The following is a 57,671-nucleotide window of genomic DNA, read 5'->3' as shown; positions in this document are numbered from 1 at the left end:
GCCCTTGGCCAGCATTTCGGCCGTTCCGATCACGCCGTTGAGGCCCTCGAAGTCGAACATTCTGTCAGCAAATGGCCGATTGCTGCCGTTTTTTCGAAGGCTCTCGTAATAGTCTCCAGCCGTTCGCGCGATCGCACGGACAATGCCGCCCGGGAATATCACGATCGAATAGCCCAGTTCCTCCAGATCATCGGCTCCGGTGATCGGTGTCGCGCCACCCTCGACCATGTTGGCCAGCAATGGCACGCGGTTTTCGAAATGCCGCGCGACTTCCGAGAGTTGCTCGCGTGACCGGGGCGCTTCGATGAAAAGAACATCGGCACCAGCCTCCAGATACATTTCAGCGCGGTCGATCGCCGCCGAAAGACCCTCGACGGCAATGGCATCCGTGCGGGCGATGATCAGGGTTTCGTCCGAGTTTCGCGCATCGGACATGGCCTTGACCTTGCCTGCCATTTCACCGGGTGAAATCAGGGACTTGTCCGCGAGATGACCGCATCTTTTCGGGTAGGTCTGATCCTCGACCTGAAGCGCCGATGCGCCTGCACGCTCATAGAGTCGCATGGTTCTTTGCGCATTGAGGGCGTTTCCGAACCCCGTGTCGGCGTCAATGATGACCGGCAATTCAGTGCGATCCGCAATCAGTGCCATTGCGTCAGTCATCTCTGTGACGGCCGTCAGCCCTATGTCGGGACGTCCAAGGCGGGTGTAGGAGACCGCAGCGCCGCTCAGGTACAGCGCTTCGAAGCCCGCCTCAGTCGCAATGGAAGCAGTCAGGCCGTCATAGACGCCCGGTGCGACCAGAATATTGTCTTGTTGCAGGCGCTTTTTCAGGCTCATGACGCATTCTCCAGCCATGCCAGCACGTCCTCACACGGCATGCGGCCGGTAACGGTTGCAAGCGACAAGAGCGTTGCCTGGTGAACCTCCTCGTTGAAAGCTGCGCTGCCGTCGGTCAGTAGAACCGTATCGATGTTGCGCAAGTGCGCATCGCGCAATGTCGATGCGACACCGCCATTGGTGACAATGCCGCCGACGATCAGGGTATCAATGCCGACGGCGCGCATGATGTACTCCAGCCGTGTCTGATAAAATGCGGAATAGGCTACCTTTTCGATCACGAAGTCGGCCGGATAAAGCTCATCGACCAGCGTGTTGCCGAAACTGCCCGGAGCGAAATCCCCTTTTGTCAGAAAAGGCCGGAGTTTCTTGAGGTGCGGCGCGATCAGAGGCTCGCCGCTGGCGTCCGGCACCAGAGTGAACTGGGCGGAAATATAGTGCCCGCCATGCTTGCGAAGGGCCTTCACCAGCGGTGCGATGCGCGCCGGCAATGCGGCGATGCTGTCCGCCCGTTGACCGGCACGGCCATAGGCGCCGTCGGGGTGGAGAAAATCGTTTTGGAGATCAATCGTCAGCAGTGCCGTTCTGGCAAGATTCCACGTCTGCGGCTCGTTCATGACTGACCTCCAAGGGGTTCGATTATGGTATTGCCGAAGAGATCGACACGGGCCTGCAAGTCAGGGTCGACAAGCACAGTCGTATCCGGCTGTTCGAGGATAGCCGGACCTTCGATTACCGTTCCGACCGGCAGCTCGAGCCGGTCGAATATCTTTGTTTCATGCCACGCACCGCCAAAATGCACTTTGCGCGAGGTCTTCGGTTCAGATCGACCGGCCGTTTCGGGGGCGAGGGTTTTCAGGTCGAATTTCGGGCGCTTTCCGGTGACCGAGCTGCGCAGGTTCAAGATCCGGCGTACGCCATCTTTCAGAAGCCTCCCGAACGTCGCCTCGTAGGTGGCGTCAAACGCCTTTTCGATTTCGGCGCGCGTTGGCGGCACGATCCGGCCGTTTTCGGTCCGGACACCGAGCGGCACAGCCACGGTATGCGTCTGGCCGATGTAAGCCATGTCCAGTTCAAAACTCAGCTCGCGTGCTTCGAAGGTTGTCCTGGCAGCATCGAGAAGGGCCATGCCATGATCCGTGTGATCCTGCATGAACGCCGCAAGCGCGGTTTCATCCATTACCGCAACCAGTGCGTTGATCGTTTGCACAAAGTCCTGGCGCATATCCGCGATCACGCATCCCATCGCGGAGGTGACGCCCGGATAGCGCGGCACGATCGCGCGTGCGATGCCGACATCCTTCAGCATCGCACCCGCATGCAATGCGCCCCCACCGCCAAATGGCATGAAGGCGAAGTTCTTGGGATCAAAGCCACGCTCGATGCTGACGAGCCGGATCGCGCCAGCCATGCGTGAGTTTGCAACCCGCAGAATTGCTTCAGCCGCTGCGAGGGTGTCCAGGGCAAGCGGCTGTCCGACATGCCGGTCGATGGCCTCGCGAGCGGCCTCCACGTCAAGCCGTTCGAGTTTTCCGCCGATCGGATTGTCCGGGTCGATCCGGCCGAGAACGACATTGGCATCCGTAACAGTCGGGCGCGTGTTGCCAAGGCCATAGGCAACAGGTCCGGGATCAGAGCCCGCACTTTCCGGCCCAATGTTCAGCAGACCACCCTTGTCGACCCAGGCAATCGACCCGCCACCGGCACCGATCGTGGTGATCTCGATCATCGGTGTCCGCACCACCATGCCGAAGTCAATGGAGGTCTGCGGGGACAGCATGGACTGTCCCTTCGAGATCAGGGAGACATCGAAGCTGGTGCCGCCCATGTCGCCGGTGATCACATTGTCGAAACCCGCCGAAGACGCGATGTAGCCGGCGGCGATCACCCCCGCGGCCGGTCCAGACAACGCCGTTCGAACCGGCAGGCGGCAAGCCGTTTCCACGGCCATCACGCCGCCGTTGGATTGCACGATCATGAATTCGCCGTCGAACCCGCCCGAGGCGAGTGCCTGTTCGAGGCGGTGCAGATAACCCGATACTTCCGGCTGGAGGTAGGCATTGAGCGCCGTTGTCGAGAAGCGCTCAAACTCGCGGATCTCGGGCAGGATCTCAGAAGAGGCCGAGACATGCTGGTTCTGCCAGATCTCGCGCACCGCAGCCACCGCCGCCGCTTCGTTTGCCGAATTGGCATAGGCATTGGCAAAGAGGATTGCCACGGCTTCACAGCCCTGATCCTGAAGCTGGCGCGCCGCTGCGCGAACCGCATCCAGGTCAACCGGCGTTCTGATCGACCCATCCGCCAGTGTTCGCTCCGGCACTTCAAGGCGATTACGACGGTCGACGACCGGTTCGAAATCGCCGCGCAGACCCCAGGTTCTCGGTCGGTCGCGGCGGCGCATTTCCAGGACATCACGCAGGCCCTGCGTGCAGATAACCCCCGTTGTTGCGCCCTTTCGTTCCAGCAGCGCATTGGTGCCGGCCGTCGTTCCGTGGACGACGACCGATACCTCCGACATATCGGTCACCTGCCGGGAGATCCCTTCCAGAAACCCGCCGGACTGATCCGGCCGCGTCGTCGGAACCTTGGCAACGGAGGCGGATCCGTCGGCCTCGTTGAGCACAAAGACATCGGTGAATGTGCCGCCGACATCGACGCCGATCATGCGTCCTTTCATGAAGACATCTCCCGCCAAGCGGTTCCGTAAAGTTGATCGGCTTTCTCAGGGTCGACCAGACCGCGGACGACGTCACGTGCGACATCCGACGCGGCGCGTTCCTCGGCCTTGCCGTAGCCACCGCCACCTGGCGTTTCCAGTCTGACTGCCTGGCCCTGCCGCAACTTGATGCCACGCATTTTTGAGGCAAGGGGTGGCACGCCCCAACCCTCGTCCTGCTCAAAGGAAAACCTATTCAGGGCCCCATCCTGTCCGTCGGCAATACCCTTGGGGGCAAAGCGGCCGCGTTCGCCAAACAAAAACGCTTCGGCGCCGTTTTCTTCAAGAACCTCGATCTCGTAAACCGCACCCATGCCGCCGCGATGCTGTCCCGCACCGGCACTGTCGGGCCGCAAGGCCCACGTACGGAACATCACCGGATAGGCAGCCTCGAGGATTTCCATCGGCGGGATGGTCGCGGTCGATATCGGTGCGTTGCCGTGATTGAGGCCATCGCTTTCATGCGAGCCGCCATGCCCGCCCCCGTAAAAACTGAACATCACCCAGCGCTGCCCGTTGCTGCGCTTGCCGGCGATCGACAAGGCGTTGATCGTTCCATAGGCGTTTGCAACAACGCGCTCAGGCGCCGCCTTTGCAAAGGCGGAAAAAACCACGTCAATCATGCGGAGGATCGTCTCCGTATAACCGCCTGTCGGGCTCGGAAATTCGGCGGACAGCAGCGATCCTTGCGGAACCTCGACATGGATCGGCCGCATGACGCCCGCGTTCGCAGGCAGGGCCGGGAAGATATGCTTAATCGCGACATAAGCGGTGGCAACCGTTGTCGGCAGCGCAATGTTGACCGGGCCGGCGCATTGCGGTGCAGAGCCTGTAAAGTCGAGGGTCATGCTATCGCCCCTGATCTCTAACGCGACCCGGATCGCCAGCGGTTCATCCGTGATGCCGTCATTGTCGAGATAATCCACCGCTTCCCAACGGCCGTCCGGCAGAGCTTCAAGCTCCGATCGCATCAGGGCTTCGGCCCTGTGACCCAGGGCATCAAGCGCGGAACTGACCGTTAAAGCCCCATATTCGTCGAGCAGTTCGTCCATCCGCCTGATTCCGAGATCAAGCGCACCCAGCTGGCCGTTCAGGTCTCCCATTGCAGATTGCGGCAGGCGCGTGTTGCGCAACAGGATGTCGATGATGTCCTGGTTTATTTCGCCGCCGCGCGCCAGACGTACCGGCGGCAACACAAAAGCCTCCTGAAAGACTTCGGTGGCGGCCGGATTGTAGTTGCCCGGCACCGCCCCGCCCACATCGTGCCAGTGCCCGACGGAGGCGAGATAACAGAAGAGTTCACCATCGCGAAAATAAGGCCGGACAAGACGCATGTCCGAAAGATGCGTCCCGCCGATATGGGCATCGTTGAAGATGAATATGTCGCCGTCCTGGAGATCCCCTTCCGCAGCCGCTTTCTCAATGACGGCCTTCACGGCAAAGGACATGACACCGACAAAAATCGGCAGGCCCGATTTGCCCTGCACCAGCGTGTCGCCGCTTTGGGCGTGGTAGAGACCGTGACTGGCATCGTGCGCTTCGGCAATGATCGGGTTGAATGCCGCGCGAAACAGCGTTGCATCCATTTCGTCCGCAATCTGCTCCATGCGGCCGGACAGAACGGACAGGGTGATGGCATCAATCTCGCTCATGCTTGCGCCTTTACTTCCGCAATGTCGTTCCAGACGTCCTGTCGGGTAATCCTGCCGTTTTCGAGTTCAAACCGGTCGATGAAGCGGATGCCCTCAAACGGGGTTCCATCGGGCCATTCACCCGAAAGCGTTCCCCTGCAGTAAACCAGCGCGGCTGGCCCGGCGCCCTGCATGACGTCAAACCCTGTGTAGGTTTTTTTCACGGACCGATATCGCTCCCTGGCCCACTCGATCAGCTCCTCCAGACGGTGCATCGGATGTGCGCCCGGAAACTGCATGGAGAAGTCCGCTGACAGCATCTCCTGCGCGGTTTCCAGGTCACGCGCCTCCATGGCGCTCAGAAACCGTCTTACCAAATCGCCCTGATCCTCCAGCGCAGGCGCGCCGGATCTTTGAACACGGCCACGGGAGTAATTGGCTGGTTCCATTTCGTGGATCATCACGGTTATGGCTTCAGGTGGAGCGGGCACGACAAGCCGGACAGCGTCTGTCAACGCCTCATGCAGACGCCGCTTTGCCTCTTGTCCGTAGCCCTGCAGGAGATGCAGTTCGACGATAGGCATTTTGCCTTCCTCCCAAAATTTGTATTTTTTATAATACAGATTTGTATGTGTTTCTAATACTAAAAAAGACAATTGCAACGTACAGAAGCTTGAACTTTTTAAAACCGGCGATAACATTAGTGGCCTAACAGGGAGGAATGTCCGGCGTGAACAAGCCTGCAAAATCGCTGCTTCCGGAAGGGGCGAAAGCGCGCCAGGTCTATCTTTCCCTGCGCGACCAGATTGCAGACGGCCGGCTGGACGACGGTGAAAACCTGCCTCCGGAACAAAAGCTCGCCGAACTGTTCGGGGTCTCCAGGGTCACGATCCGAAGGGCGCTGGATGCACTCGCCGCAGCGGGCCTCGTTGCGCGCCGCGCCGGCAGCGGGACAACGGTGCGCTCCGCCGGGCGACCGTCCAAACCGATGGCCATGAACCTGGCAACGCTGATGCCCCAACTCGTTGAGATGGGGCAGAACACGACGGCGCGGCTCCTGTCGTTCTCCTATGGAACGGCCCCTGAATTCGTCACAAGCGCACTCAAGCTTCAGCCTAAAGATCAGGTGCAGATCGCGACACGTGTTCGCAGCGCAGACGGCACACCCTTCTCGCATTTGACGACCTACGTTCCCGCCGAAATTGCAGCGAATTATTCGGAAAACGATCTGGCCACGACGCCTCTCTTCAAGCTTCTGGAACTCAGTGGCGTGCAAATCAAGGATGCGCACCAGTCGGTCTCGGCAACTCTCGCCGGGCCGGAGGTTGCTGAAGCGCTTGGTATCGCCGTCGGGTCGGCGCTGCTTTCGCTGCGGCGGGTCGTGCGCGACGTCAATGACAATGGCGTTGAATATCTTTCAGGCCTCTACCGTCCGGACATGTTCCGGCTCGAGATGCCGCTGACCCGGGTCGGTGACGGCAGTACACGTCATTGGGAACCAGCCATCGGCAAACCGCCCGGTGAGCCTGCATGACCGCGCCAAGAACACTTCTGGACAGGCTTTGGTCCGCGCATGAAATTGTCAGGCGCGACGACGGCTCGTCCCTCTTGTGGGTCGACCGTCATCTGGTCCATGAGGGCTCGCATCACGCGTTCGCCAAGATTGAGGCGCGGGGCCTCGCCGTTGCCGAGCCCGATCAGACATTTGCGGTGGTCGATCACTATGCGCCGACCCGCGGCCGTGAGCTGATTTCGAATCCGAAAATAAAGTACATGGTCGACACGCTGCGCAAGAATGCGCGCAAACACCGGATTCGGTTGTTCGATCTGGATGATCCGGGGCAGGGGATCGTTCACGTGGTCGGGCCCGAACAAGGCCTGACGCTTCCCGGCCTTTTGATCAATTGCGGCGACAGTCATACCTCTACGCACGGTGCGTTTGGTGCACTCGCCTTCGGCATTGGCGCGACGGAAGTCGCCCACATCCTTACCACACAAACGATCTGGCAGAAGAAGCCGGCGGCCATGCGCCTGCAGATAGATGGCAATCTCGGGCCAGGCGTTAGCGCAAAGGACATCGCGCTCAACTGGATCGCGACACTTGGTGCCGACGGGGCGCAAGGACATGCCATTGAATATACCGGCAGTGCCGTACGTGCGCTTTCCATGGAAGGCCGCATGACCCTTTGCAATCTGTCGATCGAAGGCGGTGCGCGCTTCGGATTGATTGCACCCGACGAGACCACCTTTTCCTATCTGGAAGGCCGGGCCCATGCTCCCCACGGCCCTTCATGGAACGCCGCGCTGGAAGACTGGTCCATGTTGCGCTCCGATGACGCGGCACATTTCGACAGGGGAATCCGGCTCGACGCGGACGACATCGCCCCGATCGTCACCTGGGGCACCAGCCCCGAGCAGGCGATCCCGGTTACATCCACGATACCCGACCCGACATTGCTCGCGAACGGCAGGGCGGAAGCCGTGCGGGACGCGCTCGACTACATGAGCCTCGACGCGGGCCGCCCTATCGAAGGAACACCTGTCGATCAGGTGTTCGTCGGGTCCTGCACGAATGGGCGGATTGAAGACCTTCGCACCGCGGCGGCAGTTCTCAGTGGCCGAAAGGCCAAGGTTCCCGGCCTGGTGTCGCCGGGATCGGCCTTGGTGAAGGCACAGGCCGAGCAGGAAGGCCTTGACCGCATCTTTGTGGAGGCGGGACTGGAATGGGCCGGCTCCGGATGTTCCATGTGTGTTGGCATGAACGGTGACCTGGTAGCGCCCGGAAAACGCTGCGCGTCTTCAACCAACCGGAACTTCCGCGGTCGTCAGGGCCCTGGAGCCCGCACTCATCTGATGTCACCGGCAATGGTTGCCGCCGCGGCTGTTACCGGCACGATCACCGACGTTCGGCCTCTTCTCAAGGGGCGGATTGGGTAATGCCGGGCTGGAACAATCATAGCGGACATGCGGTGGCGTTGCCGATCCATAATATCGATACGGATCAGCTTATTCCGTCCCGCTTCATGTCGACGCCGCGCAGTGCGGGGTATGGCCGGTTTCTTCTGCATGATCTGCGCAAAGATGCCGCTGGCGAAGATCATCCGCACTTTCCCCTGAACCGCCACGGGCATGCCAGCGTTGTTGTCGCCGGCCGCAACTTTGGAAGCGGTTCGTCGCGGGAAGCAGCAGTCTACGCACTGGTTGATGCCGGTATTCGGGCGATATTCGCCCCGAGCTTCGGAGACATATTCGCGGGCAATGCCGTCAATAACGGACTGCTCCCCGCGCGCATATCCGAAGAAAATTACGGTCTTCTGATCCGGATACTGGGAGAAGGTGCGGAACAGGCAGCCGTCTCCCTTGAGAACGGAATGCTCAGCCTCGGAGAGACCGAGGTTTCTTTTTCGCTCGATCCGAGTTGGCGCACCAAGCTCATCAACGGCTGGGACGATATCGATCAGACTTTGCAGCATGTGGCGGAGATTGAACGTCACAAGACGTCGTGGAACCAGAATGCGCCATGGGCCCGGCCTGCGGCGGAAGCACAACGCTCTTGAAATCTCGAGAGCAGGCAGCATCAGGGCATAGCCTGAGAACCAGAGGGATAAGGCAAAAAGCCACCCTATAAAGTGGAGTGAGACTATGAAGAGGATACTAATGGCCGGCCTCGTTGCCGGTTCCACGCTGTTCGCCACCTCGGCACAGTCGGAAGATACGATTACCGCAGTTCATGCATTCCCTGAAACCCTCATTTACACCAAGAGCTTTCTCTCCTTTGTCGACAAGGTGAATGAAGCCGGCAAAGGCGTTGTGCAGATCGAAGTACGCGGTGGGCCTGAGGCGATCGGCATGTTCCAGCAGCCCGATGCGGTGCGCGACGGTATCGTCGACATGGTCTACACCCCAGGCTCTTTTTACGGCGGCGCTTTGCCGGAAAAAGACGCCATGGTAGCGTCGAACCTGACGGCAGTCGAGACACGCCAAAATGGCGGCACGGAACTCATTGACCAGATCCACCAGGAAAAGATGGGCCTGAAGTATCTTGGCTGGTTCGACAGCGGCGTCTGCTACAATCTGTGGACCCGCAATGAACCGACGTTCGACACAGCCGGCAATCTCGAAGTCGAGGGGCTGAAGCTGCGCGGAAACAACGTCTACAACGCCTTCTTCACCAACTATCTCGGAGCACAGGTCATCGACCTGCCGACCGGTGAGGTCTACTCCGCCCTCCAGCGCGGCGTCGTGGATGCAACAGGTTGGACGCAGATCGGCCTCATCGATCTGAAGTGGAACGAGTTCCTCAACTACCGCATCGAACCCTGCTTCTTCTCGACGGACCTCGGCGTGATCGTCAACCTTGAGAAGTGGAATTCACTGTCGGATGAATCCAAGAAGATCCTTCAGGACGTTGCGATCCAGCATGAAAAGGACAGCGTCGAAGCACTGCGCGCGAAGCGGGACGAAGACTTTGCCGCGCTCGATGCAGCCGGCATGACGGTGGTCTCTCTGGAGGGCGATGCCAAGGCAAATTACCTTGCCGCCGCACGCGAAAAGACCTGGGAGCGGATGAAAGGCCTGATGGCGGAGCAGCCTGGCGGCACCGACAACTATGACAAGCTGATCGAACTTTTCTACGATCTGAACGCAGCAAAATGAATGCGTGACAGGCCCGCCACCCGGCGGGCCTGTTCCTTACGACCCGGGGCTGATGCATGACCGCCGTCACCAGGATTTACAATTTTCTGATTGATGCGATGGCCTTCATCGCCGGTGCCACGCTTGTCTGGCTGATGGTGTCCGTTGTGGTGTCGGTCCTGATGCGCAATCTGGGTCTGCAGCCCTTTGCGTGGCTGTTCACGTCTTCCGAATACGGGCTTCTCTACATGACCATGCTCGGCGCGCCATGGCTCGTCCGGGAAAAGGGACACGTCCACATCGAACTGGTCACCTCCGCCTTGCCGGAAGGTCCCCGGCGCATTGTCAGCCGTCTGGTTGCCTTTGCCTGTGTTGTCGTCTGCGTGATCCTTGCGTGGAAGGGGCTGGAACTCTTTCTTAAAAACATCGAGCGCGGTGACTATGACACCCGGGCCTACTACTACCCCCGCTGGCTTCTGACGATCACCTTTCCACTGAGTTTCGGTCTCATGGCGGCTGAGTTCATGAGATTTGTCGCCGGTTCCGAGCTGATGCACACCGGTGAAGCGGGGATACACGAATAATGGAGTGGTACGAAGCGCTCGCTCTGCTTCTCGGCGTCATTGTGTTTCTGATGGCGATGGGCATGCCTGTCGCCCTGGCGTTCCTGGCCGCCAATATCATTGGTGCCTGGGTATTTATGGGCGGCGAACGCGGCATCGGCCAATTGCTCAACAACGGCCTCGGGTCCCTTACCAAATTCGCGCTCGTGCCGATCCCGTTGTTTCTGCTGATGGGCGAGATCTTTTTTCATACAGGTCTCGGCGGGCGCATGTTCAACGCGATCGACAAGCTGCTCGGCAGGCTGTCGGGCCGGCTGAGCTACGTCACCGTTCTCGGCGGCACGGCATTTTCGACGCTTTCCGGATCCTCCATGGGCTCAACCGCGTTGCTCGGATCGCTGATGGTCCCGGAGATGAGCCAGCGCGGTTACAAGTCCCACATGAGCATTGGTCCCATTCTCGGAACCGGCGGCCTCGCGATCATCATCCCTCCGTCTGCGCTTGCGGTTCTGCTGGCGACGCTGGCCCAGATCGATGTCGGTGCGCTGCTGATCGCAGGGGTCATTCCGGGGCTCATTCTGGCGGCATTCTATATCGGCACCATCTGGCTTCAGACCAGACTGGACCCCACCGCCGCGCCTGCCTATGACGTTGAACCCCTGTCCTTCGTGAACAAGATATCCCTGCTTCTGCGGGAAGTGGTTCCGATGGTCGGGGTCATGGTCGTGATCATCATCTTGATGATCAACGGTTTCGTGACGCCCTCCGAGGCGGCTGCGTTCGGAGCTTTGGGCGTTCTGATCCTTGCGGCAGTTTTCCGCTGCCTGACCTGGGAGGCGATGCGCAAATCCGTTACCGGTGCGCTGAAAGTGACGTTGATGGCCTACCTGATTGTGTTCGGCTCGGCGACGTTCAGTCAGCTTCTTGCCTTTTCAGGTGCCTCGCGAGGGCTCGTCAACTGGGCGATCTCGTTTGAGCTGGCGCCTCTTTACATGCTGATGGTGATGTTCGCGGTTTTGCTTCTGCTCGGCATGTTCATGGAACAGATCTCCATGATGCTGCTGACCGTGCCGATCTTCTTTCCGCTGGCGATGAACCTCGGTTATGACCCGGTCTGGTTCGGACTGATCATGCTTCTTGCGCTGGAAATCAGTTTCACGACCCCGCCATTCGGGCTTCTGCTATTCGTCATGAAGGGTGTCGCGCCGCCCGGAACGACCATGCGTACGATCTATACGTCCGCCTTTCCGTTTATCGGATGCTCGCTCCTGCTGGTCGCACTGTTGGTCCTGTTTCCGCAGATCGCCCTCTGGCTTCCCGGCCTATAGACCCACAAAAAAGGCCCGCTGCAAGGCGGGCCTTTTGTCGCTCGAGAAGTCTTCAGACGAAGCAGGCAAGCCCGCCTCGTCCGGAGCATTTCATTTATGCGAAGGACCAGCGCTCCATCCAGCGCTCGCCGTCCATGTCCCAGTTGGACGCCATGCTTTCGCTGACAGCGATATCGTTCGACGTTGCAAACACATAGTTCGCGAACATCGGGATGATCACGCCGCCGTCTTCGTTCACGATGGACTGCATTTCGAAATACATCGTGCGACGCTTGTCCGGGTCGAGCTCGGCGCGGGCCGTGACCAGAAGCTCATTGAAGCGGTCATTGTCCCAGAAGCTGTCGTTCCAGGCGACGCCCTTGGCGTACGCGGTGGAGAACATTGCGTCTTCGACAGGACGGCCACCCCAATAAACGGCGGTGAACGGATCTTTCATCCAAACATCCGACCAGTAGCCGTCATTCGGCACCCGGTTGATTTCCAGGTTGATGCCCGCGTCCTTGGCAGACTGCTGGAACAGAACCGCAGCGTCGACCGCGCCCGGGAACGCCGCATCGGCGGCGGAGAGCGTGACGGACAGGCTGTCGAGGCCTGCTTCCTTCAGGTAGAACTTCGCCTTGTCCGGATCGTAGGTTCTCTGCTCGAGTTCACTGTTGAAGAACTGCTGTCCCCGGCCGATCGGATGGTCGTTACCGACAGCACCATAGCCGAACAGGATCTTGTCAACCATTTCCTGACGATTGACCGCATGCTTCAGCGCAAGACGGATGTTCTTGTCGGTATACGGATCCTTGTTGGTCGACATTGCGAACGTGTAGTGCTGGTTACCGGCGACCTCATGGATCGTCAGACCAGGACGGCGGCCCATAAGACCGATTGTCTTGAGGTCCAGTTTGTCAATCACGTGAACATCGCCGGAAATCAGAGCCGTGGTCCGCGCGTTCAGATCGACAATCGCAAGAAGCTCGATGCCGTCGAAATATCCGCGCTCGCTGTTCCAGTCGTTCTCGAAGCGGGCGAGTGTCGCGGACACGCCCGGTGTGAAGTCCGTCAGCTTGTACGGGCCGGCACCGTCGCCGGAGCGCCAGTCGATGGAACCGTCCTTCGCCGGAAGAATCGGCAAGTGGTAGTCCGTGAAGGTGAACGGGAAGTCGGCGCTTCCAGACGAAAGCGAGAACACGACCGTGTTGCCTTCGCTGGTAATATCATCGATGGCAGCCAGCAGTGGCTTTGCAGCAGATGTCGAGTCGTCGCCGCGGTGGAAGTTGATTGATGCAATCACGTCTTCCGGTGTGACGTCCTTGCCGGAATGGAACGTGATGCCCGGACGCAGGTTGAAGCGCCAGACCTTGGCTTCGGAATCGGCTTCCCAGCTCTCGGCAAGCTGCGGCTCAACCGAACCGTCAGGCGCAACACCGGTCAGGTAACCACAATAGCCGTAGCCAAGTGCAATCACGAAGCCATGTTCCCATGTGCCCGGATCAAGCGTGTCCGTGGTCTGGCCGTGTCCTTTGGCCACGCGAAGCACGCCGCCGCGCTTCGGAGCGGCCTGCGCGGTCCCGGAAAGCACACCGCTTGCCAAAACTGTTGCCGCACCGGTCGTCTGCAAAAACCTGCGACGGTTCATTGCCCCTACTGAAAATTGTCCTTCACTCATCTATATACTCCCCTATCGGAATTTGATTTCTTGTGACGGTTTTGAGCCCCAGGGTTCCAAAAAACGATAATAGTCGGATTGACCGGAGAACAAACCTTTTGATGACCTATTTTACGCCTTCGCCGAATTTTTGTTAAGCCGCTGCCCTTTTGGGCCAACGTGCCGCGAGTCGACAAAGCAAATGATTTCAACACCTCCACGCATTCGACCAAGCAAACAGGGTCCTCGGATTTTCGAAAAGACTGCAGTATTATTTTGAAAAAATCAGCATAAATTTTTGTAATGGACCGATTTAAGGACGAAAATGTCTCAGCACGCCGACATCAAAGACCTGAGCCTGAAAGGACTGGAGTTGTTCCAATTATGCGCCCGCCGAGGGTCACTTCAGGCGGTCGCGGCCGAAACAGGCCTTTCGGCGAGCACGGTTTCGCACCACTTGAGAAGTCTTGAGGAGACATTGCGCGTCGATCTTTTCGATCATTCCCGCAGGCCGCTTATCCTGACACAGAAGGGAAAGATCTTTCTGCGCGATATCGAAGACGCGCTCCACACTCTTCGGCGGGCAAAGGCGGAAGCTGCTGCCGGGAATATGTCGGAGGCCAGTTATCTGCGGCTCGGAACCATTGAAGATTTTGACAGCGACATCATTCCGGCCCTTGCCGTTTCCCTTTTTGAATCAATGCCGAATTGCGACTTCGTCTATCACACGGACTCCAGCCTCACCATTGTGCAAATGCTCCGCAACCGCCAACTGGATATCGGTATTGCCGCGACACCTACCGAACGGCTCGGCGACCTGATTGATCGGCCACTGTTGCGGGATCCGTTTGTCATGGTCGTCCCGAAAACCGTAGAGCTTCTGCCGCGCGATATCATCCATGACAGCGCGGAGCTGCCGTTTCTCAGGTTTTCGAGCAATCTCATCATCGCAAGGCAAATCGAAGCCCAGCTGCGGCGCATGGAAATCTCACCTCCACACAGGTTCGAGTGCGGCAACAATCAGACGCTCATGGCCATGGTGGCTGCAGGAACCGGGTGGACGATTACGACGCCTTTGCTCTTTTCAAGGGCAAGGCGGTTTCACGAGCACGTCGAGATGCATCGGTTCCCCGGCAAGGGATTTGCGCGGACCCTGGCGGTGCTGGCAAATGCCGACTGCTCCAGGTCGGTGCTGGATCTCGTGGATTCAACGCTCCGGTCCCTGATCTCGGAGACCGTTGTCAAACCCTTCCACCAAAAAGCACCTTGGCTGAAAGAGAGCTTTGAACTGGTCGAGTAGTGAACGCTGCGCCGGTGACCATTTCAGAGAATGTTGAATTGATCGCGGATGGCCTTGTCCTGGGTTTCGGACAGGTAGGCCGGATGATGGCTCTCAAGGATCTCGGAGGCGCGTTCCCGCGCCCGGTCCCAGGCATGTCGTGCGCCATTTTGAGCCCAGGTCCTTGGCTCGTCCCGATCCGCAAGAGACGGGTAGAAATAGTCCCGTTCCATGGCCTGGTAAGTGTTCTGACCCCCCAGAAAATGACCTTCCCCGAGAACGGCTTCGCAGATTGCGTCAAAGGCAAGCGTGTCGGGCGTGACTTCAATGCCGCGCAAGGCCCGATATGTCAGAGAATGCATCTCGTCATCCAGAACGAAGGCTTCGAAACTGGCGCCCAGAAGGGAAGCAGTCATTCCGGAGCTTTCATAAATGAGATTACCGCCCGCAAGGGCCGCCGCGAGCGACGTAATACCCTTCTCAACCCCTGCCTGCGCATCGATCGCCTTGGCGTCGGTCATGGAAGACGCGACGCCTGACGGCAGACCCAGCCAGTTGGTCAGTTGGGCAGAAGCCGCGTTGAGAACGGCCGTTTCTCCGCCGCCGCCGGAGAACGCGCCGGTTCTGAGATCGATTACCAGCGGCCAGTTGGAGAAAATCATCGGGAAGCCGGGGCTGATCGCATGAACCATGACCAGGCTTGCCAGGGTTTCGGCCAGCGACTGCACCAGAAAACCCGCCAGCGTCGCAGGCGCCGTAGCGCCGGCCTGCGCCGCTGTAATACAGGACATCGGGATATTGTGCCGGATGCATTCGTAAACCACGCCAACGGCATCTTCCCCGTATCTGAGCGGTGAAATGACCGGACTGATGTGCGCCTTCAGGAAAGGCCGTTTGGCAAATTCGCCCGGTCCACCAGCCGCTATATCCAGCATGCCGACGATCGGGTTGACGTGTTCGGGCAGCGTGAAGGACGTTGCGACCGGTTTGGTCGTGTTTTTCAAAAGCGCGTAGACGGTGTTGACGTCCAGATCGAACGTTTCCGGTACATCCGTAGCCACACAACAACGTGTGAACCAGCTGACATTTTGAAGAACATCCTGCATACGCGTGAAGTTGTGCAGATCCTCAAGCGTTGAGGGCCGGTACAGCCCACTTTCCAGATCAAGTGTCTGGACCGCAGCGCCGCCAGTGCCGAAATAGACCCGGTCGCCGCCGACAACGATCGACCTTTTGTCTTCCCGGCCGTGGAAGGTGAATGTCTTGGCCGCCTGATCGATTGCGCTCTTAACCAGTTCCTCCGGGAACACCACACGATCGCCATCGGCCGGCTGCGCGCCGGCGGCGAGCAGGTCATTTTTCAATCGTTCCGGAACCTCGCCCATACCCAATTTCGCGAGCAAGTCGAGTGCGGTCTGGTAGATCCGGTGAAGCTCTGTCTCGTCCAGAGGCCTGTAGCGGCCGCCCGCCTGTCCTGGCGGGCAAGGGTCGACCAGAGGTTTGGCTGCCCTCAATGCCAACCGTTCCTTTCGGCCTCCCCGTTTCGTCCGGACACCACCCATTTCCGTTCCTCCAGCGCGCGTTGATGCGACTATCAAAGAGAAGCGTGAATCCGGCGCAAGTGAATTGAAGGTTATTCGATTTCATCAGCGCTAAAATTCGAATACATCGAAAACACCGAAAGCGTTGTTGCCGTCCACCGCGACGACAGGCTCTATGCGCTGATCTTTTGGAACCTGGAGCCTGACTTCATGAAATCGCGCACAAAGGCCGTTGTCATCGGCGGCGGCATCGCCGGCTGCTCGACGCTTTATCATCTGACGCAGGAAGGCTGGAGCGATGTTGTCCTGGTCGAGCGCAACGAGCTGACCAGCGGAACCACATGGCATTCAGCGGCTCAGGTCACCAATTTTGGCATGAACCAGACCATGGTCGGACTGAAATCCCATTCCATCCGGCTTTACAAGAACCTCGCGGACAATCCCGAATATCCCATCAACTACCATCATGGCGACGGCGGCATCCGGATGGCCAACACCGAAGCGCAGATGCAGGGCTACCGACACTTTGCGTCGATGGCACGCGGCATGGATGTGCATTTCGAGGTGATCGACGCCGCTGAATGCGCACGCCGCCATCCGCTTGTGTCGACCGACAATCTGCTGGGCGGTTTGTGGGATCCGCTGGACGGCGATATCGATCCGGCGCAGCTTTGCCAGGCGCTTGCCTTTCACGCCCGTAAGGCCGGCGCGGAAATCTATCGGAATACACCGGTCACAGCACTGACCCAGCACCGCGACGACACCTGGACCGTGCACACCGAACAGGGCGACATTGACTGCGATATCGTCGTCAATGCCTGCGGGTACAGGGTCAACGAAGTCGGGGCCATGATGGGTGTCCACCACCCGGTTGCCTCGATGGAGCACCAGTATTTTCTGACCGAGGACATTCCCGAGATCGTGCAGGCGGGCCACCGCATGCCTTTGATCAGGTGTCCGATCAGCGACTATTACTGCCGCCAGGAAAAGAACGGATTGCTCATCGGTTTTTACGAACAAGGCTGCAAGACCTGGGGCATGGACGGTATCGACCCGAATTTCGTCAATGCCCTTTGCCCGGATGACCTCGATCGCATTACGGATGTCCTGGAAGGTGCCTTTGCACGCATGCCGGCGCTGATGGAAGCCGGGATCCGGTCGGTGATCAACGGTCCGATCACCTATACGATAGACGGCGCGCCGCTGGTCGGGCCCATTCCCGGCAAGCGAAACGCCTTCTGTATCATCGGACTGCGCGCAGGACTCGGTGAAGGCGGTGGTCATGGCTGGCTGTTGGCGCAGCAGATCGTTCACGGCGAAGCCTGTTACGACACCTGGTGCCTGGACCCGCGCCGGTTCACCGGGCACGCCAATGTGGAGCTGACATCTCTCAAGGCGATTGAAGACTACCAGAACGAGTTCCGCTTTCACTTCCCCCATGAGCACCGTCCTGCAGGCCGGCCGGCCAAAACGACGCCACTTACCCCTGTGATGGCAGCCGAAGGTGCTGAGTTCACGGTGGTCAACGGCTGGGAACGCGTCGAGTACATCAAGCCAAAGGCCGATTTTCATCCCTCGTTGAGCTTTCAGTTCGATGAGGCATTTTCACTTGTGAAACAGGAAGTCCAAAACGTCCGGGACAATGTCGGCCTGTGCGAGGTCAACGGGTTCAACAGGTTTGAAATCACCGGCGCCGACCGGCACAGCTTTCTCGACAGGGTGGTCTGCGGCGCTGTTCCGAAACGCGATGGCCGCGTCGGTCTTGGCTATCTGCTCAACCGGCAGGGCCGCATCAAATGCGAGGCGACATTCGCCAATCTGCCACAGAGTGACCGGGGACCGGCGCGTGTCTGGTACGGGTCCGCGGCGGCGAGCGAATTTCATGACATGGACTGGCTGGAGCACCTTGTCCGGAAGGATGAGGATGTGCAGATCCGGAGCCTGACAAACGACCAGACGATCCTTGTTATCGCCGGCCCAAATGCCCGCAAGGTTCTGTCTGCCTGCGCTCGCGGTGACTGGTCGAAAGAAGCCTTTTCCTGGTTGAGCGTTCGCGAGTGTTTCGTCGGATTTTCGCCTGCAACGGTCATGGCCGTGAGTTTTTCCGGCGAATTGGCCTATGAAATCCACGTGCCCAATGCATCGCTCTATGCGGTCTATCTGGCTCTTCGAAAAGCTGGCGAGCCGTTCAACCTGTCCCTCTTCGGGGCCCGCGCGGTGGAATCCATGCGCATGGAAAAGGGCTTTCTCCATTGGAAGGCGGACCTTTTGACGGAATTCGATCCTTTCGAGACCGGCCTGGACAGGTTCGTGAAGCTGAACAAGGAAGACTTTGTTGGCAAGGCGGCGCTGGAGCAGCTCGTTGCCAGAGGACCGGTTCGAAAGATGGTGACGCTTAGCCTGGATGCTGCGCACGCACCAGCGCCGGGAGGAGCATCGCTCATGGATGGAGACCGGGTCGTCGGGACGGTGACCTCCGGAGACTGGGGCCATCGTGTCAACATGAATTTGGCTTATGCCTTTGTAGAACCACGCCATTCAGCCATTGGGACGAAAATGCAGCTCGACCTGTGCGGGGAGAAAATCAACGTTACCGTCATTCCTGCCAGTCCCTACGACCCGGAGCACGAACGGATGCGGAGCTGAGGGCGATCTCCGGCGGCAATCTGAGCTGAAGCCCGGGGCATCGATTCCTTAGCTGTCGGAAAACTCGTCCGACAACCAGCTGATCAGTTTTCCGGTGTCCGCGTGCGTGGTCCGTGCGTTACCGAGATAGACCGAGATGCCCGCCGGTTGCGCAATAGATTCGATGCAAGGCCTGACGAGCTTTCCTTCCGCGATCATGCCTTCGGTGGTTCGGCGCCATCCAAGGGCAATTCCCTGACCGGCAACAGCCGCCTGAAGTGTCACGGGATAGCTGTCGAAATAGATCCGACGGGCCTTGACGGACGAGGTAATACCCGTTGCTTCAAACCAGGCCGGCCAGTCCATCCAGTCCTGCGGCACAACCCGGTGGGACAGCAATGGATAGTTCAGCAGATCCGCCGAGCCGAGGGAACCGTCTGCTGCGTTGAGAAGATCCGGAGAGCAGACCGGGAAGATATCGTCATCTGCGGAAAATGCCAGCCGTGCCGTGCCGGATGCACGGCCCGAGGTCTGTATGGCGACATCGAAATGTTCGCCTGCTTCCGTGATCGGCTTCAGCGAACTTAAGACACGCAACTCGACACCCGGACAGCGCTGGTGAAACCGGACCAGCCTGGGCATGAGCCAGTAAAACGCCTCGCATAGCTGGCAATGAAGCACCAGCTCGTTGGCACGTCTGTCTCCGCGCAGGACGGCAACCTCATCAGCGATATCGGAGAGGGCTGTCCCGACGACCTGTCCGAACCTGCGCCCCGCGTCCGTAAGGAAGACGGCCCGGTTCCGACGATCAAAGAGGCGTGTTCCAAGATCGTTTTCCAGTTGCGAAATCTGCTTGCTGACGGCGGTTTGAGTCATACCGAGTTCTTCGGCCGCGCGCGAAAAGCTCTCCAGCCGTGCTGCAGCCTCGAACGGTCTCAAACGAGACAAAGGTGGCAGGGCTCGAGGCTTGTTTTGTATAACCATAGCTCATGTAAATAAGCCAAAAAGTCGCTTTTTCACAGCCTTTTTCCATGATTTTTAGATCACTAAAGAGCAGCCGCACGGGTGAAGTCTAGACCTGCAGCCAGGTTTGTCCGTGTCCCGCCCGTTCCCTTTGATTACGGAGAATCCCACTTTGTCACGCACGCATCTCGGGCTGATCTGCTGCCTGTCCTTCGTCACGCTTGAGGCGTTTCAGGCTGTCTACCTCGGATCGGTTTTCCAGAACGCAGATTCATTTGCAGTCGGTACCGCCGTGTTCGGTATCTCCGTTCTCGGCTGTACCGCGGCAACGGCAGTGTTTCGGCCTGCGGAACTTGCGGCGTCCGTCCGCTCCTGGAAAATCGTTGCGGTCCTCAACCTTTTGGCTGCGCTTACCTGGATCACCTATTTCACCGCAATCCAACTGATCGAGCCCGCCGTGGTCTTTACAGTGTTTTCCGGCATGGTCCCGCTTGCGACACTCGTCGCTGGCAGGTTTGGCCTGCCCGAAGCTGTGGCACCGAAACAGACGCTCGTAAGCTTCGGCAACCTGTTGATCCTGCTTGCAATCGCTGTTCTTGCGGTCATCACAGTGCTCGGGCACTCGGGCTTTGTACGCGGCAGCTGGATCGCCGGACTGTCGGGCGTTCTGCTGTCTGCGATGTCCGGAAGCTTTACCGCAATGGTGATCCTGTTTTCAGTAAGGCTCAATCAGCGCGGCGTTGGCCCGCTTTGTCAGTTCGGGCTCCGTTTCATGCTCTATACGCTCCTTGCTTTTGCCGCTTTCCTTATTGGCATTGACGCCAAGAACACCACCGTGACAATCGAAGACTATTTCTGGATAACGTTGGTTGGCCTATTGGTGATCGCGTTTCCGCTTTATCTGGTCCAAAAGGCAATTCCACTGGTTCATTCATCGGTTATTGCCGCGATCACCGCGCTCGGGCCGGCGATCGTCTTTGTGATGCAGCTGCTGGAAGGCCGGGTCGACTATTCACCCGCTACCCTTGCCGGCCTTGCCATTTACATGGTTGGTGCAATGCTTGCCGTTGTTGGCGCAACACGCACGCCTGATGTCCAACGCCGCAATCTGGAAAAGGCCTAAGTCCTCTGGTTCAAGGAGCAGCGGCACCGGCTCAGTGGAAACTCGGCGACATCCATGGCAGACTTCCCTGGTTAGTGAGAAACCGGGGGCATGGAACGAGGCTTCCGGATTTCACCATAAAGCTTTGACACGGATCGCCCGGGCGAAACCCCTCTTACCCGCCAGGGCGTGATGATTTCGATTGAAAGCCTGTCCACGAGGCCGATTTTGAGATGATTGGACTGAAATCACTTTTGACCGCTCTTGCGATGGCCGCAGCCGTCTTGTTGTCGGCAATCCCGTCGGTGTCGCAAGAGTCCGCTCAGAATTCACTGACGACGAATGGCGGGCAAAAAGTCGAGGTTTCCGGTGAATTGTCCCTGGTATCCAAAACCGATGGCGACAAGGAAGAAGACGCCTATTTGGACGAGCTGATCGATATCACACCTGAGTTGTTATCAAGCATAGCGATTGCACTTGTCGGCTATTGGATTTCCCAATCAATCAACAAGTCACAGCAACAAGCCTCCAAAGCGACTGCCGAGGCACAGATTGAAGCCGCGAATATCCGGGCTGAAAATCAGGTTCAGCTGCAAAGGGGCGAACTGACCGGAAAACTGATGGAGCACCTCACGAGCTCCGACCGGACAACACGGGAGCTTGCGGTGGTTGCTCTCAGGGAGTCTGTCTCGCCAGAGATTTACGAGCCCATCGTCTCGATACTCGCGAAATCGGACCGGGACGGCAATGTTCGCGCTGCTGCCATCCGGGAGCTGGGAACATCGCAAAACCAGGCGATTGCGCGTCAGTTGAATGCGATCGGCCGCGATGAGACACGATCAGAGTCGGAACGCAGGCTGGCAATGTCGTCGGCTTCCGCGGTGTCGCTGTCCTCCGACGTGCCGACAAATACGGCGATCATTACGGCGACGTCCTGGGGCGAACATGCCTATGAAGTCGCTGAACTGGATGGCGGCGTCTTCACCTATTTCCTGCTGAAGAGTTTCAACGAATGGCGGAGCAAGGAAAAAGGCACTCTCTATCTAAAAGACCTGTTCAGGTCCCTTGAGCGGCAAATGAAAATCTACAGGGCGGACAGCCGCCCCACGCTCTTTGTCGAGGGTAACAGCAAGATACCCATCGCCGGTGACGAAGCCCACTACACTGGCCTGGAAGCCCTTGTCATCGGGATTGACAAATATGCGAGTTACCCGCTCGAGAACCTTTCCTACTGCAGGTCCGACGCTGAAAAAGTGACCAAAACACTTGAGAGCCTGACTGTTCCCGACAAGAACATTCAGTCCGTTTACGACGAAGAAGCCACCGCGCGGACTTTAAGCAGTCATCTTTCGAAGCTCGCGCATTCCGGAAAAGAAGGGGGCTTGTTCATCGTCTATTTTGCCGGGCACTCCTTCCTGTCCTTCGAGGGTGAATTGGGGCTTGTGACCCATGACTGGAAACCCGATACACGTGAAGGCTTCATACCCGTTTCCACGATCAAGTCGGCATTCGACCAGTCCCGTTCATCGACGCGGTTGCTGATCCTGGACACGGACAACGCCGCAACGGTTGAGCGTCAGTTTCAGAAGGCATAGCCAACCTGATTTATGACGTTGCAAGTCCTTGCAAGCGGCGCCAAAACTTGTTTTCCCTTTGTCCGCCAGGCGTTTGAAGGTACCAAAACGCTCCTGACCATCGGAGACACACGATGAAATTCGTGAACCCGCTGCCTTTTGTTTCGGATATTGACCGATCCAAACGTTTTTACACCGAGATCCTTTCACTCCGGATCCTGGAAGACCACGGCGATTTCGTTTCGTTCGAAAACGGCTTTGCCCTGCATGACGGCCAATCGCTTCATGAGACCGTTTTCGGCATTGAAGACACCAGCGACGCACCTTACGGGCGCAAGAACCTGGTCCTTTATTTTGAAGTCGAGGATCTGACGGCCACCTACCAGCGTGTTGCACCCATGACCGATCTGATTCACGAGATCCGAAAGGAGCCCTGGGGACAGCGTGTCTTCCGGCTTTTCGATCCGGACGGTCACATCATCGAAATCGGCGAACCGCAATGAACACACCATCCGGGAGGCCGCCCGGCTTCTCTGGCAGTTTCATTGTATCTATGATCCGCTGAAGTCCTCGGACCTCATTGTCGGGCTCGGATCCTACGACCTGCGCGTTGCCGACAGATGCGCGGATTTGTTTCATGAAGGCCTGGCCGACCGCATCGTTTTCACGGGTGCCACTGGGAACTGGACGAAAGACCTTTATTCCACGAGCGAAGCGCAAGCGTTTTCGGAGCGCGCGCAGGTGCTTGGCGTTCCGCTTGCAGCGATCGTGACGGAAACAACGGTAACAAACATCGGTGAGAACATCCGCTTTGCCGCGCAGATTGCGCCGTCAGCATCGCGCGTCATTTTCGTCACCAAGCCGCAAACCCAGCTCCGTTGCCAGGCGACCGTCCTCAAACAATGGCCGGATGCAAACGGTTTGGTCACCGCACCTCTGACGTCTTACGAAGACCAGCCGACGCAGGTTCACGACGAACGCGCGTTGATTTGTGAAATGGTCGGTGATCTGGAGAGAATCAGAACCTATCCTGTGCTCGGGTTCCAGTCCGAGGTCCTGATCCCGGATGGCGTTGCGCGGGCATTCGAAACGCTCGTCGATGCCGGATTTACGGATCACCTTCCGCGCGGCGCGTGATGCCGTTCAGCTGACACGTCGATATCGTGACAGCAGTTGTTTTGTATCCGGCTTGGACCGATGCCTGCGGTCCATCGGGATTTGGGTGAGCACTTGAATATCGAACGATCCGAGATCCTTTGCACGTTCGTGCCAGAGGCTTTGTTTCTGCACGTCGCCGGACAGAAACAGGACAGGCTCTCCTGATCGGTCTACGGCAAATGCCGCACCGGTCACGCCCGGCCACAGGCGCGCAGCGGTCTCGAGCGAAAACGCGAAAAGGCCATTTGAGGCCGCCTCTTTGCGCCCGAGCAACCAGAGGCGTCCATCGTCATCGAGGTATCCCGCATCTCCGGTTCGGTGCCAGACCGTTGCGCCGTCGACCAGTTTGGTCTCCTTGTCCCGGCTCGGATCGAGATAGCCGCGATTGACGTGGGGCCCTGAAACCAGGATTTCGTCGTCGATGAATTTCAGCGCCGCCTCCTTCACCGGTTTACCAACCGGCAGGCCCTTACCACTCGCGGAGGCCTCCCAGTCCCGCTCCGACAGGTCTTCAAGACGCGAATAGGAAACAGGCTCGGCTTCCGTCGAACCGTAAACGACGGTCAGGCCTTTACCCGGTTGGCCGGACAAGAAACGACGAGCCACATCAGGATAGAGCGGTCCACCGCCAGTCATGACCCGGTGCACTGACCCGGGCAGCGGAGCTCCGATGAGCCGATCAACTGAAACCGGCGGAACAAGCAAACGGGTCGCAACGGTCTCTTCGGCAAGGCGCACGACCTCGGCCGCAGGCATTTTGTCATGACGTTTCAGGTTCCAGGTCGGCATCACCGCCGTGCTGCCGTGACCGATGCAGGTGAGAACAAACGCAGGGAATGCGACGATGTCGGTTTCTTCGCCACGATCCGATGCAATCAAAGGCGCAAGAGCTGAATGCTGTGCCCGCATGAGGCCGTGGGTGCGCACAATCGCTTTTGGCGCACCGGTGCTGCCGCTGGTGAAGGATATCAGCGCCGGTTCGGAAGGGTCGCGTGGTTCACACCCGTCGCCTGAGGAAGACCCATCGGCATCAGGCGACAACCGGATCGGAATACGCCGTGTTTCGGGAAGCAGCCGCGCCAGCAAGCCTATTTTCCAGGACGCCAGGAGGGCGACGGGCTCAGTCACCGCAGCAGCATGGCGAAACCCGGCGAGGCCCATCGCAGGCTCGGGAAAAACCGCGACCGCACCCAGCCGCCAGAGCGCAGCGAGACCCGCATAGAGCCCGAGGCCCGGAAACGCTCCGACGAGGACCCGGTCGCCGCGACCGATCCCTTTGGATGCGAAAGCGGCGGCCAGGCGTGCCGATCGCTTATCCAGATCACCATAGCTGATCACCACGCCGGATCTGTCGATGATCGCGCGCCGGTCCGGATGATCTTGCGCAGCAAGCAGGAAGTCCTGAATGAGGTTCACAAGCGACGACCCATCAGCGCATAGCGCCGGAAAACAGTGCCGCTGAATTTCCGGCTTTGGGCTTCGGAGGCGATCCCGGAACGCATCAGGGCGTGAACGACTTCCTTAAAGCCATGCTCCCCGGCAAGCGTATGAACCCGGTCGGCCATGGCGCGGCCGGCACCGGGCAGTGAGCCGACATAAGTTTTCAGAACAATGGCTCCGATACGCATCGGGTCCGGGAAAGCCAGGGTCAGTCCTATCGTTGCCCCGTTATCGTCGGTCGCCTTCAGAATGAAACGCGGGTCGGCCTGAGCGAGAAGCGGAGAATACTTTTCCAGAAAGAGAGGCTCGGGAACCGGAGTGAAAAACGGTGTCGTGCGGAAGCCGTCCATAACGAGTGCATATGCGTTGGAAAGCAGCGCCTGCGGGTCTTTTCCGTCCCAGCTTTTCACCGACACGCCCGGAACGGCATCTTCATAACCGCGCGATCCGGGTTGCGCACTGGCAGACACATGCAGTTCCGCCACTTCAAAACCGGCGCTTTCGTAGGTGGCAAGATCATGGGCTGCACCGGCCGGCTCCATGAAAAAGCCCGGGCTGCCATCCGACCAGACCTGCAGGCGGTATGTGCCCCAGGTCGAGCCGTCCATCGGTCCGACCAAAGCTTCGAACCCCTCCTCCCGCAATTCGTCACACGCCTCGGCGAGGAACAGGGCACCGCTTTGTGCGTCCGCAAATGAACCCGTCCCGATCGCCGCCGTCCTCATGCCATCCCATGAAGGTACGTCGCGGTAGATCTTCGGCATTTTCGTCATAACGTCGCCTCATACAAATAGATCGGCAAGAGCATTGCCAGAGCAGTGAGGGCCAGGCGCACCCCGGGATTTCGGTTGCCCCAGCTTCGGGGCCGCAAAACCTCCGTCAGCGCCGTTGCCAATGTCACGATCGAGATAACCACAATCAGCGGCAATGCAGGCGTCCAACCCATGAACTCGATAATAGCGGGAAGAAGCAACCAGCTGGCCAGGATCGCGATACCGGTTCCAGCAAGACCTGCCAGAAACCGGTAACGCCCGTTTCGAAACGCAAATCCGGCGTACCCGGCCCCGATTGCAGCAAATGTCGCGGAATAAAATGCGACGGCATTGGTCCCGAAAATGTTGCCGATCATCAGCCAGACAACGCCGGTAAGCACCAGCGCGGCCACGAAATCCAGGATGGGTTCGATGTCCTCATCTTCCGTTCTTGCTGCAAGCGCGGCAAAGAACGCCAAGACAGGCAGGACCGAATTGATCGGTGATGCCACGATCGTCGACAGGAACAGGGCGACAAGTGCCGTGCGCGCCGCATGCGGTGTCATGCCAATGCGCGGCGCGAATATTTGGGCAATCACAAGGACCAGCAGCCAGACAATTGTTATCAGAGCAAGAACAGCTGGTTCCGAGTTAGACCAGGTGCTCAGCAGCACGTAGACGCCGACCGGCACGAAGAGATTGTCGAGGCCTCGCCAGCTGTCAGCTTCGACAAAGGTTGCAAATGCCGCAACGAGTGTTGCGAGCCAGATCACGTTCGGCCGCGGTATTTCGGTTCCCAATTGCAGGACAATCACGGCTGTTATCCACGTCACGACCAAAAAGGTGACGCTGCCTTCGACGCTTTTGGTTCTGTCGTTGCCGCCGAACCGGAGCCGGCCGTATCGCGTGCCGACCAGTGCCGCAGCTGCGTCCGAAAGCGTCAGCACGGCAATCGGCAAAGTGTAGAGCGCGGGATGCCCGGCCGAGAGCACAAACAGAAGCGAAATCGCAAAAAGAAAGAGAAAGTCGCCCCAAGACCGGCGCTGAACCGAATGCAAGGACGCACCGACGCCATCGGTTGCGATTCCCGGGAGCCGCAGCACCAGAAGGGCAATTGCCGCCAGCGCGGCAAAGACCAGGAAACCGTCGCGTGTTAGCACCAGAGGCAAAAGCATGGCATGAATACCGACGCCGACGTGAACGGCCTTTCGCTGGCTCTCTGCTCCGATAACGAAGCGCCTTGCCACCCTTCGAATTCCTGCGGCTAGAATAAAGAGCGCGATGACCGATCCGATCGCAATGAGGACCTGGACCGTCAATCCGCGACCTCCTCAAGGACAAGGTCCGAATAGAAGAACGCCTTGTCCAATTGTTTCAGCCCGGCTTCAACATCGGGGAGACGCTTAACGCGGTGCTGGAGATCTTGCGGCGCAGAGCGCGGCGCCATCATGTTCCAGTAGATGAACCTCGCTCCCGGAGCCGCCCGCTCGAGCAATTTTCCATAGATTTCCGCCGTTTCCTCAAGGGACATGTATTCAAAGATGTCCGAGAGATTGAACCCGTCGAAAACGCCTTCTCCGGCCTGATCTATCGGACCCTTGACCAGCGATATGCGGTCAAGCCTTGCCGCGATCGTTGCGTAGTTTTCAGCGCGCCAGGCTGTTGGCAGAACGTCGCCACCGCGGCCAGTGAGAATTTCGAGCATGTAAGGATTCTGGCTGGGATCCTGGTCAACCGCCGCGAACCGCACCTTGCGCCGGACATGCGCTCCAGCGCTGCCGTCGACGTGGTCGAAGAAAGCCGGATCGCGCCCGAGCCAGCCCATCACTGTTTTGGAAAAAAACAGGCTCGTGCAGAGGTTCCAGCGGCGGTTGTTCCATCGGTCTTCGAAAAACCGTTCGCGCGCCGGGCGGTCTCGTTCGGCAAAGACGCTTTCAACCGTCGATCCTGAATGGATAAGCGGCAGTATGAAGCGTCGGAAGTGCCGAAAATAAGCTTCGAACTTGCCGACATTGCCTGCACCGTATTTTTCAACCTCCGGCGCCAGAGACTGCCAAAGCGAACGGGTCTCCGGGTCGCAGTCCTGCAGAGCCCGTGCCAAAAGCAAATCCCGGCGTGAGGATGCGCGTGCACCGAAGAGTTCCAGAAATTCGTTGTGCGACAGGGTCCGAAACGCCGCCATGCGAAGCTGCAAACAAGCAATCTGCGCTGCAGACAGGTCCGCGGCGACAATTTCCTGCGGATCGAGCAGAAGAAGCGCCAGCACGTTGTCACCGGCGGCGCATATAGACAAAAATCGCTGCCCCGGACGGGCGTGAAATCCGGACAACAGCACGTCCGCATCTTCCCACGCCCTGGCGTAACGAATGGCCTCGAAGCTGGCCCGCTGGTCGATGGAGACACTCATGACAGCTTTTTTACCCATCCGGCGGAGCCGTCGACTTCGAGCCGGTCTCCGGTTGCGATCCAGCCGCAGGCCTCCGGAACCGCGACCACGCAGGGAATTCCAAGTTCCCGGGAGACAATGGCCGAATGCGACAAGACGCTGCCGCGTTCCCCGATTACAGCCGCGGCGTTTGCAAAGTGGGATATCCAGCCCGGATCTGTATGCCGCGCGACAAGAATTTCGCCGGGCTGCACCTGTTCTTCGGCAGGGTCACGGATAACACGCGCGATGCCCTTAACGCGGCCGCCGCCACAGGCCGTTCCGCGCCTCTGGATGTCATTTGGATCGAGGGTGGCGTGGCCTTTACCCGGCCCAGATGCCGTCGCCATTCTTTTTGCCCGGTCAAAAGCGCTGCCACGAACCAGGATCCTTTCCGCAGGCTCCGGCAAATCGGCAGCCTCTTCCTGCTCTGTACGCCTCAAAGCGACGAGACCTTTCAGGCCAGCGTTCAAAGCTGATCCTTCGACCGTTGCCAGGACCTCTTCGAGGGTCAGGAAGAACACATCGTCCGGCTCATTCAGGTGACCAGTTGCCGTCAAAGACTTGCCGATCGCACAAAAGACACGGCGTGCATAGCCGAAAATGCGGGTTCTTTCGAACCTCAGGTTCTCACGGTCGCGTACCCGCGCCTTGGCGTAGGACAATATCAGCCGCGCCAGAACGCGGCGCAGTGTCTGCCCGCGAAACAGGTCTTTGAGAACTGCGTCCGGCTCAATCCGTTCCGGATCCGCCCCGGGACGCGATGCGGAGGCGGAAACTGCCCGAAAGAGCGGCATCGGCGCTTCGTCGAGCGTCGGTTCTTCCAACTTGAGTTCTCCGATGCGCCGATCACCGAAACGATTGAGATAGTCCTTTAGGAGATTGCCGATGCCTGGAAGCGCAAAAACGGCTTGCGCGTCGCCGGAGGCCAGCACGTCCGCAGCTCCCGGCGTTTCCCTGACACGTTCTCCGATTTGCCGGATCAGGCGTGCCGGTTCGGCCGAAACGATATCGCCCTGACCGATCATGACGTCGTTGTGGAGCGCGAGGCCCGGCTCTCCGGCCCAGCGCTGCAGGAGCGAGCGGGACCCTCCGAAAGCCATCATGCACAGGAAGTCGTTGACGATCGGCGCATCCCAGTCATCCAGAAGTGCATGCTCGACCCGTCTGTATTCACCCGCCAGCTCTGACAGCGGCCGGTCTTCGAGCTCGTGCCAAGTCTCGCGCGGCGGCACAGTCTCGACAACCCGCTTCATGAAGCCTTTCTTGATCGCATTCAGGCGAAACGCCGCAAATGCAAGCCGGGCAACCATTTTTGCGGCCGCGATCCGGCTCTTCGAGGGTGCGATCCCGGCCATGACTTCATCCGGGAGCGGTTCGGCAACCCCCATCATGGTTTCCATGTGCTGCCGGTTGCTTGAAAAAAACGGCAACAGGGAGAGCAGGCGGTACCAGCTGCCAAGATTGTAGTACATACGTCCGTCGATCCGGGCGAGCATGTTTCCAAGATCGGTAGCGTGCGCCTTGATCACTTCGGGCCCGGTCCCGATCAGGGCGAGGAAAGATGTGTAGACACGCGCATAGGCGGCGACCGCGAAGCTGTAGGTGAGCGGCGACACCAGTCCCGGGTAACTTTCCACGATGTTGGAGTTGTCGAACACCAGCAACCTGTCTTCAGCGACACCGGCCGGCAAAAGCCGGGTCGTGATCGGGCGTGCCTGCAACAGGAAGGACTCGGGCGTTTCAGCTGAAAAAGCCCATTCGATGTCTTGAGGCTGGCCCTTTGTCTCGGTCACTGAAATGCACAGATCGGCAATTGCACGCGCATCTTCTTCCGTCAATGCGCTGTCGCCGCCGGGCCGCTCTAGCGTTTCCAGCAGGGGGCGCGAAAAACGCCAGGTTTCGCCGCTGACTTCACCCGAGACGAGTGCGTCGCCGAGACCTTCCGTCGCCGATACGACGATCTGGTCGCGCCTGCCTGTGACCGGATCTGCGGCAAATGCCACGCCTGCTGCACGCGCGTCGACCATCGCCTGCACGATTACAGAGGGCATGTTTACGTCGGAAATCCCCTGAGCGGCGCGATAGGCCGCGACGCTGTCTCCCAATCCCGACGCAAAGACCGCTTCGGCCCTGGATGGCACATCAGCGGCAGCAACATCAAGAAACGTCAGAAACTGTCCGGCATGGGACTCGGCGTGCCCATCTTCGGAGCTTGCGGAAGACCGCACTGCCAATCGTGTCGCCCCGAGCGTATCGCAGGCCTTTTGAATGGCCGACTTTTGCGCCTCGGCAATCTGACCGTTTTCAAACGAAGCAGACGGGATCACGAAGAAGGGTGGAACCTTATAGCCCTCCTTTGCAAGGTCCGCCAAAACGCGCGCCTTGCCGCCGATGACCTGTGCCGAGCTTTCCAGCGCATCTTGCGAGGTAAAGAGTGCCGTCACGTCTGACCTCCAAGGCTGGGCGCGAACGCTGCGGCCAGATAGCAGGCGAGCACCCATAGGCCGGAGAGCGTTTCCAACCGCTTTTGACGTTTCCTGTCTGGGGTCCGTGCAAAGTCCACCAGGACGAAGGCAAACGGCAACAGAAACACAAGTCCGCATATCGCGGTGACCAGGGGCCGATCCAAATAGATGCCGCAGATCACCAGCGAGAGAAACGCGACGCCCGTTGCAACCGCAAGCGCACTGAGCGAGCGGGCGATTCCCCAGGAAGAACTGTAGGTCTCAACACCTTCGCGCTCCTGTTCCGGTGCCCAGATCTTGCGGCCGAATTCGATGACGCATCCATTGCAGAAGCTCATCAGCAGAAAGGTCCAGATACCCTCCGGGACCGAGCCAGCGGGGACCCACTCACACCCGGTCAGAACAAGATCGATCAGCGGCATGATCGCCATGTGCGACACGAGGTAGAGCCCTGGCGATTTGCGTAGAAAATCAGGCGCGAAAAATTCAAACGCCATCAACCCAAGCCACGCCCAGACCAGCAGAACCAGGTAAAGCACACCCGGCGAAAGGGCATAGGCGGAAAAGGCAGCGGGAACAACGGCGGCGCCCGCAAGCCAGAGGATCAGCTTGAGCGAAACCAAGCCGCGCGGAATAGGCCGTTCCGGACGATAGCGCTGGTCGATATCTGCGTCCTTGATCTCATCGAGCGCCCGCATTTGCCAGAAGAACACCATAACGATCAAAAACGCCACGAGATACGCATCGACGCCCGGCAGCGGCCGCTCGGCAAGCCGGGCGGAGGCCGTCACCGATGCTGCCGAAAACGCGCCCAGTAACGGAACGGTCTGGATCAGCGGAAACCGTTCGGATTGATAGATCCAAAGCCGGGCGAGAACAGACGCTTCATTTTCGGCGTGACCGGTCATGCGTTCTTGCCCCGGGCGAGCCGCTTGTGAGCGCTGCCGAACTGCCCCCCGGCAACCGCGGCCGTCAAGGAGAGTTCGCCGCACAAACAAAGCGCTGCTGCAACTTCGGCCAGTGCCGGTGCCTTCCCCGTGCCTCGCAGTCCCAGAATGTCGAGACCCGCAGCTTGCGAGGGCAGCTGCGTTCCGCCGCCCACCGTGCCGAGTATCAGGTTCGGCAAGGTCACGGTTACGAGTAACCCGGTCTCACTCCGTTCCATGCGTGTAAAACCGACCGCCGATTCCGCAACACAGGCAACATCCTGTCCGGTCGCCAGGTAAAGCGCTGCAAGGCCATTGGCGAAATGCGCCTGTGCGCCGACCTGGCCCGTCATCAACGCGCCCAGATTGGCAATGCGGCCATATTCGAGTATCTGATCGATCGGAGACCCAAGCGTTGTTTCAACTACATCTTCCGGAACATCCACCTGAGCCGTTACGCGGCGTCCCCTGCCCAGCATCGTTCCCAGAAAGCTGGCCTTTTTGTCGCCCGAGAAATTGGCCTCCAGAAACCAGGATTTCGGCTGAACCGGTGATGACTGAAGTGCGTGCCTGCAAAGCGCTTCGGTCGCGAACGTCACCATGTTTTGCCCGGCCGCGTCTCCGGTTTCGTAACGGCACATCAAAAAGACGATTTCACCGTCAATGACCGGATCGATCGAAAGCAACTTGCCGAAACGCGTCGTTGCTTCTGCTGCAGCAACCAGATCATTGGCAGATGTTATTGCCCAATTGACAAACAGGCCGGCATTCGCAATCGAATCGAAGCGGAAGGCTGGCGAACGGAGGATGCCTTCTCCGAGGGTCGCAACGCTGATGCCACCGGATTTGCCAACCGCCTTGGCGCCGCGGGCATAGGACGCAACAAGGGCCGCCTCGGTTGTTGCCAGCGGGACGAAATAGTCATCTTGAGCGAAAACACCGTTGACCCGCAGCGGCCCAATCACCCCGACCGGTACTTTCACCGTTCCAACCATATTCTCGATATTGCCGGCATAGTGGTCGACTTCGGCAAGTGTACTGTCGTCAGCAAGGATTGCTCTTGCAGTCTCCGGAACACCGGCTTGCGTCAGCCGCGACCAGATCCGGGCGATTGCGGATCCGGAGGGTCTGGGCAAGGTCATTAATGGTGCTGGCGCATCCGGGCGAGGCGACAGGCGCGCGGCGATTTCTCTTGGATCAGCAGCAGCTTTCAGTTTTCGCAAAAAATGGAGTGTCTTGGGTGGAATTGGCATCGTCTGCAACGTGATGGATTGAGCCGACCGGGAAACGAGACTGTGGGCCGACCGAATGTGTCGATCACACGGAGTAGTAGTGGCACTTTGTAAAAATTCCCCAAAACAGTAGCACATGTCTCCGGCAGACCGTCACGTTCAGGCGCACTTTGTAGTGAATTTTGCCTATCCTGACCGGAACCCTGTCACCGAGAAGTGCCCGCAGCCGTCCGCGCCCCATTCAATGGCGTCACGGGTTGGCTGCGGGCACCTCCGCCCACTCATTCGGTGTTCTCACCCTCGTCCATGAGTGCCCGAGCCAGGGTCACCTCGATGTCACGTTCACGAAAAGCGTTGATCGTCTCGGCGGACCCGTATCGATTGATCAGTGCACGTGCGTCCGGAGCTTTCTCATAGATGCCAAGCCAGTTTCGCGCGACTTCATAGATGAACAACTGGCGCATTTCACCTTCTTCAATGAGTGCAACCAGCTCGAGCATCTCCTCAAGTCCGCCAATTCTGTTGGCTTGAAAGCTGAGCCGATAGAGTAGGTCGGTGCGGCTCATTTCTTTTGCCGCGCCGTTTGCCTGGCGAGCAGCCTCATGCAACCAGCCGCGCCCCTGCGTTTCAAGGCCAGCATCAAGCGCCGCGAGCGCAATGTCCGACAGCGTCATTATCCGGTCCTGGCGGTCTGAAATCTGGAGCGCCATGTGGTGTATCCGTTCAAAGTCGCCAAGTTTTGCCCCGGTGGCGAGCACCTGGTCTCTGGTAGCCGTCTGCAAAGCGCCCAAGCCGCCTGATGTTTCGATTTCCGCGATCACGTCGTTGTAAACGGCTTTTGCCTGAGCCTCCCTTTCCTTTTGCGCGAGCAGCCATGCGAGGTTCATCAGGCCATTCACACGAACCGTCTGATGCTCAATCGGACGCATCAGCCTTTCTGCAAATCCGAAACGGTCGAGTTGCGCGAACCTCATTGCAAGGAGGAGGATTGTTTCACCCCTTTTCTTGGGATCCTTGATCTTCCCGGCAAGCATTGGTCCCGACTCGCGCAAGGGAATATTCAGACGCGACAGGCGGGAGAGAACGAAGGCAAGCTCTTTATCGCGCGATTCTGCATCACCGACGTCAAGCGCTGCTGCAATACTTTGTTCGAACAGTCGTTCCGCCAAAACAGCGTCACCGCGCTTTTCGTGCTCCAGGGCAATATAGGTGAGCAGGTTGGTTTTCTCCCTGACATCCACGAGCATCTCAACGGACGGCAAGACCCGGTCGAACAACCCTGCCGCAACCATGTGCGCATAGACCGTGGCCCGCAGAGTCTGCTTTTGCGGATCATCGTCCTTAAGGTTTTGAACCTCCGCCTCGGCTTCGTCGAACAACGCAATGGCGCGGGCCTTCTCATCTACAGAAATCAGAACTTCGGCCAGTCGTGCAACGCCTCGAACGCGGCTGGCCGGATCTTCTATCTGCCTGGTTACCTCGATCGCCTGATCCATCCATTTTGGCTCGGCGGTATGGGTCACCACGCGCACCAGGATAAAGGACCGCAGCATTGGATCGCTCGATTGCCTGCTCGTTCCAATCGCAGCTCCAAAGTCTTCTGTATCGATCAGACGGTCTGCCAGCGCACTTAACGCGCCATCGCGGATCGGCTGGGCTTCGATCTCGCTGATGACCTTTCGAGCGGCTGCCAAGTCACCCTGTTTTGTCTCTGCAAATGAAAGCTCCATGCGAATATTGTCCAGGTCATGCGTTGTCGTGACTTGCTGCATGACCCGCCGCGCTTCATCTATCTCACCCAATTTCGCATGGCGTGAGGCGATCCTTGCGAGCGTGCTGTTCCGATCAAAATCATTCAGATATTGAGCGAACTGCGCAGCCTGATCGAGGCGAGGTGAGAACGCCAGCATGTTGGCGATACGAGAAACATGTTCGCCGTCCAGCGCACGCTCCGGTGTTTGTTCAAGCTCATTCATCAAGGACTCGATGAAGACGTCGACACAAGGAGCTTTCGGGTCCGCAAGACATGCCTCAATCGACAGGTCCTGCGCCGTGACAGGTGTTGCGGCGAGCGCAAAGGCAAAACCGAGGTTTCGCAAATGGAAATTGAAAAAACTCATCCGATACTCCGTTTGCGAATCGGGTTTCCGGCACCACTCAGATGAAGCCAGTTGATGTCACCTCAGCGCGCCTGGTCAGCCGCAATCGACCGGCGCCTGTTTCAGTTCGGACAGGAGATAGAGACGCATCCAACGCGCAAGAAGCCGAGCCTGTGCAGGACGGTCGTGCGTCAACGCACATCACAAAGTCCTTTCTCTTAAGGCATTGAAAAATATGGAGTTTTTTTCGCCCCTCTTAATTCGCGGGTGGCCGGAGCTACGCAATTTCAGGCTGGTTTTCGAAATTCAATTGCGAATCACATAAGTATCTGCTTATGTATTAGCATGACTGAAAACGATATCTTCCGGGCCCTGGCAGACCCGACGCGGCGCGCGATTTTCGAAAAGCTTGCCCATGGCGGATTGAATGCGAGCGCCTTGCGCGAGGGCATGATGATCAGCCAACCGGCCATGTCGCAGCACCTTGCTGTCCTGCGGGACGCCGGCCTTGTTCTCGCGCAACGTCACGGGCGCTTCACGAATTACGAGGTCAATCCCGAGGGTCTGCAGCTCATTGCAAAATGGATGATGAAGTACCGCGCCTACTGGCCCGCAAGAATTGACGATCTGAACAACCTGCTGAAGGAAATGGACCAGTGAGCGAGACGGATCTGGAAACTCCCGAACCCGAATTGGCCTTTGAGTGCATACTCGACGCCCCGCCGGAGAAAGTCTGGCGTGCGATCAGTCAATCCGAGCTGCGGGAACGATGGCTGCCCGGTTCCGACCTGAAGGACCCTCGACCGAGTTCAATTGTCCCAGGCCGCGAAATCAGCTTCACCATGCGGGAACGCCAGCCGCCCTTTCTTGAGAGCACGGTTACGTTTCAGATCGAGCCGGACGACGGCGGCAACACACTTTTCAGGATCACTCATAAGCTGATCGAAATGCCGAAGAGCCTGCAGACCTCAGATGCCGCAAACGAAAACGGCCTGGCGCTGATGCAGGCTGCCTGACGGCCAAGCCGACACCTGAATCCGAGATGGAAAGGAATTCGCCGATGCGCGAAACGATGCAACTCGTCCCTATGGTGGTTGAACAGTCAAACCGCGGCGAAAGGTCATTCGATATCTTTTCAAGGTTGTTGCGGGACCGGATCATCTTCCTGAATGGGGAAGTCAACGACACGGTCTCAGCTCTCATCTGCGCTCAGTTGCTCTTTCTGGAAGCTGAGAGTTCGAAGAAACCGATACAGTTTTATATCAATTCACCGGGCGGCGTCGTGACCAGCGGATTTGCGATGTATGACACGATGCAATTCATCAAGGCGCCGGTACACACGCTTTGCATGGGAACGGCCCGATCGATGGGCTCGTTTCTATTGATGGCGGGAGAACCTGGCGAACGGTCCGCGCTGCCGAACGCCAACATCCTGATCCATCAACCCTCGGGCGGCTTTCAGGGGCAGGCAACGGATATGCTAATTCATTCCGAAGAGATCCAGCGTACCAAGGCAAAGATGACAAATCTTTATGCGACGCATTGCCATCGCGATTTCGACGCGTTCGCAAGTGCTCTTGAGCGCGACAGGTTCATGACACCTGAAGAAGCGCTCGATTGGGGTCTGATCGACCGGATCATTTCAGAACGGGACGTCGGCTGACCTTTTCGGTCGTCGGGGTCCGTCACGTTTTGCCTGCCTGTTCTTACTTGCGGTTTGTCACCCGGTTGAAAAAACCCGATTTCCTAGTGCCAGTGATCGAAGCGTACATACGCTCTATCCCTGGCGCTTGAGACGTCTTCGCGGCACAGGCCAATGTCTGTCCTCAGGTGATTTGACAGACTTCGAATATGCACGCGCGGTTTTTTGCGTTTTGTGAAACTGAAAAACTGACGCCATGCACATGGCCTAAGGCCATTAATAGCTTTCGTGATCTTGATGGGCATGTTCGAGATCCATATTTTTCTATTACTTCCCCAGATTCTCGGGATAAAATTCGAATTATCAAACAAATCCGGCACAGACACCCATTAGTGAGATTTATGAATGGCCCGTTCGCAGCTTCCCCCGCTTGCCTCCGTCAGGGCGTTCGAGTCCGCTGCCCGCCATGGCAGCTTTACACGTGCCGGCAACGAGTTGGGCCTCACCCAGGCCGCCGTCAGCTATCAGATCAAGGTGCTGGAGGAACGTGTCGGACAACCCCTGTTTCACCGCAAACCGAGAGGCGTTGAGCTGACACAGGTCGGCACGGCGTTGGCCAAGAAGACGGGCGATGCGCTGAATTTGATCGCCGACGCTTTTGCGGAGGCTCAAGGCAATGCACAGGGAACGCTTACCATGAGCGTCATCCCGACCTTTGCAACGAATTTTCTTGCAGAAAGACTGGGGCAGTTTCAGATCGCGCACCCGGGAATCGCCGTGAGGCTGGAAGTGAGTGAAACCCTGGTTGACTTCCATTCCGGTATTATCGACGTCGCGATCAGGAGCGGCCGTGGGGATTGGCCCGATCTTGAGTGTCACAAGCTGATAGACGTTGAATTCACGCCGATGTTGAGCCCGGCTCTTGCCGAGAGCATCGGAGGGATCACGCGTCCGGAAGACCTTCTCAAACTGCCCATACTTGGCGGCCTCGACCCCTGGTGGATCCGTTGGTTTGGTTCGGCCGGGGTCGACGCGACCGACATTGGTGATCTCCCGGGCCAGACCTTCGGCCCGCAGGTTCTGGAAGCGACAGCCGCGATCGCCGGACACGGTGTTGCCATGGTCACACCCGCGTTTTTTCGGGATGCGGAGAAGAACGGTCAGTTGATCCGTCCGTTCGACATAACCTGCAGCGACGGAAGGGCTTACTGGCTCACATATTCCCACGCATTCAGAAACACGCCAAAGATCAAGGCATTCCGAACATGGCTCGCACATGAAATCAGCACGTTTCTGGACGCTGTGGAATAAACTCAGCTTGTCACGGCGCCTTTGGATTTTGTTGGTCCTGCCCAAACAGGCCCGGCTAACGTTCGCCAAAGAGTGACAAGCTGGATTATGAAACATGATTGAACGTCTGAACCCCACGACATTGCGCGCCGTGCCCGATCAATATGCCGGGATTTACACCCATTCGACCCGGCTGGATCATCCCAAGAAACTGGTTGCTTTTTCCGGTCAGGTCGGCGTCGCAAATAACGGCGCCGTTGCATCCGATTTTGCCGGGCAGTGCCACCAGGCCATGGACCATGTCGAGGCCCTGCTGGATGCTCACAGACTAGGGCTCGATGACATGATGAGGGTCACCTATTATGTGACAAGGGGAGAAGATCTTGCGGAGCTGACCGAGATCCGTCAAACGCGCTGGCACTCTTCCAATCCGCCTGCGGTGACGACGCTGATCATCGCAGGTCTCGTGGATCCCAACTGGCTGATCGAGATTGAGGTGCTTGCCGGAAACTAGTTAACCCTGGCCCAAATCAATTGGCGTACTGATGCCATCAGGCATGCATCTGAAGCGACCGCTCCGGGTAAGCAGCCTCGATCATAACATTTGCAAGGCCATCATAGGCGCGCGTCCAGGCCGCGAACACCGCTTCGGGATGCTGCGCATCCAGCACGGTCCTCAGCATTGTGATCAAGGCTTCTCTGACAATAAAATAATGTTCCTTTTCAACGCCATAGGCCAAATGCCGCAAGGCAAGATCCTTGACGATCGGCTCAAGTTCACCGGCGTTTTGAAGCTGGGAGACGACCAGGCCCAATGTGCTCATGAGCTTTACGGATTGCGACGCCATATCCTGCAGGAACAGATCTCGGGTATGGGGCGCGATTTCGAAAAGGGTTTCGTAGAACACGTCTCCTGCGTGTTGCAGGTTGGCCGAAAGGGAAATGAAGGACGTTCGGATGAGGTCAATATCCTCTTGGCTCAAAGTCATCTTTCCACTCCCGGCGTACAGTTCCAAAAAGGCCAATTCTTCGCGCATTTGCTGCGTAAGTTCGATCTAAATTCTATGGATGTACAAGCTGCACGACAATACACATGACTGCACGCGGGTCTTGCACAAACGCCCGATGATTGCGCGCAGGCAAAGGGGCGCCAACATCAGATAGACCTGTTGCGCGGTGCCGCGGGCGTGCTTATCCATTACGCCGCACATTCGTTTCGCCGCCGCCGCCGCAGTGTTTCCAGCCGATCTTGTGCTTTGGAACCACGCCCGAACAGATCTTCTGCACTTTCGCGCAATTCACGGATTACCGTCTGAACCCTCGGAAACTGCACGGTATCAGGGTGAACATGGAGGTGCAGAGCGCGCTCGATCTCCACACTGCCACCCTTCAGACGTTGAAGCGCGTGCTCCGCATCCGCGAGCGCGACAGGCAACAGGCCTTTGCCAAGACCTTGCCGAATTGCCGCCAGCAGAAGACGCGGATCGTTGCCGACAAAGCTGACCGGTTCGTCACGCTGTTTGATTTTTTCAAGATATCTGGCAGGTGCGCGCCGCGCGCCGCTGGTGTCACGCATGGAAACCCATCCCAGTGCTGCGGGATCGCGCTCCGCAGGCACATAAAGCGCAAAGGGCACGTCGGCAATTTTGATTGAGAATTCGCCCATTTGCGGTGGGTCTTCAAACCACAGCGAGATCGTTGCCGCCGACCATGATGCCGCCGTCGGACATCCCGACAACAGGAAAACCGTCAGTTTGGGATACATCTGCGCAAGACGCGGGAGGAAGTGCTCGGCAAGGTGCTCCAGAACCCAGTGATCACCCAGAATGCGCAATTCACCCGCCGGTTCGCGGACCGGCGATACCGCCGTTTGAAAAATACGTTCCGCGCGCCGTTCGATCTCCATCGCATCCGCAATCAGTTTCTCGCCTACTTCCGTCGGGATCAGCCCCGACTTCGAGCGCAAGAACAGCGTTGCTCCGAGAGCTGCCTCCAATGCGGAGAGGCGGCGGCCAACAGTGGACTGATCAATGCCCAGCATGATCGATGCCCGCGTCAGTGAGCCGGACCTTATCAGGGCGAGCAATATCCGAAGATCATCCCAGTTCAAGTCGGTTGTTCCTTTCCCGTCGTCCTCAGCTCTGATCCGTCAGCCTCGCGATGAGCCCGTTTTTGACTTCGAACAGCGACGCTCCGCTGAGCGAGACACCCGTACCGGCTTTCCAGCCGTTCGGAAGGTCCTGTGCCGGCGTCGCCGAGTAGGAAATCTCGGCGAGCGTCACCGCGTCGACGGTAATCACGTTTGTAATTTCCTGATGACGCCTGGAAAACGAACGCAACGCCGTTTCCGCCATGGTGCGGAAATCGGCGGACCCTGACGCCTCTGCAGTCACCTTGCCGCCGGTAATGTTGGTGAAGCGGATATCCTGCGACAGGCACGCCAGCATCCCGTCCACATCGCCTGCGTTGTAAGCATCGATGTAGCGCTTGATCAGCGTCGGCATGGCTTTGGGCATATTGCGGAGCCTCCTGGCGTATTTTGGCGGACAGTCCCGGCGCAGAACCTCGCAATTTGGCTGCCATGTGTCCAACAAAAGCCCAGGGGGCCGACATAAGCGGTATTTGTCGCTGCAAGCGCATGCAGCGTCATGACAGCTGGTCGGGGAAGTCGCGCGGGGGTGCCGCTCGCGTGAAAAGTCCTTTCAGCAGCTGTTGCTCTTGTTGGTGCTAAAAGTGGCTGTTCGTTCACGGACAAATGAACGGTTCAGAGGCGGGGATTCAATCTTAAGGTTAAATTTAAGAAACAGTTTACTTAAATCTCGAAATATCGTTTTTGAGTATTGTTGCGAAGAAGAAATTTACCAGCCCCAAGGAACCGCCCGGGAAACGGTTCCTGGGGTAAGTTTTTTAGAGAAATACATTTCTTTATTTTGGCAGAAAATTTTTTTAGAACTTTTTTATAATAAAATTCTATTCAAACAACTTGACTTTACTTTCTTAGGCATTGCGCTTCAAAAAATAAACGGGCTCGCGGACGACCGTCGCGAGCCCGTCTTGCTATGTTACTGGTCGAGTTCCAACACAGCCTTGCCGTCCGCTTCCGCGACCTGCTCCAAGGTATCCTCGCCGGTCCACTGGAAGATGCCGTAAATACCGGCGGGCACACCGGTGTCGGTGTAATCCATCGTGCCCGTCACACCGTCGTAGTTGATTTCTTCACCGGCCCGGATTGCGGCAAGTCCGTCGGCGTATGTGTGCACCACCTTTCCGTCTCCACCGGTGACATCATACATCGCCGCAACCCACGCATCGGCCTCCAGACTGCCAGCCTTTTCGATCGCGAGAGCCGACGCCACAAGCAGGTCATAGTACTGGATCGCGTAGGAATTACCCGCATCGCCGATCTTGTCGATGTATTTGGAGTCCTTTGCCGTCGGCTCATAGAAGGCCCAGGCCGGCCCGCCGGCATTTGAAAAAGCCGCCAGAACGACCGCCTCATGCTTGCCGACAGCTGCCTGCGTTGCGGTTTGAATGAATCCAGGCTCCTGCCACTCGGACGTGCCGATGATGAACCAGGAATTGCCGGATTCGGCCGCGTTTTTCACGAACGCACCGCCATCAGCGGGGGCGGAAAACACGATCACGGCATCCGGGTTCTGGTTGGCGATCTTGCTGACCACGCTCCGGTAATTCGACTGGTTGGGCTGGATATCGATCCTGTCCAGTACTTCGATCCCGAGTTTGTCGGCGGCCTTGATCGCTGCGTTTTTCTGAAGCTGTGAACCGGCTGCCTCCGTTGCGACAAAGACAACAGAGTTCTTTCCGGCATTCTTGGCGTGCAACAGTGCGGCAGACCCTTGCGCGGAATCCATGGGCGAGCCGCGGAACAGCGGCTCGTCGGCGTTTCCACCAAATTCAGCCTCGATGGCTCCGCCATGAACTGATGGTAATAGAGGCCCTTTGTCCGCTTTGACCTTGTCCAGAATGTAGTCCCTGTAGGACATGTAGTTGTGCGCGGCATTCAAAAGGATGTCGATGTTTTCGCTATCGACCAGCTTGCGTGCGGCGCGCGCTTCTCCAATGGTGCCGATATCCTGATGGATCGGCACGAGCTTGCGCCCGAGCGGCGGATCCTGGTTGATAACCTCAAGCGCAAAATCGGTCACGGCGTCGAAGAACTCGCCAAATCCGCCGTATTCACCTGTGTGATACGTCAGGTGACCTACCTTTATGTCCTGCGCGGACACACTGCCCGCGCTGAACGCCAGGGCCAGTGCTGTCGATACAAAGAACCTGTTCAGTTTCATGTCATCCTCCTCCCTTCGGGTTTCGGCCCGTTCAATGACTGATGTCAGATGTGATAGGCCTGCATCAGCTCCTTCATGCTCAGGTGCTTTGCGTCCTTGAGCATGAGCATTCTGCCGAGGCTCAACACGAGCACGCGGTCGGCAATTTCCAGGGTTTTGACCGCGTTTTGTTCGGCAAGAACGATGATGACGCCCTTGGCACGCCGTGCCTCGGCGATGGTTTCAAACAAGACGTCGACATAAAGCGGCGCAAGACCGGCGGATGGCTCATCAAGCAGGATGATTTCGGGCTCCTGCATCAGTGCCCTGCCGACGGCAAGCATCTGTCCTTCCCCACCGCTCAAGCTCCCTGCGGATTGATCCTTGCGCTCCGCAAGACGGGGGAACAGTGCGTATATTTCTTCCAGCCGCTGTTCCTTCGGACGATTGCCTACAAGCGCGCCGAGTGACAGGTTTTCCGCCACCGACAGCCGCGGAAAGACATTGCCTTCCTGTGGGACATAGGCGACACCCATCCCGGTCAGCTCATAAGGCGGTGCGGCGGTCACGTCGTCCCCGTGCCAGCTCATCCGGCCGGTCCGGACCGGGAGCAGTTTCGCCAGCGTCTTCAGCAGCGTCGTCTTTCCTGCCCCGTTCGCACCCAGCACAGCGAAGACTTCATTGCCGATGTCGAAATTCAGATCGTGCAAGACCTGAACCTCACCGTAGCCACTGCAGAGATTCGACACTTCGAGCATGCTCAAATCCCCATGTACTTTTCGGCAACGACACGGTTGTTCTTCACTTCGTCCGGATCGCCCTGAAACAGGAGTTCGCCTTCGGACAGAAAATGAACGTAGTCGCAGTTGTTCCAGATGAGCTCCAGATCATGTTCGATGATCAGGACGACAAGCTCACCTTCCTCAACGCGCGAACGCACAAGTGCCATGACTTCCTGGGTGATTTCGTCCGGCAACCCTGCCGTCGGTTCATCCATCAGCAGCATTTTGGGCCGGACGATCAGGCATCGCAGGATATCAACGAGCTTCTTTTCGCCACCGGATTTGGCAAACCCATCGGGGTTGGAAAAAGGAAACCGGTTCAAAAGCGCATCGATCGTCGCTTCAAGCTCGGGATCTCCCGGATCGGGTTTCCAGGAGAACCGCCAGCCCTCGCGCTCGGGTGGGGTCGCCGCCATGCGCAGCTGGTCGCGAATGGTCAGGCTTTCGAACCCCTGGATGCGTTGATTGGTCTTGACCAGGCCAAGCTGAGCGACCTGGTGGGATGACAGCGAGATCAAATCATGGTCCCGGCCGTCTTTTTCAAAGGTGACCGAACCTGTCGTTGGCGGGATGCGCCGGGTCAGGCATCCAAGCAATGTCGACTTCCCCGCACCATTCGGCCCGATCAGCCCCTCAATGCCATGACCGCCAAACATGACCTCCTGAATGTTGAGGACCGGGTGGGCGGTATAGGACTTGGACAGGCCGGAGGCGGTCAGCTTCATGACGACTTCTCCGGTGTTGGATCCGTGGTTGGGGTTGTACTATCCGCTTGCGGGACGCGAGCTCCGGTTTCGGCTGTCGAAGCGACGGCAGTACCCGCTTCGGGCGCGCGGCGGCCGCCTCCGTCCGTGCCACCCTTTCCCCACAATGCTCTTGACGCTGCCGCCGTTTGACCCAGGAAACGACGGCCAAGTGCAACACCGGTTTGCACGCCATCAGTCGCCCTGCTGATCACTGCTTCGGGCGGCAGGCCCGGATCGAGAAGGCCAACGGGCTTGAACATGAGCACGCCGACAAGCAACAGGCCATAAACAAACAGTTTGAAATTCGGGACATAGACCGCAAGCTCCGGCGTGACTGGCGCATATGTCTCAATCAGAATGTCGAATATCCCGAACGTGATGAAAACACCGACGACCGCGCCCAGGGAATGCTCCTTGCCGCCCAGTACCAACGCGATCCAGACGGCGAAAGTGACACTTGGGACGATCATGTTCGGTGTCAGGAATTGGTTCAGTGGCGCTGACAGGGCGCCCAGAAGTCCCATGGCAGTGCACGTGCCCACGAACCAGAATGTCTTGACCGCGTATGTGTCCTTGCCAAGCGACGCGGCGACTTCTTCATTGTCTCTTATTGCCAGCAACAACCGGCCGGTGGTCGATTTGTGCAGCCGCAGCGTGAACAGCTGCAAGGCGGCGACCACTGCGACAAGGAAGAGGAAATAAAGGTACTCCGTCGCACCACCGATCCGCACCGGATACTTGATCGTCCCTAGTCCGACAACGCCCATCGTCATCCATTTCTCGGTGACAATGAGCAGCGCGACGATCGCGCTGAAGGCGATCGTGGCGCACAGGATCCCTTGCGCATCCAGCCTGAGCACCAGCCGTCCGATCACCCAGGAGGCCGCAGCAACGCAAGCAACAGACAGCACAATGGCATCGACGAAGGAAAGGTCGAGCTGGACCTGAAAGACGCCCATTGCATACATGCCGAGCCCCCAAAATCCGACAACGCCGAAGTTCGGAATGCCCAGGAGCCCGAACTGAATATGCAGTGCGAGCGCCAGACCGACATAGATGAGCAGTAGCGAAAGTGAGAAGATCAGATAGGCCATGTCAGACAACCCGTGCGCCACGGCGCCAAAGAATCAGAATGAAGGCCATAAGCAGGGCAACTTCCGCATAAAGCGGCTTGGTGAGAAGCGTGATTGCGGCCGTCAGAATGCCTGCGACAACAGCGGCAACCAGCGCCCCTCGAACACTGCCGACGCCGCCGATGATGGAAACCATCACCGTAATGAGGATCAGGTTCCAACCCATAAGGGGATTTACAAGCGCGAAAACGCCCTGAAAAATTCCCGCGAGCCCTGCAGCGGCACCGGCAACGAACCACACCTTGACGGAGATTTCATGCGGATTGATGCCACAGACACGGGCCAGTTCCGGATTGTCGGCAAGCCCCCGAACCTTTTCGCCGAAACCGGTGTGATAGATGATCCAGTAAAGATTGAACGCGAATGCTGCGACAAGAATAAGAGCGATAAGCTGCAAACTGGTCGCGCCGACGCCGATCAGATTGAAAAACTCGATCGGCGGCTCGTCCAGATAGACGTTTTCCGCGCCGACAAAAAGGATCAGACCATATCGAAGAACGAAGGAAAGACCGACCGACAGAATGATCAGCTCCGACGGTTTGATCCCGCGCTGCATGGCCGGACGAAAAACGAACAGATAGGTCGCGACGCTTAAAAGCCCGCTCAAAATGGCTGCAGGAACAATGGAGATGTAAAAGCTAAGTCCAAAAGCCACGTTGAACAGAGAGGCGAAATAGGCGCCAAAGGTGATGCCTTCACCGTAGGCAAAATTGATGAAGCCGTTCAGGTAATAGATAAGCGTGAAGCCAATCGCGGCCAGTATAAGCGGCGATGCCTGCAGTATTCCTATAAACAAGGAGTCGACTGCGAAAGACACGCGCGGGCCTCCCAATTGTTGCTTGTTGAGGCTACGCCGTACCCAGCCTCTTGCTTCTCCAAAAGGGTTCCCGCAAATCACGTAAACGATAATAACGAGCAATATTGCTACGTTGCGCTCAGTCTTTTATTTGTCACGATTGAAACGCTTGAACTTGAATTCGAGCGCTTGCTCCTGCCCGATAGCTTTGACTTGTACCGGCCGCGGCTGTCGGGAGGAAGGGCCATCATGAAAGCGTTTCTAAAGGACAACTGGATTCCCGTTGCCATTTCCGCCTCAGCATTGGTGATGGCCACGGCAATCGGTCTTGTCCCGGTTTTGCGGTCTCCGGATGACGCAACCTTGAACGCTGAAGCCGCCCTCGAGCGGCGTGTTGCACAACTCGAAGAGAAGATCGCGCAACTTGAGAGCACATCCGAACCTGTGGATCCGGCTACCAAGGAAGAAATCGATCCTGCGCTGCGCGCTGAGATCAACCAGATCGTAAAGGGTCTGGTCAATCAAACAGGCCGCGTCTCAAGACTGAAAAAGGATGTTGCCCCGTTGCTGGCCTGGGGAGACACTCCGCCCGTACCGGAGCGGATAGAGCAGCAGATCAAGCTCATCAACACTGCTTTCCTGAAACAGACAAGCCGTATCAAATCCCTGGAACAGCAAGTTATGCCCGTAAGCGGCAACAGCGCCGCAGTCGAACGCATTTCCCTACAAGTCAAAAACCTTGAATCCGCGGTCACGCAGCTGCACAAGCGGATCCGTAAATTGTCAGCCGATCTGGAAGCCTCAACCGCCGATCAGGACACTTTGAGCCCCGAAACCCTCCAGTCAATCGAGACCAAGCTCGAGGACATTCTCAAAAGCGTACGCGCTCAATAGAAGATTGCGTTAGTTGCTCCGGCTTTGCGCAGAGGCTTGTCTCAAAAACAAAAACCCGCCCTAAAGAGGACCGCTTTTTGTTGGTTGCGGGAGCCTGATCACAGCGAGACTCTAACGTTTGGTGCGTCCAGAATCTCTAGGTGGCAATTGTCATCAAATGATCAGCAGCCGTGACTGAACTGCGAACAACGCAGACAACGCATGCAACGTGACCAAGATACAAGCATCGCTGCCCCGCAGCTAATGTGCGAAAGGTTTGCGCTGCGTCGGAAGCTTCCTAATCCAAGAAACGTAGTCCGGATCTTCGGTGCGGCTTATCAATCGCTCCAGTACGTTCAGCGGATCCGGATCGTAGTCAACACGCAGATCGATGGGCGGGAAATCTTCGACGAAAATGAGAATTGCAGCGGACATCAGTCCGCGCGCGTCACCTCCGGCTTCGGAACCAGCTCTCAAACCTGACAGCAACCGCCAGAGAAAACTGTCTGAACCCGCCAGCACCGCTTCAGCGGCAGCTTTAACCACTTCCTTCCGGGCAAGCATGTTGCCGCCTGCGCAAATGTCGGGATTTACGTAATGGGCTACTTCCGGTGTGTTCTCTGCCCCTGAAAAAACGCCGCTATTGCCCAATCGATCGAGGGCGAGCAACTGTCTGGAATCTCTGCCGGCATCCGGGTTCACGGTAAGCTCGATCGCGCGGTCGGGATCAAGGCCGCTTGCCAGCGCATCGAGCACGTCTTCTCCCCAAAGCGTGCTTGGATAGTATCCCTGGGATGCAGAGACCCCTATGCCAGGCTTTCCCCGAAGAACCCAGCCGCCCACGCACAGATTTCCTGTGGCGGCGGCACCTCCCAATGCACCGGTATCAGGGTCCCGCGCCAGGATCGAGAAAGTCATCTCATGTTGAACCTTTGCGTTTGACTGCTTATTGAGTAGTTTGTTTCACAGAGTTTCAGAAACTGTCAAACGTGAAGATTGCCATGGTACAGACAGCGCGGCTCTCTGAGCGCATTCTTGAGAGCTTTGACGACCTCACCAAATCCGAGCGCCTGCTGGCGGAACATTTCCTCGAAAACCCCGACAGTCTTGCGCTCCACACAGCTGAAGAGATATCTTCACTAGCCAACGTGTCCAAGGCAACAACGGCCCGTTTTTTCAAGCGTCTAGGCTTCCCAAGCTTTAAAACCGCGCAGCGTATGGCGCGCGTCCGCCGTAATGACAGCCAGCACAACAAGCGTGTTTTTTCCGAACCCATACAACAACGCAGTGGGCGCGGTGATCTGGCCGATCACCTTGCATCCGATGTCCAGAACCTAATCCGCACGATCGAAGCCATTCGCGGCGACGAACTGAAAGATGCCGTCACCTACCTGGCCAGGGCAGAAAAAGTCTGGGTCGTCGGCTTTGGTGACAACTACCCGCTGGCACATTTTGCACGCGCCCAACTCATCAAGGTGAAACCGGACATCCGCATGATCCCGCTTGGCGGCTTTCCCGTGCCGGAAGAGTTTGCCTCAATCCGTCCATCCGATGCCGTCCTTGCACTGGCCATCGGCCGGCGGACGGCGACGCTGCGTTCGATCCTGCAATCCGCGCGCCTCTCCGGGGCCAGGACGATATCCGTGACAGACCTGACAAGCTCCGGCAACTCGGAACTGGCGGAAGTCACGCTGCGATGCCGCACCAGCGGCTTGTCTTACTTCGACTCCCTTGCCTCTCCGGTTTCGGTCATGACCTATCTGTGCATGGCCGTTGCGGATCGCCTCGGTCAGAATGCTGTCGACCGGTTGAAATACATCGACGGTATCCACTCAGAGTGGGGCGACCTGGGCTGAAAGTGACTCAAACGCGTCGTTTCGTGGGCTGCAGACACCGTCAAACGATTCAAAAATGAAATTAATCTTGTCAAAACTGCTTTCTTTTTGACGCAGTATGCCCGGCCTCGTACCGTTTTCGAGGGCCTGCCCAGAAATCAATAGACGGATGTCAGCACGCCGGACTGCTCTCCGGCGTCACGGGCGGCTTTGCCTCGCGCGACGGACGGCGCGCACACGGGCAAGCACATCGCAGCTCCAAGGAGAGGATGTTGACATGAAACTTAGAAGAAATTCCCTGCGCCGATTGGCAGGCGCGGCAGGCATTGTCGCAGGTTTGACAAGCTCCGCGGCGGCCGGTGACATAGTCTGGGCCCGGTACGGAGATATCGATTCCCTTGATCCGCATCGCGCCACCAGTACCTTGTCCCTCCAGGTCTGGAGCCTGCTATACGACACATTGCTGGCGACGGACGCTGACGGCCTGCCGGTACCTCACTTTGCGAAGTCCTGGACATCGAACGAAGAGGGGACGGAATATACGTTCAGCCTGCAGGACGGCGTCATGTGCCACGACGGTACACCGCTCGATGCGAATGATGTCAAATACACGATAGATGCCGCCTTCAGCGAGGAAACACCAAGCGTCACAAAGGGCAGCTGGGGTCCGATTACAAGCGCAGAGGTCATTGATCCGCTGACCATCAAGCTCACGCTCGAGAAACCCTTCGTGGCGATGATCCCGTTCCTCGCGGACAGCTTCTCGTCGATCATTTGCGACAGCAACGGTGACGGCTTCGGAACCACCACGGCCATTGGCTCCGGCCCCTGGAAACTGGTGTCCTGGACCAAAGGCGACAAGATCGTTCTGGAAAAGAACCCTGACTACAAGAATTTCGGCAAGCTGGCTGAAAACCCAGGGGCGCCACATGAGGATGGTCTGATCATCACGGTTGTTCCGGAACCTCAGGCGCGGCTGGCGGCCCTGAAAACCGGCGAAGTCCATATCGCCGAACCCCCGTTTGATGATGTGCCATCGATCAAGGACAGCGGTGAGCTGGACATCATCGTTGCCGAGAACACGGGACAAAACGTTTTTTGGGAGTTTGCCGTCCACCGGCCACCGTTCAACGACAAGCGCGCGCGCCTTGCGGTTGCCCATGCGACCGATGCGGCGGCCGCGATCAGCCTGATCTATGGTGACCTGTCGGTTCAGGAAAACTGCCCGGTGTCTCGCGGTGTTTTCGGCAACGATCAGGACTTCTGCGCCCAGTACCGCCCGGGATATGACCCAGAAAAATCAAAGGCGCTGCTCGCAGAGCTTGGCTACAGCATGGACAAGCCGCTTGAAACCGCTTTGCTCGTTTGGACAGGCGGAAACCGCCAGAAGCTTGGGGAAGTTTTCCAGGCACAGCTGGCAGAAGTCGGCATCAAGGCATCCATCGAAATCATGGATATCGGATCGCTCAATGCCCGGGTCCGTCAGGAAAACGAAACGACGACCGGCACAACCGGATCGATGGATATGATGACATGGTCCTGGTATGACCCTGACATTCTTTACGCGCTCTGGCACACGCCCGGCGCTTACCGCGGCTACACCTCGCCCGAGCTCGACGCAATGCTGGACGAAACGCGCGTGCTGACGGATCCGGACGCCCGCAAGGCCAAGGTCCAGGAAGTATTCAAGTATCTCCTTGAAAACGCGATCCACGTGCCGCTCTACACACCTGGCTGGGAATGGGTCTTTGCCGTCCGGCCTGAAGTCGATGGTTTCTTCGTGGCGCCATTTGTCTATCCGAATTTCAGCGACGTAAAACTCGGCGGTTGAGCCGGCCTGCCGCCCGGATACCTGATCCGGGCGGCGTTCCTCCAGATCAACACCTGTTCAATCGGGGACGATTGAACAACCAAAAGTTGGTCGCATTCGAAGTGGTAGAGCGTCTTTGTGCGTTCAATCGAACGCACGATGCTCCAGGGTCGACAAGATGTGGCGCTTTCTCGGCACCCGGATCGCGATGGGTGCGCTTACAATCTGGATCACGACCATTCTCGTGACACTTCTGATCCACGCAGTGCCCGGGGATCCGGTCCAGATAATGTATGCCCAAAGCCAGGGCACGACCCCGGAACAGATTGAAGAGGTACGTCGATCTCTCGGCCTGGACAGGCCCATACCCGTTCAGTACGCAATGTTTATCGAGCGCCTTCTTCATGGTGATCTGGGCAATACCATTCGCGGCGGCCAACCTGTGCTCGATGTGATCATGCAGCGTCTGCCGAACACGCTGATACTGGCATGTGCCGCAATGTTCATCGCCGTTTTGATCGGCGTCCCGATTGGTTTCCTGGCGGCCTACCGGGAGGGAAGCGTTGTCGACATTTCGCTCATGGTTCTGGCCATTGCGGGGATTTCCATGCCGCATTTCTGGCTGGGCCTCATGCTTTTGTTCTTCTTCGCGCTTGAACTTGGTTGGCTCCCGGTCAGCGGCAGCGGACCGCTGAACCTTATTTTGCCCGCGCTCACACTTGGACTTTCAAACGCCGCTATTTTCGCCCGGCTCACACGCTCTTCCATGATTGACGTGATGAGCCAGGATTACGTTCAGACGGCTTTTGCCAAGGGGCTGCCCAAGGCCCTGGTTCTGCGCCGCCACGTGCTTCGCGCCGGCCTCTTGCCGGTCGTAACAATGATGGGTCTGCAATTTGCCTTCATGATGGGCGGCGCAATTGTCGTTGAGAACATCTTTTCCTGGAACGGTGTCGGCCGCATGGCTGTCGAGGCAATCTTCCAGCGTGACTATCCGATCATTCAGGGTTTCATCCTGACATTTTCCGTTGTCGTCGTCACGGTGGCGATCGCTATCGATGCGCTCTACGCCGTGCTCGACCCGCGAATCCGGCGGGCCTGACATGCAGACGGCGAGCGACCCTCAAACACAACGCGCGCCTCCCGGCTTTTGGCGCCGGTTGGTGCGCTCCCCGAGTGGATTGATCGGGCTAGCGATCGTTCTTGCCCTTGTTTTCTGTGCTGGCTTTGCAGACGTGCTTGCGCCTTACAGCCCGACAAAGATGGGGGCCGGTGGCCGCTTTCTGCCACCAGGTGGAAAGTATCTTCTGGGAACGGATGAATTTGGCCGGGACATGTTTTCCAGAATTCTCTACGGCAGCCGCATCACGCTTCTGATCGGTGCAGTTGCCGTCGGCATATCGCTTACAGTCGGCATGCTGGTCGGAATGATCGCCGCATTCCGCCGTGGGTGGATCGAGGCGATCCTCATGCGTGGTACTGATGTGCTCTTTTCCTTCACGGAAACGCTGATCGCGCTCAGTTTCGTTGCCGTTCTGGGCCCCAGCCTGCAGAACGCCGTTATTGCAGTCGGGGTTGCCGGCGTACCCTTCTATGCGCGAACCTGTTACTCGGCAGCGCTTGTCGAAACGTCGAAACCTTATTTTGAGGCAAGCATTGCCGCAGGCGCCGGCCCTGCCCGTCTGGTTCTCACGCATCTCCTGCCAAATGTTCTGCCAACGATGATTGTTGTTGCGACCCTGGGCGTTTCGACTGCCATCCTGGCTGCGGCAGGCCTCAGTTTCCTCGGCCTCGGTGCGCAGCCACCAACTTCGGAATGGGGATACATGCTCGCCGGATCGCGCGACTACATCAACCGCGCACCATGGTTGATGACAATCCCCGGATTGGCGATTGCCGTTACAGTCCTCGGCTTCAATCTTCTCGGCGACGGATTGCGGACGAGCCTTGACCCGGTGGAACGGAAATGAATGCGCTCCTCTCCGTTCGCGATCTAGCGGTTCACATAGGAACGCGTGCCCTGGTCGAAGGCATCAGTTTCGACCTGAAGGTCGAAGAAGTTCTGTCTGTTGTTGGAGAAAGCGGTTCTGGCAAGAGCATGACTGCAAAAGCACTCATGGGATTGTTGCCACCAGCGGCCACAGCAACCGGCCGCGCGGAGTTCGACGGAGCTGATCTGCTAGGTCCCGGTGTTGTACCACCGCGGGGCACAGGGATCGGACTGATCTTCCAGGAACCGATGACCGCGCTGACCCCGGTGTTGAACATCGGGCTTCAGTTAACAGAAGCACTCCTGAGCCACGAAATCTGTGATCCAAAGGAAGCACGGCGCAGAGCTGTCACGATGCTTGACCGGGTCGGCATCCCTCAGCCTGAGATGCGGATGCGGCAGTTTCCGCACGAACTGTCCGGTGGAATGCGTCAGCGGGTCGTCATTGCAATGATGATGCTGCTCGGGCCCCGCGTTCTGATTGCAGACGAGCCCACAACAGCTCTGGATGTTACGGTTCAGGCTCAGATCCTGGACCTCTTGCGCGAAATCGTTGCCGAGACAGGCATCGGTCTCATACTGATCACCCACGACATGGGGGTGGTTGCCGAAATGTCCGACACGGTCCTGGTGATGAAATCGGGACAAGCCGTCGAGCATGGTCCGGTGACCCGGATCTTCAAAACCCCCAGAGCAGATTACACGCGTACTTTGCTCAAAGCGGTCCCCCGCATTGACAGCGCCAGGGAGCGAACCAAAACCAGGCAAGACGTTCTTCTTTCGGTAAGCGACATTAACAAGACCTTCAACGGCCGGGGACCTCATCTGTTTCGCAGCCACGGGACCCGGGCACTCGACCATGTTTCGCTCACCGTTCGAACGGGGGAAACACTGGCGCTGGTTGGAGAGAGCGGATCGGGCAAAACAACCCTTGGCCGGGTCATCGCCCGTTTGACAGAAGCAGATGAGGGCAAAATCCAGCTGAACAGCCTGGATCTCAGGGCCTGCAAGGGCCGCGAACTGCGCGCAGCCCGGCGGCAGGTGCAGATGATCTTTCAGGATCCGTATGCGTCTCTCGACCCGCGCCAGACGGTCGGTCACACAATCGCGGAACCTTTGATTATCCACGAAAAGCTGCGGCGTTCCGAGCGAAACGAACGCGTCAGGCAGCTCATCGAGAAAGTCGGTCTCGAAGCTGACATGGCCCGGCGTTATCCGCACGAGTTTTCCGGTGGCCAACGCCAGCGCATTGCCATTGCCCGCGCAATCGCGGCCCGTCCTTCACTGATCATCGCGGATGAACCGACGTCCGCGCTCGATGTTTCGGTTCAGGCTCGTATCCTTGACCTTCTTGAGGAACTGAAGCGTGGCGAGGAACTGACAATGCTGTTCATTTCGCATGACCTTGCAGTGGTTCGCCAGATTGCCGACAGGGTCGCCGTGATGCGTCACGGCAAAATTCTCGAGCTGGGACCCACAACACAGATATTTGCCGCACCCCGCCACCCTTATACGCGCGCATTGATCGATGTGGTGCCGGTCCCGGATCCTGCACGAAAACGAGGTGTGCGCCCGGCTTTGAAGGGAAGCTATCCTGCCGGTCCTCTTGTTGAATCTTCCCCCGGTCACTGGGTGGCGTCATGACCGTCGGCATAGCGGCAACCGGTCCAAACGCAGGTGCAGGCGTCCTCGCAGGCCTTCGTGCGACCGAGGCGATCGGCCAAGGTGCCATTGGCGGCTTTGTCAGTCTTGCGGTTCTGACCAAGGATCAGCAACTGTTTCGTTCAGAAACACAGACAGATGGCGCAAGTGGACTTTTACAAAAAGAACTTCCCGAGAACATGCTTGGAGCACCGTTCGCTGCTCTTATTTCCAGCGGTCCGAACCGGCCCGTACCTCTGGCCCAGTTCGTTGCGGCGAAGCCGGGTGTCGGGCTTGTCACCGGTCATCGCTTTCCTCAAATCCCTGCCGATGATGGCATACCACTGAACGCTCATGTTCTGGCTGCGATGGAACGTGGTCAGTCACCCCAAATGGCCATAGATGCGGTCGTTGATCGGTTTCCGGATCATGATGCAGGATTTGTCGCACTCTCGATTGATGGCACCATCGCTGCGGGCAACATGCCTGCAGTTCTTCTGCGACGGGATCATGGGTGCTCGAGCCGCACCCTGCAGAGCCCTCCGGTGTCTGTCGCCACAATCCATAACGCCATCCATCCAATTCGGGTTCTGGCCGACATGATCAACGACATCGTTCTTGAGGAAATGTTGCGCCCTCCAGCCGCCGAACACTGGATAACCGCGTCTCAAGGTATCCGGTTGATTAGGGGTCAGCGGGCAGAAATTCATATCAACCGCGACGAAGAGGTGGTTCAAATACTTCATCCTCAGGCGATGCAACATCCCGATCCAGTTCCCTTCGGTCTGGGCGACCAGGTCCGTATCATACTCAATGGGAGGGACATCGGCTGGTTGGGATATGAACCTTTTATGATCGTCAAAGACGGAGTGATTATGACAATGGACGGCAAACCAAGTCTGAAATTGCCCATTCTGAGCGAACTGGGAATTGACCGGAAATCATGATCCAACTCTTTCTTCTCCACCCTCCCCCTTCAGGTTATGGTCCGCAGGACGACGAGGTGAGGCCGATTGAGCACCAGGTCCGGTGGACCTTGTGCCGGGCGAACGGGCTGCCCGTCGTGTGATTGTGGAGTTCGTTGAGGGCTTGCATAGAAAAAGCCCGCTGGCTTTTTGCCATTCGGGCTGATTTTGGTTTCGGGAGCAGGATTTTGGGGTTTTCTGCCCTTCTTCGTCGGGCTTGTGTCCTCCATGATGGGGCCCGGGGAGGTTTTCGCCTGTATCCCCCACCCGAATACGACAACAGCCTCACCCCTTACGGGATGAGGCTGTTGTCGAATTTGGTTGCGGGAGCAGGATTTTATGTTCGCGTTGCTCCATTGCGCCTTCGGGCTTCGCCCTTGTCGTGAACCGCAAACCGGGCCTTTTGGTCCCGCTTTGCAAGGTCCGCGTCCTGTCTCCATTACCAACAAAAAAGCCGCCCGGTGTGGGCGGCTGTTTTTGTTGGTTGCGGGAGCAGGATTTGAACCTGCGACCTTCAGGTTATGAGCCTGACGAGCTACCGGGCTGCTCCATCCCGCGTTATTTTTGTGTGCTCGGGAACCTAGGTTTCCGGCGAGGGCTTTGTTTGCCCGGTCATTTTTGTTTTGCGCGTCCTCGATCCTTTCGGATCCGCGGGCGTCGCGGGGGCTGCTCCATCTGGGGCATGCCCTGGAATTTTGTTGCCTTGGATGCCGCGCTGTTAAGGGACAAGAGTTCCGAAGCGCAGCGAAGGCAAGCGCACGTGCGCGCCGGCCACTTTTGGCCGCCCTCGCGGAGGCCAGGGCGAAGCCCGATGCGGCCGTGAGCGCTATGTTGAAGAGATTTTCACTGCGATTAGCAGGCCTGGCGGCGACCTACTCTCCCACACCTTAAGATGCAGTACCATTGGCGCTGGGGAGTTTCACGGCCGAGTTCGGGATGGGATCGGGTGGGGGCTCCCCGCTGGGGCCACCAGGCCGGCGAAGCGCAGTTTTGTCGTGAACTGGTCTATTTCAGATAAGCATTGATTAATGAGAGCGATCAAGCCGAACGAGCTATTAGTAAAGCTAAGCTTCATGTGTTGCCACACTTCCACACGCTTCCTATCGACGTGGTGGTCTTCCACGGCTCTTCAGGGAGAGCTGGTTTTGAGGTGGGTTTCCCGCTTAGATGCTTTCAGCGGTTATCCCTTCCGTACATAGCTACCCTGCAATGCGGCTGGCGCCACAACAGGTCCACCAGAGGTACGTCCATCCCGGTCCTCTCGTACTAGGGACAGATCCTCTCAATTCTCCTACACCCACGGCAGATAGGGACCGAACTGTCTCGCGACGTTCTGAACCCAACTCACGTACCACTTTAATTGGCGAACAGCCAAACCCTTGGGACCTGCTCCAGCCCCAGGATGTGATGAGTCGACATCGAGGTGCCAAACAATGCCGTCGATATGGACTCTTGGGCATCATCAGCCTGTTATCCCCGGCGTACCTTTTATCCGTTGAGCGATGGCCCTTCCACGAGGGACCACCGGATCACTATGGCCGACTTTCGTCTCTGCTCGACTTGTCAGTCTCGCAGTCAGGCAGGCTTATGCCATTGCACTCAACGAGCGATTTCCGACCGCTCTGAGCCCACCTTCGCGCGCCTCCGTTACCATTTGGGAGGCGACCGCCCCAGTCAAACTACCCGCCACACACGGTCCCGGATATTGTTGTACCGCGGTTAGATATCCATGACGACAAGGGTGGTATTTCAAGGGTGACTCCACCTCAGCTGGCGCCAAGGCTTCAACGTCTACCACCTATCCTACACATGTCGTGACGAATACCAGTGTGAAGCTGTAGTAAAGGTGCACGGGGTCTTTCCGTCTGACCGCAGGAACCCCGCATCTTCACGGGGAATTCAATTTCACTGAGTCTATGCTGGAGACAGCGGGGAAGTCGTTACGCCATTCGTGCAGGTCGGAACTTACCCGACAAGGAATTTCGCTACCTTAGGACCGTTATAGTTACGGCCGCCGTTTACTGGGGCTTCAATTCGGTGCTTGCACACCTCCTCTTAACCTTCCAGCACCGGGCAGGCGTCAGACCCTATACGTCGCCTTGCGGCTTCGCAGAGCCCTGTGTTTTTGATAAACAGTCGCCACCCCCTGGTCTGTGCCACCCCAATCCGGTTGCCCGAACTGAGGTCTCCCTTCTCGCGAACTTACGGGAGCATTTTGCCGAGTTCCTTCAGCATAGTTCTCTCAAGCGCCTTGGTATGCTCTACCAGTCCACCTGTGTCGGTTTCGGGTACGGTTTATACGTGGGAGCTATTTCCTGGAACACCTTCGCTGCATCCCCAATCCAATAAGGAGATACAACACACGGCATCCGTCACTACCCACAAGCTGCAGAATATTAACTGCATTCCCATCGACTACGCCTTTCGGCCTCGCCTTAGGGGCCGGCTAACCCTGCGCCGATTAGCGTTGCGCAGGAACCCTTGGACTTTCGGCGAGCGGGTCTCTCACCCGCTTTATCGTTACTCATGTCAGCATTCGCACTTCTGATATCTCCAGGACCCCTCACGGGTATCCCTTCGCAGACTTACAGAACGCTCCGCTACCGCGTGCTTACGCACACCCGCAGTTTCGGTGTATGGCTTGAGCCCCGGTACATTTTCGGCGCGGGACCCCTTATTTAGACCAGTGAGCTGTTACGCTTTCTTTAAATGATGGCTGCTTCTAAGCCAACATCCTGGTTGTTTTGGGAGTCCTACATCCTTTCCCACTTAGCCATAACTTAGGGACCTTAACTGGCGGTCAGGGTTGTTTCCCTCTCCACAATGGACGTTAGCACCCACTGTGTGTCTGCCGGATAGTACTTCTCGGTATTCGGAGTTTGGTTAGGATCAGTAAGGCGGTAAGCCCCCATAGCCCATCCAGTGCTCTACCCCCGAGAGTATTCATCC

General features: G+C 57.9%; 49 protein-coding genes, 1 tRNA gene and 2 rRNA genes (2 of these 52 cut by a window edge). 24 read left to right on the top strand and 28 right to left on the bottom strand.

The features are described from left to right. The 5 genes in view from ABVF61_RS29625 to ABVF61_RS29605 are tightly spaced (each overlapping or abutting the next) and all read right to left on the bottom strand, a layout consistent with a single transcriptional unit that may run on beyond the window. On the bottom strand, positions 1-840 hold the 5' portion of the coding sequence (locus ABVF61_RS29625; RefSeq protein ID WP_353997203.1) for an isocitrate lyase/PEP mutase family protein. The gene continues 27 nt to the left of window position 1, outside the view; the window shows 840 of its 867 coding nt (coding positions 1-840); its start codon is at positions 838-840; its stop codon lies off the left edge, out of view. Beyond that, on the bottom strand, positions 837-1,457 hold the full coding sequence (locus ABVF61_RS29620) for a cysteine hydrolase family protein (protein WP_353997202.1): 621 nt from the start codon (positions 1,455-1,457) through the stop codon (positions 837-839). The genes ABVF61_RS29625 and ABVF61_RS29620 overlap by 4 nt, the downstream gene beginning before the upstream one ends. Beyond that, positions 1,454-3,517, bottom strand: a complete 2,064-nt coding sequence (locus tag ABVF61_RS29615) for a hydantoinase/oxoprolinase family protein (RefSeq protein ID WP_353997201.1) — start codon at positions 3,515-3,517, stop codon at positions 1,454-1,456. The genes ABVF61_RS29620 and ABVF61_RS29615 overlap by 4 nt, the downstream gene beginning before the upstream one ends. Further along, the gene (locus ABVF61_RS29610; protein ID WP_353997200.1) at positions 3,514-5,208 is read right to left on the bottom strand and encodes a hydantoinase B/oxoprolinase family protein; all 1,695 of its coding nucleotides are present in this window, start codon (positions 5,206-5,208) and stop codon (positions 3,514-3,516) included. Before ABVF61_RS29610 ends, ABVF61_RS29615 begins: the two co-directional genes overlap by 4 nt. Further along, positions 5,205-5,771, bottom strand: a complete 567-nt coding sequence (locus ABVF61_RS29605) for a nuclear transport factor 2 family protein (protein ID WP_353997199.1) — start codon at positions 5,769-5,771, stop codon at positions 5,205-5,207. The genes ABVF61_RS29610 and ABVF61_RS29605 overlap by 4 nt, the downstream gene beginning before the upstream one ends. Before the next feature lie 146 nt (positions 5,772-5,917). Here ABVF61_RS29605 and ABVF61_RS29600 point away from each other — a divergent pair, with 146 nt between their 5' ends. The 6 genes from ABVF61_RS29600 (at position 5,918) to ABVF61_RS29575 (ending at position 11,713) form a co-directional block, all read left to right on the top strand. Further along, positions 5,918-6,721, top strand: coding sequence for a GntR family transcriptional regulator (locus ABVF61_RS29600; protein ID WP_353997198.1), 804 nt, complete (start codon positions 5,918-5,920; stop codon positions 6,719-6,721). Further along, positions 6,718-8,124: a 3-isopropylmalate dehydratase large subunit gene (gene leuC / locus ABVF61_RS29595; protein WP_353997197.1), complete on the top strand. Its 1,407-nt coding sequence runs from the start codon at positions 6,718-6,720 to the stop codon at positions 8,122-8,124. The genes ABVF61_RS29600 and leuC overlap by 4 nt, the downstream gene beginning before the upstream one ends. After that, a complete protein-coding gene (gene leuD, locus ABVF61_RS29590) occupies positions 8,124-8,744 on the top strand; it encodes a 3-isopropylmalate dehydratase small subunit (RefSeq protein WP_353997196.1) in 621 nt (206 codons plus the stop codon). Before leuC ends, leuD begins: the two co-directional genes overlap by 1 nt. 85 nt (positions 8,745-8,829) lie before the next feature. Then, the gene (dctP, locus tag ABVF61_RS29585) at positions 8,830-9,843 is read left to right on the top strand and encodes a TRAP transporter substrate-binding protein DctP (protein WP_353997195.1); all 1,014 of its coding nucleotides are present in this window, start codon (positions 8,830-8,832) and stop codon (positions 9,841-9,843) included. 56 nt (positions 9,844-9,899) lie between these two features. Continuing rightward, positions 9,900-10,406 (top strand): TRAP transporter small permease, encoded by a 507-nt coding sequence (locus ABVF61_RS29580; RefSeq protein WP_353997194.1) that lies wholly within the window; start codon positions 9,900-9,902, stop codon positions 10,404-10,406. After that, positions 10,406-11,713: a TRAP transporter large permease gene (locus ABVF61_RS29575; RefSeq protein WP_353997193.1), complete on the top strand. Its 1,308-nt coding sequence runs from the start codon at positions 10,406-10,408 to the stop codon at positions 11,711-11,713. Before ABVF61_RS29580 ends, ABVF61_RS29575 begins: the two co-directional genes overlap by 1 nt. Before the next feature lie 94 nt (positions 11,714-11,807). Here ABVF61_RS29575 and ABVF61_RS29570 read toward each other — a convergent pair whose 3' ends face one another. Further along, a complete protein-coding gene (locus ABVF61_RS29570) occupies positions 11,808-13,370 on the bottom strand; it encodes an ABC transporter substrate-binding protein (protein ID WP_353997192.1) in 1,563 nt (520 codons plus the stop codon). A gap of 304 nt (positions 13,371-13,674) precedes the next feature. Here ABVF61_RS29570 and ABVF61_RS29565 point away from each other — a divergent pair, with 304 nt between their 5' ends. Further along, on the top strand, positions 13,675-14,649 hold the full coding sequence (locus tag ABVF61_RS29565) for a LysR family transcriptional regulator (protein ID WP_353997191.1): 975 nt from the start codon (positions 13,675-13,677) through the stop codon (positions 14,647-14,649). A gap of 23 nt (positions 14,650-14,672) precedes the next feature. On the opposite strand, the gene ABVF61_RS29560 is transcribed toward ABVF61_RS29565, so the two are convergent. Next, complete coding sequence (locus tag ABVF61_RS29560) at positions 14,673-16,190, bottom strand: trimethylamine methyltransferase family protein (RefSeq protein WP_353997190.1); 1,518 nt, start codon at positions 16,188-16,190, stop codon at positions 14,673-14,675. Positions 16,191-16,379: 189 nt separating this feature from the next. Between ABVF61_RS29560 and ABVF61_RS29555 the strand changes: the two genes are divergently transcribed. Further along, a complete protein-coding gene (locus tag ABVF61_RS29555; RefSeq protein WP_353997189.1) occupies positions 16,380-18,815 on the top strand; it encodes a GcvT family protein in 2,436 nt (811 codons plus the stop codon). A gap of 48 nt (positions 18,816-18,863) precedes the next feature. Here ABVF61_RS29555 and ABVF61_RS29550 read toward each other — a convergent pair whose 3' ends face one another. Beyond that, positions 18,864-19,778: a LysR family transcriptional regulator gene (locus ABVF61_RS29550; protein ID WP_353997188.1), complete on the bottom strand. Its 915-nt coding sequence runs from the start codon at positions 19,776-19,778 to the stop codon at positions 18,864-18,866. A 151-nt stretch (positions 19,779-19,929) separates the two neighbouring features. Between ABVF61_RS29550 and ABVF61_RS29545 the strand changes: the two genes are divergently transcribed. The 4 genes from ABVF61_RS29545 (at position 19,930) to ABVF61_RS29530 (ending at position 23,570) form a co-directional block, all read left to right on the top strand. Beyond that, a complete protein-coding gene (locus ABVF61_RS29545; protein ID WP_353997187.1) occupies positions 19,930-20,880 on the top strand; it encodes a DMT family transporter in 951 nt (316 codons plus the stop codon). A gap of 212 nt (positions 20,881-21,092) precedes the next feature. Further along, positions 21,093-22,454: a caspase family protein gene (locus ABVF61_RS29540; RefSeq protein ID WP_353997186.1), complete on the top strand. Its 1,362-nt coding sequence runs from the start codon at positions 21,093-21,095 to the stop codon at positions 22,452-22,454. Between the two features lie 113 nt (positions 22,455-22,567). After that, on the top strand, positions 22,568-22,936 hold the full coding sequence (locus ABVF61_RS29535; protein WP_353997185.1) for a VOC family protein: 369 nt from the start codon (positions 22,568-22,570) through the stop codon (positions 22,934-22,936). Then, complete coding sequence (locus ABVF61_RS29530) at positions 22,896-23,570, top strand: YdcF family protein (RefSeq protein WP_502950036.1); 675 nt, start codon at positions 22,896-22,898, stop codon at positions 23,568-23,570. The genes ABVF61_RS29535 and ABVF61_RS29530 overlap by 41 nt, the downstream gene beginning before the upstream one ends. A 6-nt stretch (positions 23,571-23,576) precedes the next feature. Here the strand turns inward: ABVF61_RS29530 and ABVF61_RS29525 are convergent, their stop codons facing one another. From ABVF61_RS29525 to ABVF61_RS29490, 8 genes are all read right to left on the bottom strand, one after another. Next, a complete protein-coding gene (locus ABVF61_RS29525) occupies positions 23,577-25,007 on the bottom strand; it encodes an AMP-binding protein (protein ID WP_353997183.1) in 1,431 nt (476 codons plus the stop codon). Next, positions 25,004-25,804 carry a hypothetical protein gene (locus ABVF61_RS29520; RefSeq protein ID WP_353997182.1) on the bottom strand — a complete coding sequence of 267 codons (801 nt, stop codon included), beginning with the start codon at positions 25,802-25,804 and terminating at the stop codon, positions 25,004-25,006. The genes ABVF61_RS29525 and ABVF61_RS29520 overlap by 4 nt, the downstream gene beginning before the upstream one ends. After that, positions 25,801-27,102 (bottom strand): diacylglycerol/polyprenol kinase family protein, encoded by a 1,302-nt coding sequence (locus ABVF61_RS29515; RefSeq protein WP_353997181.1) that lies wholly within the window; start codon positions 27,100-27,102, stop codon positions 25,801-25,803. Before ABVF61_RS29515 ends, ABVF61_RS29520 begins: the two co-directional genes overlap by 4 nt. Then, positions 27,099-28,208 carry a DUF3419 family protein gene (locus tag ABVF61_RS29510; protein ID WP_353997180.1) on the bottom strand — a complete coding sequence of 370 codons (1,110 nt, stop codon included), beginning with the start codon at positions 28,206-28,208 and terminating at the stop codon, positions 27,099-27,101. Before ABVF61_RS29510 ends, ABVF61_RS29515 begins: the two co-directional genes overlap by 4 nt. After that, positions 28,187-30,655: a PEP/pyruvate-binding domain-containing protein gene (locus tag ABVF61_RS29505; protein WP_353997179.1), complete on the bottom strand. Its 2,469-nt coding sequence runs from the start codon at positions 30,653-30,655 to the stop codon at positions 28,187-28,189. The genes ABVF61_RS29510 and ABVF61_RS29505 overlap by 22 nt, the downstream gene beginning before the upstream one ends. Then, positions 30,652-31,584: a UbiA family prenyltransferase gene (locus ABVF61_RS29500; RefSeq protein ID WP_353997178.1), complete on the bottom strand. Its 933-nt coding sequence runs from the start codon at positions 31,582-31,584 to the stop codon at positions 30,652-30,654. The genes ABVF61_RS29505 and ABVF61_RS29500 overlap by 4 nt, the downstream gene beginning before the upstream one ends. Beyond that, positions 31,581-32,744, bottom strand: a complete 1,164-nt coding sequence (locus tag ABVF61_RS29495; protein ID WP_353997177.1) for a hydroxymethylglutaryl-CoA reductase — start codon at positions 32,742-32,744, stop codon at positions 31,581-31,583. The genes ABVF61_RS29500 and ABVF61_RS29495 overlap by 4 nt, the downstream gene beginning before the upstream one ends. A gap of 371 nt (positions 32,745-33,115) precedes the next feature. Further along, a complete protein-coding gene (locus tag ABVF61_RS29490; protein WP_353997176.1) occupies positions 33,116-34,954 on the bottom strand; it encodes a hypothetical protein in 1,839 nt (612 codons plus the stop codon). A 306-nt stretch (positions 34,955-35,260) separates the two neighbouring features. Between ABVF61_RS29490 and ABVF61_RS29485 the strand changes: the two genes are divergently transcribed. The 5 genes from ABVF61_RS29485 to ABVF61_RS29465 all read left to right on the top strand — a co-directional run bounded on the left by ABVF61_RS29485 (position 35,261) and on the right by ABVF61_RS29465 (position 38,379). Further along, positions 35,261-35,593 carry an ArsR/SmtB family transcription factor gene (locus ABVF61_RS29485; RefSeq protein ID WP_353997338.1) on the top strand — a complete coding sequence of 111 codons (333 nt, stop codon included), beginning with the start codon at positions 35,261-35,263 and terminating at the stop codon, positions 35,591-35,593. Next, positions 35,590-35,949, top strand: coding sequence for an SRPBCC family protein (locus ABVF61_RS29480; protein ID WP_353997175.1), 360 nt, complete (start codon positions 35,590-35,592; stop codon positions 35,947-35,949). The genes ABVF61_RS29485 and ABVF61_RS29480 overlap by 4 nt, the downstream gene beginning before the upstream one ends. A gap of 44 nt (positions 35,950-35,993) precedes the next feature. Then, complete coding sequence (locus tag ABVF61_RS29475) at positions 35,994-36,596, top strand: ATP-dependent Clp protease proteolytic subunit (protein ID WP_353997174.1); 603 nt, start codon at positions 35,994-35,996, stop codon at positions 36,594-36,596. A 384-nt stretch (positions 36,597-36,980) separates the two neighbouring features. Beyond that, positions 36,981-37,886 carry a LysR substrate-binding domain-containing protein gene (locus ABVF61_RS29470; RefSeq protein WP_353997173.1) on the top strand — a complete coding sequence of 302 codons (906 nt, stop codon included), beginning with the start codon at positions 36,981-36,983 and terminating at the stop codon, positions 37,884-37,886. Positions 37,887-37,980: 94 nt separating this feature from the next. Continuing rightward, positions 37,981-38,379 carry a RidA family protein gene (locus ABVF61_RS29465; protein WP_353997172.1) on the top strand — a complete coding sequence of 133 codons (399 nt, stop codon included), beginning with the start codon at positions 37,981-37,983 and terminating at the stop codon, positions 38,377-38,379. A 37-nt stretch (positions 38,380-38,416) separates the two neighbouring features. On the opposite strand, the gene ABVF61_RS29460 is transcribed toward ABVF61_RS29465, so the two are convergent. The 8 genes from ABVF61_RS29460 to ABVF61_RS29425 form a co-directional block, all read right to left on the bottom strand. Beyond that, positions 38,417-38,854, bottom strand: coding sequence for a globin domain-containing protein (locus tag ABVF61_RS29460; protein ID WP_353997171.1), 438 nt, complete (start codon positions 38,852-38,854; stop codon positions 38,417-38,419). A gap of 209 nt (positions 38,855-39,063) precedes the next feature. Continuing rightward, positions 39,064-39,975, bottom strand: a complete 912-nt coding sequence (locus ABVF61_RS29455; protein WP_353997170.1) for a LysR family transcriptional regulator — start codon at positions 39,973-39,975, stop codon at positions 39,064-39,066. A gap of 25 nt (positions 39,976-40,000) precedes the next feature. Then, positions 40,001-40,381 (bottom strand): nuclear transport factor 2 family protein, encoded by a 381-nt coding sequence (locus tag ABVF61_RS29450; RefSeq protein ID WP_353997169.1) that lies wholly within the window; start codon positions 40,379-40,381, stop codon positions 40,001-40,003. A gap of 546 nt (positions 40,382-40,927) precedes the next feature. Further along, positions 40,928-42,172, bottom strand: coding sequence for an ABC transporter substrate-binding protein (locus tag ABVF61_RS29445; protein WP_353997168.1), 1,245 nt, complete (start codon positions 42,170-42,172; stop codon positions 40,928-40,930). Between the two features lie 44 nt (positions 42,173-42,216). Further along, positions 42,217-42,909: an ABC transporter ATP-binding protein gene (locus tag ABVF61_RS29440; protein ID WP_353997167.1), complete on the bottom strand. Its 693-nt coding sequence runs from the start codon at positions 42,907-42,909 to the stop codon at positions 42,217-42,219. 2 nt (positions 42,910-42,911) lie between these two features. Continuing rightward, on the bottom strand, positions 42,912-43,658 hold the full coding sequence (locus ABVF61_RS29435) for an ABC transporter ATP-binding protein (protein WP_353997166.1): 747 nt from the start codon (positions 43,656-43,658) through the stop codon (positions 42,912-42,914). Then, positions 43,655-44,773 carry a branched-chain amino acid ABC transporter permease gene (locus tag ABVF61_RS29430; protein ID WP_353997165.1) on the bottom strand — a complete coding sequence of 373 codons (1,119 nt, stop codon included), beginning with the start codon at positions 44,771-44,773 and terminating at the stop codon, positions 43,655-43,657. The genes ABVF61_RS29435 and ABVF61_RS29430 overlap by 4 nt, the downstream gene beginning before the upstream one ends. A 1-nt stretch (position 44,774) precedes the next feature. Next, entirely contained in the window at positions 44,775-45,629 is an 855-nt protein-coding gene (locus ABVF61_RS29425; RefSeq protein ID WP_353997164.1) for a branched-chain amino acid ABC transporter permease, read from the bottom strand. Between the two features lie 228 nt (positions 45,630-45,857). Here ABVF61_RS29425 and ABVF61_RS29420 point away from each other — a divergent pair, with 228 nt between their 5' ends. Continuing rightward, positions 45,858-46,502, top strand: coding sequence for a hypothetical protein (locus ABVF61_RS29420; protein ID WP_353997163.1), 645 nt, complete (start codon positions 45,858-45,860; stop codon positions 46,500-46,502). A 240-nt stretch (positions 46,503-46,742) separates the two neighbouring features. On the opposite strand, the gene ABVF61_RS29415 is transcribed toward ABVF61_RS29420, so the two are convergent. Further along, positions 46,743-47,399, bottom strand: a complete 657-nt coding sequence (locus ABVF61_RS29415) for a DUF1028 domain-containing protein (RefSeq protein WP_353997162.1) — start codon at positions 47,397-47,399, stop codon at positions 46,743-46,745. 83 nt (positions 47,400-47,482) lie between these two features. Between ABVF61_RS29415 and ABVF61_RS29410 the strand changes: the two genes are divergently transcribed. From ABVF61_RS29410 to ABVF61_RS29385, 6 genes are all read left to right on the top strand, one after another. Beyond that, positions 47,483-48,337 carry a MurR/RpiR family transcriptional regulator gene (locus tag ABVF61_RS29410; protein ID WP_353997161.1) on the top strand — a complete coding sequence of 285 codons (855 nt, stop codon included), beginning with the start codon at positions 47,483-47,485 and terminating at the stop codon, positions 48,335-48,337. A gap of 256 nt (positions 48,338-48,593) precedes the next feature. After that, entirely contained in the window at positions 48,594-50,147 is a 1,554-nt protein-coding gene (locus tag ABVF61_RS29405) for an ABC transporter substrate-binding protein (protein WP_353997160.1), read from the top strand. 157 nt (positions 50,148-50,304) lie between these two features. After that, positions 50,305-51,228, top strand: coding sequence for an ABC transporter permease (locus ABVF61_RS29400; RefSeq protein WP_353997159.1), 924 nt, complete (start codon positions 50,305-50,307; stop codon positions 51,226-51,228). A 1-nt stretch (position 51,229) separates the two neighbouring features. Next, positions 51,230-52,096: an ABC transporter permease gene (locus ABVF61_RS29395; protein ID WP_353997158.1), complete on the top strand. Its 867-nt coding sequence runs from the start codon at positions 51,230-51,232 to the stop codon at positions 52,094-52,096. Beyond that, a complete protein-coding gene (locus tag ABVF61_RS29390; protein ID WP_353997157.1) occupies positions 52,093-53,760 on the top strand; it encodes a dipeptide ABC transporter ATP-binding protein in 1,668 nt (555 codons plus the stop codon). The genes ABVF61_RS29395 and ABVF61_RS29390 overlap by 4 nt, the downstream gene beginning before the upstream one ends. Continuing rightward, complete coding sequence (locus ABVF61_RS29385; RefSeq protein WP_353997156.1) at positions 53,757-54,704, top strand: DUF6963 family protein; 948 nt, start codon at positions 53,757-53,759, stop codon at positions 54,702-54,704. The genes ABVF61_RS29390 and ABVF61_RS29385 overlap by 4 nt, the downstream gene beginning before the upstream one ends. Positions 54,705-55,203: 499 nt before the next feature. Here the strand turns inward: ABVF61_RS29385 and ABVF61_RS29380 are convergent. The 3 genes from ABVF61_RS29380 to ABVF61_RS29370 form a co-directional block, all read right to left on the bottom strand. After that, positions 55,204-55,280 (bottom strand) — tRNA-Met (locus ABVF61_RS29380). 301 nt (positions 55,281-55,581) lie between these two features. Then, positions 55,582-55,696, bottom strand: a 5S ribosomal RNA gene (gene rrf / locus ABVF61_RS29375). 60 nt (positions 55,697-55,756) lie between these two features. Further along, positions 55,757-57,671, bottom strand: a 23S ribosomal RNA gene (locus ABVF61_RS29370); it runs 807 nt beyond the window's last position.

It is taken from the genome of Roseibium sp. HPY-6, from assembly GCF_040530035.1.
GTDB lineage: Bacteria > Pseudomonadota > Alphaproteobacteria > Rhizobiales > Stappiaceae > Roseibium.
Note: the sequence above shows the minus strand (reverse complement) of the source record. Positions and strands in the feature narration are given on the sequence as shown.

What these genes read in the sequence shown, in the direction of transcription:
- ABVF61_RS29620 (WP_353997202.1), bottom strand. Translation starts at nt 1,457, where the DNA reads ATGAACGAGCCGCAGACGTGGAATCTTGCCAGAACGGCACTGCTGACG.
- ABVF61_RS29615 (WP_353997201.1), bottom strand. Translation starts at nt 3,517, where the DNA reads ATGAAAGGACGCATGATCGGCGTCGATGTCGGCGGCACATTCACCGAT.
- ABVF61_RS29610 (WP_353997200.1), bottom strand. Translation starts at nt 5,208, where the DNA reads ATGAGCGAGATTGATGCCATCACCCTGTCCGTTCTGTCCGGCCGCATG.
- ABVF61_RS29605 (WP_353997199.1), bottom strand. Translation starts at nt 5,771, where the DNA reads ATGCCTATCGTCGAACTGCATCTCCTGCAGGGCTACGGACAAGAGGCA.
- leuC (WP_353997197.1), top strand. Translation starts at nt 6,718, where the DNA reads ATGACCGCGCCAAGAACACTTCTGGACAGGCTTTGGTCCGCGCATGAA.
- leuD (WP_353997196.1), top strand. Translation starts at nt 8,124, where the DNA reads ATGCCGGGCTGGAACAATCATAGCGGACATGCGGTGGCGTTGCCGATC.
- dctP (WP_353997195.1), top strand. Translation starts at nt 8,830, where the DNA reads ATGAAGAGGATACTAATGGCCGGCCTCGTTGCCGGTTCCACGCTGTTC.
- ABVF61_RS29580 (WP_353997194.1), top strand. Translation starts at nt 9,900, where the DNA reads ATGACCGCCGTCACCAGGATTTACAATTTTCTGATTGATGCGATGGCC.
- ABVF61_RS29575 (WP_353997193.1), top strand. Translation starts at nt 10,406, where the DNA reads ATGGAGTGGTACGAAGCGCTCGCTCTGCTTCTCGGCGTCATTGTGTTT.
- ABVF61_RS29570 (WP_353997192.1), bottom strand. Translation starts at nt 13,370, where the DNA reads ATGAGTGAAGGACAATTTTCAGTAGGGGCAATGAACCGTCGCAGGTTT.
- ABVF61_RS29565 (WP_353997191.1), top strand. Translation starts at nt 13,675, where the DNA reads ATGTCTCAGCACGCCGACATCAAAGACCTGAGCCTGAAAGGACTGGAG.
- ABVF61_RS29560 (WP_353997190.1), bottom strand. Translation starts at nt 16,190, where the DNA reads ATGGGTGGTGTCCGGACGAAACGGGGAGGCCGAAAGGAACGGTTGGCA.
- ABVF61_RS29555 (WP_353997189.1), top strand. Translation starts at nt 16,380, where the DNA reads ATGAAATCGCGCACAAAGGCCGTTGTCATCGGCGGCGGCATCGCCGGC.
- ABVF61_RS29550 (WP_353997188.1), bottom strand. Translation starts at nt 19,778, where the DNA reads ATGGTTATACAAAACAAGCCTCGAGCCCTGCCACCTTTGTCTCGTTTG.
- ABVF61_RS29540 (WP_353997186.1), top strand. Translation starts at nt 21,093, where the DNA reads ATGATTGGACTGAAATCACTTTTGACCGCTCTTGCGATGGCCGCAGCC.
- ABVF61_RS29535 (WP_353997185.1), top strand. Translation starts at nt 22,568, where the DNA reads ATGAAATTCGTGAACCCGCTGCCTTTTGTTTCGGATATTGACCGATCC.
- ABVF61_RS29520 (WP_353997182.1), bottom strand. Translation starts at nt 25,804, where the DNA reads ATGACGAAAATGCCGAAGATCTACCGCGACGTACCTTCATGGGATGGC.
- ABVF61_RS29510 (WP_353997180.1), bottom strand. Translation starts at nt 28,208, where the DNA reads ATGGGTAAAAAAGCTGTCATGAGTGTCTCCATCGACCAGCGGGCCAGC.
- ABVF61_RS29500 (WP_353997178.1), bottom strand. Translation starts at nt 31,584, where the DNA reads ATGACCGGTCACGCCGAAAATGAAGCGTCTGTTCTCGCCCGGCTTTGG.
- ABVF61_RS29495 (WP_353997177.1), bottom strand. Translation starts at nt 32,744, where the DNA reads ATGACCTTGCCCAGACCCTCCGGATCCGCAATCGCCCGGATCTGGTCG.
- ABVF61_RS29490 (WP_353997176.1), bottom strand. Translation starts at nt 34,954, where the DNA reads ATGAGTTTTTTCAATTTCCATTTGCGAAACCTCGGTTTTGCCTTTGCG.
- ABVF61_RS29475 (WP_353997174.1), top strand. Translation starts at nt 35,994, where the DNA reads ATGCGCGAAACGATGCAACTCGTCCCTATGGTGGTTGAACAGTCAAAC.
- ABVF61_RS29470 (WP_353997173.1), top strand. Translation starts at nt 36,981, where the DNA reads ATGGCCCGTTCGCAGCTTCCCCCGCTTGCCTCCGTCAGGGCGTTCGAG.
- ABVF61_RS29465 (WP_353997172.1), top strand. Translation starts at nt 37,981, where the DNA reads ATGATTGAACGTCTGAACCCCACGACATTGCGCGCCGTGCCCGATCAA.
- ABVF61_RS29460 (WP_353997171.1), bottom strand. Translation starts at nt 38,854, where the DNA reads ATGACTTTGAGCCAAGAGGATATTGACCTCATCCGAACGTCCTTCATT.
- ABVF61_RS29450 (WP_353997169.1), bottom strand. Translation starts at nt 40,381, where the DNA reads ATGCCCAAAGCCATGCCGACGCTGATCAAGCGCTACATCGATGCTTAC.
- ABVF61_RS29445 (WP_353997168.1), bottom strand. Translation starts at nt 42,172, where the DNA reads ATGAAACTGAACAGGTTCTTTGTATCGACAGCACTGGCCCTGGCGTTC.
- ABVF61_RS29440 (WP_353997167.1), bottom strand. Translation starts at nt 42,909, where the DNA reads ATGCTCGAAGTGTCGAATCTCTGCAGTGGCTACGGTGAGGTTCAGGTC.
- ABVF61_RS29435 (WP_353997166.1), bottom strand. Translation starts at nt 43,658, where the DNA reads ATGAAGCTGACCGCCTCCGGCCTGTCCAAGTCCTATACCGCCCACCCG.
- ABVF61_RS29430 (WP_353997165.1), bottom strand. Translation starts at nt 44,773, where the DNA reads ATGGCCTATCTGATCTTCTCACTTTCGCTACTGCTCATCTATGTCGGT.
- ABVF61_RS29420 (WP_353997163.1), top strand. Translation starts at nt 45,858, where the DNA reads ATGAAAGCGTTTCTAAAGGACAACTGGATTCCCGTTGCCATTTCCGCC.
- ABVF61_RS29415 (WP_353997162.1), bottom strand. Translation starts at nt 47,399, where the DNA reads ATGACTTTCTCGATCCTGGCGCGGGACCCTGATACCGGTGCATTGGGA.
- ABVF61_RS29410 (WP_353997161.1), top strand. Translation starts at nt 47,483, where the DNA reads ATGGTACAGACAGCGCGGCTCTCTGAGCGCATTCTTGAGAGCTTTGAC.
- ABVF61_RS29405 (WP_353997160.1), top strand. Translation starts at nt 48,594, where the DNA reads ATGAAACTTAGAAGAAATTCCCTGCGCCGATTGGCAGGCGCGGCAGGC.
- ABVF61_RS29400 (WP_353997159.1), top strand. Translation starts at nt 50,305, where the DNA reads ATGTGGCGCTTTCTCGGCACCCGGATCGCGATGGGTGCGCTTACAATC.
- ABVF61_RS29395 (WP_353997158.1), top strand. Translation starts at nt 51,230, where the DNA reads ATGCAGACGGCGAGCGACCCTCAAACACAACGCGCGCCTCCCGGCTTT.
- ABVF61_RS29390 (WP_353997157.1), top strand. Translation starts at nt 52,093, where the DNA reads ATGAATGCGCTCCTCTCCGTTCGCGATCTAGCGGTTCACATAGGAACG.
- ABVF61_RS29385 (WP_353997156.1), top strand. Translation starts at nt 53,757, where the DNA reads ATGACCGTCGGCATAGCGGCAACCGGTCCAAACGCAGGTGCAGGCGTC.